Annotated in this window: 45 protein-coding genes (1 of these 45 running past the window's edge); 18 read left to right on the top strand and 27 right to left on the bottom strand. The window is 65.9% G+C overall.

The genetic code is table 11. The features are described from left to right. Nucleotides 1–273, bottom strand: the start of a protein-coding gene (gene alaS, locus NFW30_RS15245) for an alanine--tRNA ligase (protein WP_295351585.1). Its footprint begins 2,343 nt before the window's first position; the window shows 273 of its 2,616 coding nt (coding positions 1–273); it begins with the start codon at nucleotides 271–273; its stop codon lies off the left edge, out of view. Nucleotides 274–320: 47 nt separating this feature from the next. On the opposite strand from alaS, the gene NFW30_RS15240 reads away from it, so the two are divergent. The 6 genes from NFW30_RS15240 (at nucleotide 321) to NFW30_RS15215 (ending at nucleotide 6,872) form a co-directional block, all read left to right on the top strand. Then, a complete protein-coding gene (locus NFW30_RS15240) occupies nucleotides 321–593 on the top strand; it encodes a hypothetical protein (protein ID WP_295351582.1) in 273 nt (90 codons plus the stop codon). Continuing rightward, complete coding sequence (locus NFW30_RS15235) at nucleotides 590–1,147, top strand: FlgO family outer membrane protein (protein WP_295351579.1); 558 nt, start codon at nucleotides 590–592, stop codon at nucleotides 1,145–1,147. Before NFW30_RS15240 ends, NFW30_RS15235 begins: the two co-directional genes overlap by 4 nt. Nucleotides 1,148–1,308: 161 nt before the next feature. Continuing rightward, nucleotides 1,309–1,461: a hypothetical protein gene (locus NFW30_RS15230; protein WP_295351576.1), complete on the top strand. Its 153-nt coding sequence runs from the start codon at nucleotides 1,309–1,311 to the stop codon at nucleotides 1,459–1,461. Between the two features lie 271 nt (nucleotides 1,462–1,732). Continuing rightward, the gene (kaiC, locus tag NFW30_RS15225; protein ID WP_295351573.1) at nucleotides 1,733–3,439 is read left to right on the top strand and encodes a circadian clock protein KaiC; all 1,707 of its coding nucleotides are present in this window, start codon (nucleotides 1,733–1,735) and stop codon (nucleotides 3,437–3,439) included. Between the two features lie 16 nt (nucleotides 3,440–3,455). Continuing rightward, complete coding sequence (locus NFW30_RS15220; protein ID WP_295351570.1) at nucleotides 3,456–3,773, top strand: circadian clock KaiB family protein; 318 nt, start codon at nucleotides 3,456–3,458, stop codon at nucleotides 3,771–3,773. Nucleotides 3,774–3,794: 21 nt separating this feature from the next. Beyond that, nucleotides 3,795–6,872 carry a response regulator gene (locus NFW30_RS15215; protein ID WP_295351567.1) on the top strand — a complete coding sequence of 1,026 codons (3,078 nt, stop codon included), beginning with the start codon at nucleotides 3,795–3,797 and terminating at the stop codon, nucleotides 6,870–6,872. Between the two features lie 105 nt (nucleotides 6,873–6,977). Here the strand turns inward: NFW30_RS15215 and NFW30_RS15210 are convergent, their stop codons facing one another. Continuing rightward, on the bottom strand, nucleotides 6,978–7,142 hold the full coding sequence (locus NFW30_RS15210; RefSeq protein WP_295351565.1) for a hypothetical protein: 165 nt from the start codon (nucleotides 7,140–7,142) through the stop codon (nucleotides 6,978–6,980). Nucleotides 7,143–7,191: 49 nt separating this feature from the next. Between NFW30_RS15210 and NFW30_RS15205 the strand changes: the two genes are divergently transcribed. Continuing rightward, complete coding sequence (locus NFW30_RS15205) at nucleotides 7,192–8,787, top strand: methyl-accepting chemotaxis protein (RefSeq protein WP_295372327.1); 1,596 nt, start codon at nucleotides 7,192–7,194, stop codon at nucleotides 8,785–8,787. Nucleotides 8,788–8,940: 153 nt separating this feature from the next. On the opposite strand, the gene NFW30_RS15200 is transcribed toward NFW30_RS15205, so the two are convergent. Together NFW30_RS15200 and NFW30_RS15195 are read right to left on the bottom strand one after the other, a co-directional pair. Further along, a complete protein-coding gene (locus NFW30_RS15200) occupies nucleotides 8,941–14,664 on the bottom strand; it encodes a PAS domain S-box protein (protein WP_295351560.1) in 5,724 nt (1,907 codons plus the stop codon). A gap of 436 nt (nucleotides 14,665–15,100) precedes the next feature. Continuing rightward, nucleotides 15,101–17,449 carry a fatty acid cis/trans isomerase gene (locus NFW30_RS15195; protein WP_295351556.1) on the bottom strand — a complete coding sequence of 783 codons (2,349 nt, stop codon included), beginning with the start codon at nucleotides 17,447–17,449 and terminating at the stop codon, nucleotides 15,101–15,103. Nucleotides 17,450–17,692: 243 nt separating this feature from the next. On the opposite strand from NFW30_RS15195, the gene NFW30_RS15190 reads away from it, so the two are divergent. After that, nucleotides 17,693–19,621 carry an AsmA-like C-terminal region-containing protein gene (locus NFW30_RS15190; protein WP_295351554.1) on the top strand — a complete coding sequence of 643 codons (1,929 nt, stop codon included), beginning with the start codon at nucleotides 17,693–17,695 and terminating at the stop codon, nucleotides 19,619–19,621. A gap of 99 nt (nucleotides 19,622–19,720) precedes the next feature. Here NFW30_RS15190 and NFW30_RS15185 read toward each other — a convergent pair whose 3' ends face one another. Further along, a complete protein-coding gene (locus NFW30_RS15185) occupies nucleotides 19,721–20,917 on the bottom strand; it encodes an amino acid aminotransferase (protein ID WP_295351551.1) in 1,197 nt (398 codons plus the stop codon). Nucleotides 20,918–21,016: 99 nt separating this feature from the next. Here NFW30_RS15185 and uvrB point away from each other — a divergent pair, with 99 nt between their 5' ends. Further along, on the top strand, nucleotides 21,017–23,092 hold the full coding sequence (gene uvrB / locus NFW30_RS15180; protein ID WP_295351549.1) for an excinuclease ABC subunit UvrB: 2,076 nt from the start codon (nucleotides 21,017–21,019) through the stop codon (nucleotides 23,090–23,092). A 54-nt stretch (nucleotides 23,093–23,146) separates the two neighbouring features. On the opposite strand, the gene NFW30_RS15175 is transcribed toward uvrB, so the two are convergent. The 3 genes from NFW30_RS15175 to NFW30_RS15165 all read right to left on the bottom strand — a co-directional run bounded on the left by NFW30_RS15175 (nucleotide 23,147) and on the right by NFW30_RS15165 (nucleotide 27,737). Continuing rightward, nucleotides 23,147–23,689: a hydrolase gene (locus NFW30_RS15175; protein WP_295351546.1), complete on the bottom strand. Its 543-nt coding sequence runs from the start codon at nucleotides 23,687–23,689 to the stop codon at nucleotides 23,147–23,149. Between the two features lie 194 nt (nucleotides 23,690–23,883). Then, complete coding sequence (acnA, locus tag NFW30_RS15170; protein WP_295351543.1) at nucleotides 23,884–26,589, bottom strand: aconitate hydratase AcnA; 2,706 nt, start codon at nucleotides 26,587–26,589, stop codon at nucleotides 23,884–23,886. A 224-nt stretch (nucleotides 26,590–26,813) separates the two neighbouring features. Next, nucleotides 26,814–27,737: a PEP-CTERM sorting domain-containing protein gene (locus NFW30_RS15165; RefSeq protein ID WP_295351540.1), complete on the bottom strand. Its 924-nt coding sequence runs from the start codon at nucleotides 27,735–27,737 to the stop codon at nucleotides 26,814–26,816. A gap of 564 nt (nucleotides 27,738–28,301) precedes the next feature. Between NFW30_RS15165 and NFW30_RS15160 the strand changes: the two genes are divergently transcribed. Continuing rightward, nucleotides 28,302–29,735 (top strand): HDOD domain-containing protein, encoded by a 1,434-nt coding sequence (locus NFW30_RS15160; RefSeq protein ID WP_295351537.1) that lies wholly within the window; start codon nucleotides 28,302–28,304, stop codon nucleotides 29,733–29,735. 173 nt (nucleotides 29,736–29,908) lie between these two features. Here NFW30_RS15160 and NFW30_RS15155 read toward each other — a convergent pair whose 3' ends face one another. From NFW30_RS15155 to NFW30_RS15140, 4 genes are read right to left on the bottom strand one after another with little or no spacing between them, the layout of a single operon-like run. Next, nucleotides 29,909–30,796: an endonuclease/exonuclease/phosphatase family protein gene (locus NFW30_RS15155; protein WP_295351533.1), complete on the bottom strand. Its 888-nt coding sequence runs from the start codon at nucleotides 30,794–30,796 to the stop codon at nucleotides 29,909–29,911. 19 nt (nucleotides 30,797–30,815) lie between these two features. Then, entirely contained in the window at nucleotides 30,816–32,273 is a 1,458-nt protein-coding gene (locus tag NFW30_RS15150; RefSeq protein WP_295351530.1) for a hypothetical protein, read from the bottom strand. After that, complete coding sequence (locus NFW30_RS15145; RefSeq protein ID WP_295351527.1) at nucleotides 32,270–32,887, bottom strand: SRPBCC family protein; 618 nt, start codon at nucleotides 32,885–32,887, stop codon at nucleotides 32,270–32,272. Before NFW30_RS15145 ends, NFW30_RS15150 begins: the two co-directional genes overlap by 4 nt. A gap of 41 nt (nucleotides 32,888–32,928) precedes the next feature. After that, nucleotides 32,929–33,525 carry a MarR family winged helix-turn-helix transcriptional regulator gene (locus NFW30_RS15140; protein WP_295372324.1) on the bottom strand — a complete coding sequence of 199 codons (597 nt, stop codon included), beginning with the start codon at nucleotides 33,523–33,525 and terminating at the stop codon, nucleotides 32,929–32,931. Nucleotides 33,526–33,637: 112 nt separating this feature from the next. On the opposite strand from NFW30_RS15140, the gene NFW30_RS15135 reads away from it, so the two are divergent. Then, nucleotides 33,638–33,871, top strand: coding sequence for a thioredoxin family protein (locus NFW30_RS15135; protein WP_295351521.1), 234 nt, complete (start codon nucleotides 33,638–33,640; stop codon nucleotides 33,869–33,871). 125 nt (nucleotides 33,872–33,996) lie between these two features. Then, nucleotides 33,997–34,629 (top strand): MBL fold metallo-hydrolase, encoded by a 633-nt coding sequence (locus NFW30_RS15130; RefSeq protein ID WP_295351519.1) that lies wholly within the window; start codon nucleotides 33,997–33,999, stop codon nucleotides 34,627–34,629. Between the two features lie 120 nt (nucleotides 34,630–34,749). Here NFW30_RS15130 and lpdA read toward each other — a convergent pair whose 3' ends face one another. The 10 genes from lpdA to NFW30_RS15080 all read right to left on the bottom strand — a co-directional run bounded on the left by lpdA (nucleotide 34,750) and on the right by NFW30_RS15080 (nucleotide 46,247). Next, nucleotides 34,750–36,186 (bottom strand): dihydrolipoyl dehydrogenase, encoded by a 1,437-nt coding sequence (gene lpdA / locus NFW30_RS15125; protein WP_295351516.1) that lies wholly within the window; start codon nucleotides 36,184–36,186, stop codon nucleotides 34,750–34,752. 90 nt (nucleotides 36,187–36,276) lie between these two features. After that, complete coding sequence (gene odhB / locus NFW30_RS15120) at nucleotides 36,277–37,551, bottom strand: 2-oxoglutarate dehydrogenase complex dihydrolipoyllysine-residue succinyltransferase (protein ID WP_295351513.1); 1,275 nt, start codon at nucleotides 37,549–37,551, stop codon at nucleotides 36,277–36,279. A 12-nt stretch (nucleotides 37,552–37,563) separates the two neighbouring features. Further along, nucleotides 37,564–40,404, bottom strand: a complete 2,841-nt coding sequence (locus tag NFW30_RS15115) for a 2-oxoglutarate dehydrogenase E1 component (RefSeq protein WP_295351511.1) — start codon at nucleotides 40,402–40,404, stop codon at nucleotides 37,564–37,566. Between the two features lie 111 nt (nucleotides 40,405–40,515). Beyond that, nucleotides 40,516–41,811 carry a citrate synthase gene (gene gltA, locus NFW30_RS15110; RefSeq protein ID WP_295351509.1) on the bottom strand — a complete coding sequence of 432 codons (1,296 nt, stop codon included), beginning with the start codon at nucleotides 41,809–41,811 and terminating at the stop codon, nucleotides 40,516–40,518. Between the two features lie 70 nt (nucleotides 41,812–41,881). Beyond that, complete coding sequence (locus NFW30_RS15105) at nucleotides 41,882–42,136, bottom strand: succinate dehydrogenase assembly factor 2 (RefSeq protein WP_295351506.1); 255 nt, start codon at nucleotides 42,134–42,136, stop codon at nucleotides 41,882–41,884. Continuing rightward, complete coding sequence (locus NFW30_RS15100) at nucleotides 42,136–42,849, bottom strand: succinate dehydrogenase iron-sulfur subunit (protein WP_034934554.1); 714 nt, start codon at nucleotides 42,847–42,849, stop codon at nucleotides 42,136–42,138. Before NFW30_RS15100 ends, NFW30_RS15105 begins: the two co-directional genes overlap by 1 nt. A gap of 24 nt (nucleotides 42,850–42,873) precedes the next feature. Next, on the bottom strand, nucleotides 42,874–44,658 hold the full coding sequence (gene sdhA / locus NFW30_RS15095; protein ID WP_295351501.1) for a succinate dehydrogenase flavoprotein subunit: 1,785 nt from the start codon (nucleotides 44,656–44,658) through the stop codon (nucleotides 42,874–42,876). Next, nucleotides 44,659–45,006, bottom strand: coding sequence for a succinate dehydrogenase, hydrophobic membrane anchor protein (gene sdhD / locus NFW30_RS15090; protein WP_295351498.1), 348 nt, complete (start codon nucleotides 45,004–45,006; stop codon nucleotides 44,659–44,661). Further along, the gene (sdhC, locus tag NFW30_RS15085; RefSeq protein WP_295351495.1) at nucleotides 45,000–45,392 is read right to left on the bottom strand and encodes a succinate dehydrogenase, cytochrome b556 subunit; all 393 of its coding nucleotides are present in this window, start codon (nucleotides 45,390–45,392) and stop codon (nucleotides 45,000–45,002) included. Before sdhC ends, sdhD begins: the two co-directional genes overlap by 7 nt. 117 nt (nucleotides 45,393–45,509) lie before the next feature. Next, entirely contained in the window at nucleotides 45,510–46,247 is a 738-nt protein-coding gene (locus NFW30_RS15080) for a GntR family transcriptional regulator (RefSeq protein ID WP_295351492.1), read from the bottom strand. Nucleotides 46,248–46,463: 216 nt separating this feature from the next. Here NFW30_RS15080 and NFW30_RS15075 point away from each other — a divergent pair, with 216 nt between their 5' ends. From NFW30_RS15075 to NFW30_RS15065, 3 genes are all read left to right on the top strand, one after another. Beyond that, nucleotides 46,464–47,450, top strand: coding sequence for a malate dehydrogenase (locus NFW30_RS15075; protein ID WP_295351490.1), 987 nt, complete (start codon nucleotides 46,464–46,466; stop codon nucleotides 47,448–47,450). A 114-nt stretch (nucleotides 47,451–47,564) separates the two neighbouring features. Then, complete coding sequence (locus tag NFW30_RS15070) at nucleotides 47,565–48,548, top strand: aldolase/citrate lyase family protein (RefSeq protein WP_295351488.1); 984 nt, start codon at nucleotides 47,565–47,567, stop codon at nucleotides 48,546–48,548. 4 nt (nucleotides 48,549–48,552) lie between these two features. Next, nucleotides 48,553–48,963, top strand: coding sequence for a nucleotide pyrophosphohydrolase (locus tag NFW30_RS15065; RefSeq protein ID WP_295351485.1), 411 nt, complete (start codon nucleotides 48,553–48,555; stop codon nucleotides 48,961–48,963). Here NFW30_RS15065 and rlmJ read toward each other — a convergent pair. After that, on the bottom strand, nucleotides 48,938–49,783 hold the full coding sequence (gene rlmJ / locus NFW30_RS15060; RefSeq protein WP_295351482.1) for a 23S rRNA (adenine(2030)-N(6))-methyltransferase RlmJ: 846 nt from the start codon (nucleotides 49,781–49,783) through the stop codon (nucleotides 48,938–48,940). The two genes, NFW30_RS15065 and rlmJ, sit on opposite strands and share 26 nt — an antisense overlap. A 56-nt stretch (nucleotides 49,784–49,839) precedes the next feature. Further along, complete coding sequence (locus NFW30_RS15055; protein WP_295351479.1) at nucleotides 49,840–51,084, bottom strand: nitronate monooxygenase; 1,245 nt, start codon at nucleotides 51,082–51,084, stop codon at nucleotides 49,840–49,842. 235 nt (nucleotides 51,085–51,319) lie between these two features. On the opposite strand from NFW30_RS15055, the gene folE reads away from it, so the two are divergent. Then, a complete protein-coding gene (folE, locus tag NFW30_RS15050) occupies nucleotides 51,320–51,964 on the top strand; it encodes a GTP cyclohydrolase I FolE (protein ID WP_295351476.1) in 645 nt (214 codons plus the stop codon). Nucleotides 51,965–52,050: 86 nt separating this feature from the next. On the opposite strand, the gene NFW30_RS15045 is transcribed toward folE, so the two are convergent. Next, nucleotides 52,051–52,878, bottom strand: a complete 828-nt coding sequence (locus tag NFW30_RS15045) for a crotonase/enoyl-CoA hydratase family protein (RefSeq protein ID WP_295351473.1) — start codon at nucleotides 52,876–52,878, stop codon at nucleotides 52,051–52,053. Between the two features lie 185 nt (nucleotides 52,879–53,063). Between NFW30_RS15045 and NFW30_RS15040 the strand changes: the two genes are divergently transcribed. Beyond that, complete coding sequence (locus NFW30_RS15040; protein WP_295351470.1) at nucleotides 53,064–53,750, top strand: RluA family pseudouridine synthase; 687 nt, start codon at nucleotides 53,064–53,066, stop codon at nucleotides 53,748–53,750. A 33-nt stretch (nucleotides 53,751–53,783) separates the two neighbouring features. Here NFW30_RS15040 and NFW30_RS15035 read toward each other — a convergent pair whose 3' ends face one another. After that, nucleotides 53,784–54,524 carry a DUF4124 domain-containing protein gene (locus NFW30_RS15035; protein ID WP_295351467.1) on the bottom strand — a complete coding sequence of 247 codons (741 nt, stop codon included), beginning with the start codon at nucleotides 54,522–54,524 and terminating at the stop codon, nucleotides 53,784–53,786. 280 nt (nucleotides 54,525–54,804) lie between these two features. Between NFW30_RS15035 and NFW30_RS15030 the strand changes: the two genes are divergently transcribed. Then, nucleotides 54,805–55,965: an NnrS family protein gene (locus tag NFW30_RS15030; RefSeq protein WP_295351464.1), complete on the top strand. Its 1,161-nt coding sequence runs from the start codon at nucleotides 54,805–54,807 to the stop codon at nucleotides 55,963–55,965. 380 nt (nucleotides 55,966–56,345) lie between these two features. Here NFW30_RS15030 and NFW30_RS15025 read toward each other — a convergent pair whose 3' ends face one another. Next, complete coding sequence (locus NFW30_RS15025) at nucleotides 56,346–57,524, bottom strand: MFS transporter (protein WP_295351461.1); 1,179 nt, start codon at nucleotides 57,522–57,524, stop codon at nucleotides 56,346–56,348. Nucleotides 57,525–57,671: the final 147 nt, after the last annotated feature.

The raw sequence follows: 57,671 nt of genomic DNA, 5'->3' as shown, positions 1-57,671 counted from the left end.
CATCTCGAAGAAGGTGTGGTGGCGCGCCGTGTAGCCGACGTTCTCGAGATCGTTGTGCTTGCCGCCGGCGCGAACGCACTTCTGCGACGTCGTCGCCCGCAGGTAGGGCCGCTTGTCGAAGCCGAGGAAGACGTCCTTGAACTGGTTCATGCCGGCATTGGTGAACAGCAGCGTCGGATCGTCATGCGGCACGAGCGAACTCGAGGCAACGATCTGGTGGCCCTTGGATTCGAAGAACCTGAGGAACTTCTCGCGGATTTCAGCACTTTTCATCGTCGTCGGTGGCCGTCGGGGCGTTTTCGGGGAGTCGCGATTCTAACTTGAAAGTCGCGCCGGCGACCGCAATCGGCACCCCCAGCGCCGCCTTCCGCGGCATGGCCACCTCCGGCGGCATCGACATCTATCGCTGGAACGTTTCCGACTGGGCCAGCGGCCCGACGCCGCAGACCGAGATCATCGTCACCGTGTCCGCCAGCGACGGCCAGCGCTATCTGGGTCGTGTCAGCAATGTCTATTACGTTGCCGACCGCGATGCGTCGCTCCATCTCGGACCGCCACAACTCTACGACATCGCCCTCGGAGGCGATCGATGAAGGCGCCCGCTCTCGCCGCGACCCTCATCGCCTGCGCCGCCGCCGGCTGTGCCACCGCGGCGGCCCGCCAGCGCGTACCCGAACCCACCTACGCCGAGGCGGCGAACAGCGAACTGGTCGCCAGCAACTATCGCGCCGCCGACGCCCTGATGGCGCAGTTCGGCGGCACCCCCGCCGGCGGCCCGCTGATCGTCGCCACCGCGGTCAATATCGATGCCCTCGAGTTGTCGTCGACGCTCGGCCGGATGATTTCCGAACAGGTCTCGGCGCGCTTCTCGCAACGCAGCTGGCTGATGGTCGAAATGAAGCTGCGCGGATCGATCTACATGCGGCGCGGCGAGGGCGAACTCATCCTCACACGCGAGATCGGCGAGATCGCGCGCACCCACCAGGCGCAGGCGGTGATCGGCAGCTATGCCCTTGGCGCCAGCACGGTCTATGTCAATCGCAAGATCGTCCGGCCAGGCAGCAACGTCGTCCTCTCGGCCCACGATTACGTCCTGCCGGCGAACCAGGAAGTCCGCACGATGCTTGGCCGCAGCATCAGTCGCTGAGGGCGACGAGACGGGCCCAGCGGCGCCGCTTTCCCGGCGCAGACGGCGCCCGGCGCATCGCAGCGGGCATTGCGGGCTTTCGCGATGTCCTCCTGTAATGTCCAGACGCGATTGAGCGACCGCGGCACCTGTGCGAAGCGCATCCGATTGATGAGCACTCGGTGCTGCGCAGCGTCGTGCGCGAATTCCTCCACGACCGGGAGGTGATCCAGCGTCCCGTCGCCGAGCCCTACCTGCCGCTTTCCAGCAACGCCGCGGACGGCCCTTCGGCACTGGGTGATTTCGCGCACCATCAGCCACGGCACACGCTCTGAAGAGGGATCGCGCGCCTTCCTTGCCTCGCCAGCCTCATCGAAACCTGTCGCCGTCGCGGAGCATCCGCCTGGCAGTGCCTCGGTACCGTCATCGCCGCCGCTCGCAAAGGCTTGCAGCTTCCAACGACTCCCAACGATCCCCGCCATCCCGGAACATGTGCCGGGGAGTGAATGATTGCGGACCCGGACCCCAAGAAACGCCGTCGATTCATTGACAAGAAGATCATCTTGGAGTGGAATCGGTCCCATTACCCTCAGATGCAATAGTGCCATGAACGCACCCAGTCCCGTCCTTGACAAGTGCCCGACCGGCATTGCCGGTTTTGACGATCTTTGCCTGGGCGGGGTGCCGCGCGGGCGCGCGACCCTGCTCGCCGGCCAGGCCGGCGCCGGGAAAACTCTGTTTGCCATGAGTTTCGTGCTCAATGGCATCGAGCGCTGTGGGGAGCCGGGGGTCTTCGTCAGTTTCGAGGAAAACCCGGGCGAACTGGCCGTCAACATGGCATCGCTCGGCTTCGACCTCGAACGGCTTCAGAAGGAAAAGCGCCTGCACCTCCTGCACCTCCACCTTGACCCACATGAACTGATCGAGGCCGGCGAGTTTGACCTTGACGGCGTCTTTCTGCGCCTGGGCGCCGCCATCGACGCCATCGGTGCGCGTCGCATCGCCCTCGATGCCGTCGAGAACCTGTTCTCCTCCTTCTCCGACCTGCGCATCCTGCGCGGCGAATTTCACCGGCTGCTGAACTGGATCAAGGACAAGGGCATCACCGCGATCGTCACCACCGAGCGCGGCAGGGATTCCATCACCCGTCACGGGCTGGAGAAATACCTCGCCGACTGCGTGGTGACCCTCGACAACCGCGTGGATGCCCAGATCGCCACGCGCCGCCTGCGCATCGTCAAGTATCGCGGCTCGGCCCACGCCAGCGACGAGTGTCCCTTCATCCTCGATCGCAATGGCTTCTCGGTGATGCCCATCACCTCGGCGGGGCTGGCTTATCCGGTGAGCACCGAGCGCGTCTCGACCGGCATTCCCAGCCTCGATGCCATGCTGGTCGGTGGCATCTTCTGCGGCAGCAGCGTCCTGGTGACGGGTACCGCCGGCACCGGCAAGAGCAGCATCGCCGCGCATCTGGTCGACGCCGCCTGTCGGCGCGGCGAACGCTGCCTGTATGTGGCGCTCGAGGAATCCCCGGATCAGGTCGAACGCAACATGAGCTCGATCGGCTTCGACCTGGCGCAATGGCGGCGTGCCGGTTTGCTGCGTTTCCATGCTTCGCGCCCCACGTCGAGCGGGCTCGAAACCCACCTTGCCACCGTTTTCGCGCTGGTCGATGAATTCCAGCCGAAGTTCGTCGTGGTCGATCCGATCAGCGCCTTCAGCACGGCGAGCAATGACGAGCCGGTCAAGCTGATGCTGATCCGCATGGTCGATCGGTTCAAGTCGCGTGGCATCACCTCGCTGTTCAATGCGCTGACCTCTGGCAATACCATGGCGGAGTCGACAGCGATCGGCGTTTCCTCGCTGATGGACGTCTGGTTCCTGCTGCGCAACCTCGAACTGGCGGGCGAACGGACGCGCGGCCTGTACGTCTGCAAGGCGCGCGGCATGGCGCATTCCAACCAGATTCGCGAATTCCTGCTCACCGACGAAGGCGTGCGGCTGGTCGATGTCGTGCTCGATGACAACGGCCAGCTGCTGACCGGGTCGGCCCGCCAGATGTACAAGAGCCAGAAGGAGGGCGATGCAGCGATGCGCAGGGCCGCCGCCGGGCGCCGTCGTGCCGCTCTGGATAACCGGCGCCAGGTGGTCGAGGCGAAGATCGCCGCGATGCGCGCCGAATTCGATGAGGAACTGCGCGTGCTCGAGGCCGAGCTGAGCCAGGAGGACGCGGACCAGGACGCCGCCGAACGGGCGGCTGCCGCGATGGCCAGCCGGCGCAGTGGCGGCAGCCGGCGCGACGAGGATCAATGAGGCAGCGGAGAACGCCATGAACGACAATGATTCAAACGAGATACAACATTCCCCGCCCCCCGGCGACTGGGTATTGCGCCTGTACATTGCCGGCCAGACGCCCAAGTCCCTCGCGGCGATGTCCAACCTGCATCGCATCTGCGATGAACATCTGGCCGGCAAGTTCCAGATCGAGGTCATCGACCTGCTGGAAAGGCCGCAACTGGCCGAAGGTGATCAGATCATCGCGATCCCGACGCTGGTGCGCAAGCTGCCCGAGCCGATCCGCAAGGTGATTGGCGACCTGTCCAATATCGAGAAGACCCTCGTCGGGCTTGAGTTGAAGTCACTCTAGGCCACGTTCCGGATCACGCCCGTGCCTGGTCGCGACATGGACATCGAGGAACTTCGCCGCCGCCTCGAAGAGGCGGAGTCGGTCATCGAAGCCCTGCGGGATGGCAGTGTCGACGCCATGGTGTCGACGAGTTCCGGCATGCGCTGGTTTGCCGGTTCCGAGCGGCTCTATCGCGCCTTCTTCGACGCCATGAACGAAGGTGGACTGACGCTCGATGAATCGGGGCGCATCCTGCATTGCAATCCGCACTTTGCCGCAATGGTCGAGGACTCCGTCGAGCGGATTCGCGAGCATGGCTTCCAGGACTATCTGGTGCCGGCGGACCGCGACCGCGTGCACGAACTGCTTGGACGTGGCGTCGCCGGCACGATCGAAGCCGATCTGTGCGGGAGTTCGGGAAAAGCCCAGCCGGTCCTGCTTTCGATGACCCGACTGGAGGTCGAGGGCCAACGTCTGGTCTGCATCGTCGTCACGGACATTCGCGAACAGCGCGCGACGGCGCTGGCCGCGATCCAGGATTCCGAAACGAAATTCCGGCTGTTGGCGGAGAACTCCAGCGACGCGATCTTCTGGGTCGACACCGGCGGACGCTACAAGTACATCTCGCCGGCATGCCTGCAACTGACCGGCTATGGGCCGGAGCAGTTTCTGGACGATCCCCGCCTGATGTCGCGCATCGTCCACCCCGAGGACAGGGCGGTGTATTTGGCGCATCTCGGTGGCGGCGCGACCGATACCTCGGAGCTTCAGTTCCGGATCGTGCGGCTTGATGGCACGACGCGCTGGATCAACCACCGTTGTCGCCCGATGCATGACGATGCCGGCCGGCATGTCGGGCGTCACGGCAGCAATCGCGACATTTCCGAGAGCAAGCGCATCGAGGGATACGAGCGTATCCGGCTGCGCTCGCTGGAGCTGCTGGCCAGCGATGCGCCCTTGGCCAGTGTGCTTGCCGCCATCGTTCGCGGCGTCGAGGAGGTTCACCCCGAGATGCTGTGCAGCATCCTGTTGCTGGACGAGGAAGGGCACCGGCTCGGCGAAAGCGTCGCCCCCAGCTTGCCCGATTTCTACAACGCGGCGATCGATGGGATGGAGATCGGAATCGGCGCCGGATCCTGCGGAACGGCGGCGTTCACCGGACAGCGCGTGATTGTCGAGGACATTGCCAGCCATCCCCATTGGTCCTCATTCAGGGAGCTCGCCGCACGGGCGGGCCTGGGCGCATGCTGGTCCGAACCCATACTTTCCTCATCGGGGCGCGTGCTCGGGACCTTTGCGGTGTACCACCGCAAGCCGTTCTCGCCCGCCCCCGGCGATCTGGCGACGATCGAACAGGCGGCCTACCTGGCGCGCATCGCCATCGATCGACGCAACACCGAGGCCGAAATACGGCAGCTGAACGCCGACCTGGAGCGGCGTGTCCAGATGCGAACCGCTGACCTCGAGACCGCCAACCAGGCGCTCAGCCACGCAAGGGACACTGCCGAAGCCGCGAGTCGTGCCAAGAGCACCTTCCTCGCCAACATGAGCCACGAGATCCGGACGCCGCTGAACGCGATCATCGGCATGACCCATCTCCTGCGACGCAACTGCCATGATGCAGGCCAGGCGGACAGGCTCGCCACGATCGCCGCATCCGCCGACCATCTGCTCGGTGTCATCAGCGATATCCTCGATGTCTCCAAGATCGAAGCCGACAAGGTCGTTCTGGAGAAGTCCGATTTCGAAATCGATGCCATGTTGTCGCGCGTCGCGGCGATGGTCATCGACCGCGTCCAGCAAAAGCGCCTCGAACTCGTTTTCGACACGGCGCCCGGACTCGGCACCGTCAATGGTGATGCCACGCGCCTGGGCCAGGCGCTGCTCAACTATCTGGGTAACGCCATCAAGTTCACCGAGCGCGGCACGATCACCCTGCGCACGCGCCTGCTGGAGGCCACCCCCGGCTCCGTCCTGCTGCGCTTCGAGGTGGTGGATACCGGCGTCGGCATCGCTCCCGAACACCTGCCGCGCCTGTTCCAGGCCTTCGAGCAGGCCGACGGTTCGACGACCCGGAGGTACGGCGGTACCGGCCTCGGACTGGCTATCACCCGCCAACTTGCCCGCTTGATGGGCGGCGATGCCGGCGTGGAAAGCACCCCTGGCGCCGGTAGCACGTTCTGGCTGACGGTCCGCCTCGGCAGGGTTGCCGCCGACCAGGATCGCCATCTCATTCCGCAGTTGCAGGGCAAGCGGGCGCTGGTGGTCGACGATGCGCTCGTCGCCCGGCTGGTCCATTCCCGGTTGTTGGGCATGGCGGGGCTGGAATGTGAGGCAGCCGCCTCGGGATCGGCAGCAATCGACATCGTCACGGCCGGCGAACGGGACGGGCAGCCTTTCGACCTGGTACTGGTCGACCTGCTGATGCCCGACATGGACGGCTTTGAAACCCTGGCGATGTTGCGCGTCCTGCCCCTGCAGCACCCTCCGGCAATCTGGCTGGTGACGGCATCGGGCAGTCCGGCAGTCATCGACGATGCCCGCAGGGCCGGCTTTGACGACGTGCTGCCGAAGCCCTTGTCTACCAACCTCCTGCACGAAAGGTTGACGCGCCACCTGACTGCGCTGGCAGGCGACACGGCCGCGCCAGCGATCACGAACAAGCCGTTGGCGGCTGCTTCGGCCGTTTCGGCCGTGTCGGACGAAACGGCGCTGCGCTTGAATCATTGTCACGCCTCGCTGCTGCTGGTCGAGGACGAACCGGTCAGTCGGGAAGTGGCCCTGATGATGCTGGAGGGCTTTGGCTGGCAGGTGGATACGGCCCGCAATGGCCAGCAGGCCGTGGAGAGGGCAGGCGCCAGGGAGTACGATCTGATCCTGATGGACATGCAGATGCCGGTGATGGATGGAGTGGAGGCAACCCGACTCATCCGGCAACTGCCCGACCGGCAACATGTACCGATCATCGCCATGACGGCCAATGCGTTCAGCGAGGACCGCGATGCCTGTCTCACGGCAGGCATGAATGACTTCATCGCCAAGCCGACGACCCCGGACTGCCTGTACAGCATGTTGCTCAAGTGGTTGTCGAAAGCTGCGATTCTGGCGCTGCCCGGCTGACGATCAATCCGCTGCCACTGCGGCTGCCGGCGCCGTGCGAAAGCAGTGGGGACGGGAGACCCCTTCGTTCCCCTACTCGTGCCTGCGCTCGACGACGTCCTGACCTCACCAGCCACCGGGGCTGTCGAAACGCACCGTATCCCCTTCGCCCGCCCGGAGCAGTGCGCACGCCAGCGGCCCGCTGACCGGCACCACCGTCGTCAGGATCGCCAGCCTCGAGTTGTCCTCGACGCATGCAGCACGCTCGGCCGGTCGGAAGATCCGCGGCACGGCGAGGCGCTATATACTTTCGCCGCTTTCCATGCGACAGGGAGACAAGATGAGTGTGCGACATCGCCTCATGGCTCTGATTCTGGTGGCGATCATCGCTCTGGCAGCGGTGATCACGGTCGCCATGTTCGGCATCTCGCTGCTGAAGGCATCGCAATGGGAGAGTGGCGAGCGAAACCGCGCGCAGGCGATTTCCCTCGAGGCCTCGTGGCTTGGCGTCCGGTATTACCAGATCATCGCGGACGCCGTGATCAACCGCGACCTTGTCGCTGCCAGGAAGTCACTGGAAGCGCTCGACCAGGAGGCCCAGCGTGACCTGGAGGCACTCACCCGTGATGCCGACACGGCACAGGAGAAGGCCGACGTTCAAAGGGCGCAGGAGGGGATTCGAGCAATGCGCAGCCTCTTCCACGACGAACTCCTGCCCACCCTGTCCAGCCAGAATGAACTTTCTCACGCGATCCGCGAGATCGATGGCAAGGCTGACTCGATGGTGCGCGACGTGCGGGAAAGTCTGGCGCGGATTGCCGAATCGATGCACCAGGAGGCCACCCAAGCCAACGAGGAGTTTCTCGCGACGGCGCGGCGAATGATCATTGCGGCGATTGTGATCGCCGGTCTGGCCGCGGCGAGTCTGATCTTCGCCGGAACCTGGGTTGCCCGCTCGATCATGCGGCCATTGGATCAGGTCATCGACATCGCACGCCGCGTCGCCGCCGGCGATCTAAGTGCCCGTATCGAGCCCAGCGGCAGGGACGAATTCGCCGTGCTGCTGCGAAGCTGCAGGGAAATGCAGGACGGCCTGCGCGACATTGCCGCCCAGCTGCAGGGCAGCAACAGGCTGTCGTCGATGGGTTCCAGGATGGCCACAACCACAGCCCAGCTCTCGCTCTCGACCGAGCGTCAAAGCGAGGCATCGGTCGCCATCGCGGCAACCGTGGAGGAAATGGCGACCAGCGTTGCCGCCATCGAAGAACTGGCCGGTTCGGTTCGTGCGTCGGCCAGCAGCTCAGACACCTCCGGAAGCACGATCATCCGGCGAATGGTCGAAAGCGGTCGGCTGACCATCGCCGCGGTGAATCGGACTGCGGGTGAGATCAGCCAGCTCAACGAACTGTCGAATCAGATTTCGACGGTGGTCAACGTCATCCACGAAGTGGCCGATCAGACCAACCTGCTCGCGCTCAACGCCGCGATCGAAGCCGCCCGGGCGGGCGAACTGGGCCGCGGATTCGCCGTCGTCGCCGATGAAGTACGCAAACTTGCCGAGCGGACCGGGCAGTCCACCCGCGAAATCGGCCAGATGATCGAACGTATCCAGAGGGTCACCCACGACGTGGCCAACAGCATCGATGCCACGGTCCGCCAGATGAATCAGGTAGACGACCTGTCGCACGATGCCGAAGCAGCGGTCAACGCGCTCAGCGAACAATCGAAAACCATCGTCGATGCCGTCGCGGAGATCCGCACAGCACTGCTTCAACAGCGGGCGGCCAGCGAGGAGATCGCGCACAAGATCGAAGACACGGCACAAATGAGCGAGGAAAATGCGGCATCGGTCAGCGAAACCGCCAGCGCGGCGGCGCAACTGGAGCAACTCGCCACCACGTTGAAGACTGCGGCCTACCGCTTCAGGCTTTCCTGAGGGGATCGGAAGAGATCGTCGCGATGCCGACGACACCGGGGTCCGGGCGCGTGCGGTCGCCCTGGCCATGATGGCCGCTTGCGGATCCACCAGTCGACGCGCGACCGCGGCGCTCCGCAACGTGCGGCCGTCGCTCAGCGGGCAGTTCCCACCTCAGGCCAGGTGTTCACGGATGCAGGCCAGCAGGAGTGCCGGGACCACCGGCTTGGTGATGTAACCGACCGCTCCCGGATCGCGATGGTACGCCGCGTCGCCTTTGGGATCCGTCTCGGTGACCAGGATGACCCGGATGGCGGCGGTTTCGGGCGCGGCTTTCAGGCGACGCAGGACCTCGTAGCCGTCGATCTCCGGCATCATGACGTCGAGCAGGACCAGGTCGGGATAGGGTGGCCGACGCACCGCGCCGAGAGCGGCAGCGCCACCGTTGGCTACGCGAACCCGATAGTGGGGTTGCAACAGCGAACCGATGGCATGGAGGCTCTCCGCGGCATCGTCGACAAGCAGGATGATTTTGCGCTCATCGGTCCGGGCGGAATCGACGGACACGGGCGACAGCTTGGCTTCCCGTCCCGCCGACGACACACCGTCACCGGCACCCGACGTCGGGCGCAGCGCCTGCTCCGGCTCCGGCTCCTCCGGCCTGTGGTGGTGTGCCGTGAGCGCGGCCTGCGGCACCTCGGGAGGACCCGCAAACGGCTCCAGGAACGTCCTGTCGATCAGGGCCAGCGACTCCCCCGAACCGGCGACGACCCCTGGTAGGCGGGCCGGACCGTCAGATGCCATCGCCGCCGCATCGGCTGGCATCGGCACTGCAGTCAGCAGCTGGTGCCACGCAGATGCAAGTTCGGCAGACAGCCTGCGGACCAGCTCGCCGTCGCGTTCGAGGCTCTGATCCTCCTTCAGGCATGTATCGAGCCGCGTGGCGAGATCGGCGATGGCGAGCAGGCCGAGCGTGGCGGCGGCCCCTTTCAGCGAATGTGTGATGCGGCCGGCGGCCTCACGCTCGCCGGCCGCCAGTCGTGCGTCGAGGGCGGCCAGATCCGGTTCGTGCACCCTGACGAACTGTCCGACCAACCGCCGATAGGAATCAGCCCGTCCGTTCAGGAAGCGCAGGCCACGTTCGACATCGATGCCCGGGAAGCTCCGGAGTACATCCAGATCTGCCGCCAATGGCGTCGTGGCTGTCGTCGCCTGCGGTACCGCCGGGTCCTCGGGCTGACCGGCGGCGCCAGGCAACCAGCGCAGCAGCGCCTCATAGAGCAGCGCCGGATCGACCGGCTTGGTCAGCACCTCGCTCATGCCGGATTCGAGACAGGCACGACGGTCCTCGGCAAAGGCGTTCGCCGTCAGGGCAAGAATCGGCGTCGTGGCGTATGTGGCGATGCCGCGTATCGCTCTTGTCGCCTCGAGCCCGTCCATCTCCGGCATCTGCATGTCCATCAGGATCAGGTCGAAGCGCTGCTCGCCGACCATCTCGAGCGCGACGCGACCGCTCTCGGCGACGGCAACGTCCAGGCCGGCGGCGTGGATGATCTGGGTGACGACCTCGGCATTGATCGGGTTGTCCTCGGCCAGCAGCAGGCGAGCGCCGCGGTAGCCCTTGCGCAGCCGGATTTCGGCAGCCTGGATCGCGTCGGCCTTGTCGGGCATCGGCATCGGGCCGTGTCCGCGCTGCAGCCGGACGCTGAACCAGAAGGTGCTCCCATTCCCCACCACGCTGTCGACGCCGACTTCGCCGCCCATCATTTCGACCAGGCGCTTGGTCAGGGCAAGGCCGAGGCCGGTACCGCCGTACTTGCGGGCAGTGGAACTGTCCGCCTGCCTGAAGCTCTCGAACAGAAGCGCATGCTGCTCCGGCGTGAGGCCGATGCCGCTATCCGCCACCTCGAAGCGCACCTGCAGGGCCTCGCCGCGCGATTCCAGCAGCACGGCGCGGATGACGATGCTGCCCCGATCAGTGAACTTGACCGCGTTGCTGGCAAGGTTGAGGAGCGACTGTCGCAGGCGGGTGACGTCGCCGCGCAGCCAGAGCGGCACGCCATCAGGATCGACTTCAAGGTCGAGGCCCTTGCCGCGCACGGACTCGCGGATGATCGAGGCCACGTTGTCGATCACGGCGGAAAGGTGGAAATTGTCGGCTTCGATTTCCAGCCGCCCGGCTTCGATCTTGGAGAGGTCGAGGATGTCGTTGATGATCGACAGCAGGTGGCGACTGGCGACCTCCATCTTCTTCAGCCGCTCGACCTGTTCCGGCGTCATGGTGTCGGCCTGCATCAGGTAGTTGAGGCCGAGGATGGCGTTGAGCGGCGTGCGGATTTCGTGTGACATGTTGGCGAGAAAAGCGCTCTTCGCCGTGCTGGCTTCCTCGGCCGTCACCTTTGCCGCGCGCAGTTCCCGCTCGGCCTGCTTGCGTTCGGTGATGTCGAGCATGAAGGAAATCATGCGGCTCGGCGCGTCGCCCTCCTCGGGGTGATAGTAGACCGTCATCTCGACGGGAACGAGACTGCCATCCTTGCGGGTCTGTTCGGTCTCGAACTTCAGGAACCCCTGCTGGCGGATGCGCTCGTTGATTTCCCGGAAGGCCGGCGCCGGAAAGTTGCGATCGATGTCGGACACCGTGCGCTGCAACATCTCTTCCCGCGTGTAGCCGAGCAACTCGGCAGCGAACTGATTGACATGGATGAACCGTCCGCTGGCGAAGTCGACCCAGTGGATGCCGATGCCGACCTTGTCCATGGCAAACTCGGTGTCGCGCAGCTTGGCGTAGCTGGCGTGCAGGTCGGCGGTGTTCTGCCGCACCCGTTCGCCAAGCTCGTCGTTGAGGCGATGCAGTGCCTTCTCGGCTGCCTTGCGCTCCGTGATGTCCCTGACCACGCCATGGAGGGCACGCCTGCCGGAAAATTCCATGGCCGAAAGGGTCACTTCCGCATCGAAGTCCACTCCGTCAGCCCGTTTGTGCACCCACTCGAAACGATGGACTCCGTCGCGAGCGGCCTGTCCCATCAGGCGCTCGGCCTTCAGCCGGGAGGATTCGCCATCGGGTTGATATTCCGGTGACAGTTCCCCCGGATGGATGTCGAAAAAATCGGCCTCTTCGGTTTTCCCGAAGAGACGGATCGCGGCAGCGTTGGCCTGGATGAACCGATGTCCTTCCAGGATCCAGGCTGCATCGGGTGAAGACTCGAACAGGTGGCGAAAACGGGCTTCGCTTTCCTGCAGCCGCTCTTCAGCCAGCCTGCGCTCGGCAATGTCGATCCCGGCCCCGACCAACATCGGCTGGCCGCCCATCTCGATCCGCCGGCCAGTGAAGTAGTACTGGATGCGGCGACCGTCCTTGGCCACCAGCTCGGCCTCGGCATTGCTTTCGCCTTCGGCGAAAACCCGCCGGATGCGTTCCGCAATATGGGTTCGGCCCTCCCCTTCAAACAGGTCGAGGGCGTTGATTCGTGCCAGTTCATCGGCGCTGCGACCGGTCGCGTCCTCGAAACTCCGATTCCAGAAGGTGAGGGCGCCGTTTGCATCCATGGCATAGGAAATGCCAGGTATCGATTCGAGCAGGGTGTCGCGAATTCGCCTCTCCTCCTGCAATGCGGCCTCGGCGTTCTTGCCCGGCGTGATGTCGTCGTAGACTCCAAGCACCCCGACCACGGCACCCCGTTCGTCCCGCAGTGGCACTTTCGACGTCCTGAGAACGATCGTCCGGCCGTCCGGCGTGGCTTGCGGTTCCTCGAAATTCAGCCTGGGAACGCCGGACTCCATGATCTGGCGGTCGTCGGCACGACACAGCTCGGCCTGATCGGCCCATGCCATGTCGGAATCCAGCCGGCCGACCACCGCGTCGGGGGTGGCCTTGCCGGCGTCGGCAGCAAACAGGGGATTGCAGCCGAGGTAGCGGGAATTCCTGTCCTTCCAGAAGATGCGGACCGGGGCCGAATCGAGCACGGAGCGGAGGAGGGCCTGCGATGCAGCGAGTTCCTCTGCCGCACGCTGTTGCAGCGTGATGTCCTGCACAGTGCCGAGCCCGCGCAACGCTCTGCCGGCAGCATCGTGCTCGATGACAGCCCGTTCGCGTACCCAGCGCACTTCGTGGCCGACCACGATGCGGTGCTCGATGTCGTATGGTGCGCCGGAGAGTGCGGCGCACCATGCCACGCGCACGCGCTCCAGGTCATCGGGATGGACGCAGGCGAGGAAGCGCTCGAGGGTGAGAGGGCCACCGGAGGCGATGCCGAAGATGCGATAGGTCTCTTCCGACCATTCGAGCCGGTCGACGTCGATGTCCAACACCCAGCTCCCGACACGAGCGACGGCCTGGGCACGTTGGAGCGTCTCCCTGCTCTCCCGCAGCTCATCCTGCTGGCGACGCAACTCGCTGATGTCCTGGGCGATGCCCAGCACGCCGATGACGCCGCCGTCGGGCCGGTACATCGGCGTCTTGGTGGTCATCAGCAAGGCACGGTGCCCGTCGCTGGCATAGGTGATCCACTCTTCATTGACCGTCGGCTTGCCGGCCTGCATCGCGGCACGGTCATGGCTACGGAAAAACTCGGCCAGCTCCCGGTCCATGAAATCGTAATCCGACCTGCCGACGATCGCCTCTTCGGGATGCCCAAAGAAGCGCTCGAACTCGGCATTGCATGCGAGGTATGCGCCGTCCGGATCCTTCAGCCAGACCAGGTTCGGGATCGTCCGGACCAGTGCCTTCAGGAAGCCGCGTTCGCCTTCCAGGGCCTCGAGTGCGTCCTGGAGCCGTCCTGCGAGCCGCCTGTGGTCGGTAATGTCGATCAGCGTGCTCTGCATGCCGACCACGCTACCGGTGGCGTCGGTCAGTGGGCGCGAATTGTTGAGCACGGTGATGATGGCGCCGTCCTTGCGTCGCAACTTGTGCTCGTAGTTGACCAGTCGACCGCCGCCGAGCAATTGCTCATGCGCCGGCAGGACCGCAGCCGGCTCGGCGTCCACTTCCGGGATGCTCAGGGACAGCAACTCCTCCCGACTGTAACCCAGCAGTTCGAGGCCGGCCTGGTTGCTGTCGCGGAAGCGCTTGGCGTTGTCGAAAACGTAGATCGCCGTCACCGCCTCGTCGAAAATGCCCCGATACTTCTCCTCGCTGCTCCGCAGCCGGCCGTCGGCCAGCTTGCGGCCGCTGATGTCGCGAGCAATGGTGACAGCGAGGTTGCGGCCGCCGATCCGGGCATGCCGACTCGTCACTTCAGCGTCGCAGACTGAACCGTCCTTGCGAAGATAACGGGTTTCGACCGTGTGGACGGTCTCCGGCGACGGCGGCGAGCGGACGCCAGGATCAGCTTCGGACAGGCTCACATCCCAGTCCCACGGGTGCTTGCCCGGCAGCTCGGACAGCTCGTAGCCAAGCATCGATGCAAAGGGTTCGTTGGCTTCCAGCACGGTGTGGGTGTCGTCCAAGACGCAGATGCCATCGACCGTGTTCTGCAGCAGCGCGTGGTACCAGTCCGCCGCGCGGCGAAGGGAGTCACCAGCCGCCTTCTCGACGGCCACATCGCGGAACTCCCAAAGTACCAGTGGCCCTCCCCCACCTTCGAGGAAACGGCCGGAAATCAGGTGCGGAACATCGCCGCGCGGGGTGAACAAGCACGCCTCGAACTCGCTCACCCGTCCACAGCGATCGAGTTCGGCGAGGCAGCCGTCGCGCTCGTCGCTGCGCGCCCAGATGCCCAGTTCGATCACGGCCCTGCCAATGGCGTCCTGACGACCGATACCAGTGGTGCGCGTCCAGGCATCGTTGATGTCGACGATCCGACCCGTTGCGGCGCCCGTCAGCATCATGCCGTTGCTCGCGGCATCGAAAATCGCCCGGTAGTCGATGACGAAGGACGAATCGGGTTTCGGTGTGCTCATCTACCTCGGTGATCGCTGTGCATCATGGAGTTCGGATCACCCTCGCCCACTGCTGAACCTTGGCCTCGCGCCCGTGCGGCGATCGAGTGCCCGGCCTTGGGGAATGCGCGTACCGACCGCTGCGGCGGCGCCGCTGCGCCATCGGGCACGATCGAGGTATGGCCGCCGACGCAAACGGAGCGGCCGAGCGGATGCGAGCGGGTCACGGCATCATCCAACGCTTCTTCTGTCCGGCACATGCAGGCTGCCCACCGACCGGACGTCCCGCAAGGCCCTTGCAACAGCTCAGTTATCGCAGTCTACACGCAAATTGCCTGTTCGGGGCGCAGATCCCGGCAAGTCGCTGGCGGTATGGCGAACAGGCCAATGGCTCATCGTTCGGCGAGCCACTGTGCTCCCATGCCTGTCCCCGACCGTCACGCGCTCATCCGCCGCCTCAGCGGTTCTCCAGCCGATTGTAGTCCAGCAGCCCGGCAGTCAGCGGCGCCAGCTTGAGGTGCGTCGCCTGCAGCTCGTCGCTGTATTGCCAGAAGGCCGGATCGCTGCGGCGAACGGCAAAGCGGTCGGCGAGCACGCGGTAGTCGTCCTCGCTGCCGAGGTGCCCGATGGCGTGCGCCAGCTCGCTGATCTGCGGCCGCTGCACGCGATAGATGGCGTTCGGGTAGGCGCCGACGAAGCCGCGGGCGACGGTCAGCGTGTTCTCCTCGGGCAACAGCTCGCGGCCTTCGCGCAGCAGGCTCGAGACGTTGCTGTGGCCGGTGTTGCGCAGCAGCGTCACGTAACGCGCTGCGCGCGCTCCGTCTTCGATGCGCAGGATCACCAGTTCCGGCATCCACGACAGGGCCGGGCCGCGGACACCGGCAAGCAGTGCGAGATCGGCCTGCAAGGCGGCATCACCGACCCCGGCGAGTTCGTGCCGACGGTCGGCGACCGGCGCAACACGCTGCCGCAGGAGGTCGAAGAACTCGCGCCGCGCATCGCCGCTGTGGAAAGGGATGCCGCTCTCGACATCGAAGCGTGCCAGGCTGCCATAGACATGCTCCCTGACCTCGTCGCTGGCACCGCGATACCAGTAGTCGCGGACGGCCAGACGCTGCTCCGACGGCAGGAAGGAGAGGAAGTTGAACTCTCCCTCCATGCGCAGGAAATCCATGTACAGGCGCGACAGCAGCTGGTGACCAACGTTGCCATAGACGTCGAAGCCGGCGACCAGCAGGTAATGGATGCGTTCGAGCAGGGGGTAGCCGATCACCCAGCCGGTCTTCGGCACCTCGCCAAGCAGCCCCTTGACGACCGTGGCACTGTCGAAATGGCGGAAAACGGTCAGCGCCGCGTTCGGGTTGCTGCCCTCACCGTCCCAGATCCACTTCAGATCCGGCCGGCCGCGCTCGCTGGAGCGACTCGCGAGGTAAGCCGACTTGTCGTGCAGATATTTCTCTTCCTTCTTCGCGTACTCGCGCCACGGTCCGATGATCCCGGCGTCCCTGCCCTTCGCCGTCGGCAGTTCGAGGAACCTCGACTCGCGCTCGAGGAACTCGTCAGCGGCCTGACCGGAGCCATCGTTGGCGAGGAAAAAGACCCAGAAGCGATCCTGGATGACGTTCAATGCCACCTGGCCGCGGCACACCGGCCCCTTGATGAAACCCATGATGGTGAACTCGGCCTCGTCGAGCATGAACTGGTAGCGCGCACGGACCGGCAGGTCGCGAAAGGTGACGAAGGGATTGGCACCGGCAGCGAGTGAGTACGGAGGCAGTTCGTCGACCCGGTAGTCAGGCTGCAGGAAGAGCTCCCGCCAGCGCGCCATGCGCTTCTCGCCGAGGGCGTAGGGCATGTGCGTCTTGTCGACGATGCTCTCCCTTTCGCGCTCGAGGCGGTAGTGGAAATCCTCGCCACCGGGGTCGTCGTACGGTCGCCGGCTGGCGATCGGCTCGATCGCCTGCCCCGGTGGCGTGCGCGAGCGCACGAGCCGGAAGAAGTGGTGCTGCGGGTCGCTGTCGAAGTACAGGTGGGCGAGGAATAGGTGCTCGTAGATGTAGCGGCTGACCAGGCGTTCCTTGCGCGAACCGCCGTTGAAGAAGCGTTCCCACTCGGCGACCTGCTGCTCGACGGCAGCCGGCAATGGCGGCTGCCCTTCGAACGGGGCCCCCTGCTGCAGCCAGTTCCGCAGCGTGGCGAATTCGGCGTCGCTCAGCCCCGGCAGACCGAAGGGCATCCCCCACAGCGGGTTGGCAGTGGCGAAGGAGTCGTATTCCTCGATCCGTGGGCATTGCTGCGCGCGGTCGAGCGAGAAGTCGAAGGTCGCCGGCAGAACCGCCGTTTCCGGCAATGGGTGGCTGTGCTTGAGCTGCAGCGCGCGGTAGATGACGCTCGCGGCGAGATTTGCCGCCGGCGCCTGGCCGCGCTCGTTGAGCACCGGAAAGAAGCCCTGCTGCCTCCACTCGGATGCCTTGCCGGCGTCGATGAACAGTCGCGAAGGTGCCGCCTCGCTCAGACGCCCGCCGTCGTATACCAGCTCGCCGCTGCCGCCGCGGGCGATTCCCTCCCAGGCGCCGAGCTTCAACTGGCAAGGTGCGTCGTAGCAGGCGTGACAGACGACGCAACGACGCTCGATAATCGGCTGTACGTCGGCGCGATAGGAAAGGCTACCGGTCGGCGCCCGCGGCACATCGAAGCGTTGCGGGTCGGCGGGACCGTACCTCTGGTCGAGCGTGTGCCGGCTGATGACGGTACAACCGCCGAGCAAGGCAAGCAGCAGTGGCAGAAGGTTCCTGACGATGGTCATGGCGACATTTTCCGGACAACAGGCCGCGCCCGCTGACGGACGACTTGTGGCAAGGAACGAAGGATAGCGAATCCAGCCACGACTCCGCCAGCCCCAGGGACGGTGATCGGCAGGCGAAACGAGCGAAGGCTCCGGTTTACCGCACGCCCGCATGCAGTTTCCACGATAATAGCGACAGGAGGAAAGTGAACATGCGGGATTCCGAACGAGCCCGGCAACTGCCCCGACGATCCGGCTGACAGAATGGCCTCTGAACAGCTCGACCCCACTCTGGTCTTTGCCAGGACCGCTGCCGGCGAGGAAGCCATGGCGCAGCGGACGCGGGTCGTCCAGCGCAACGTCCGCATGGTGCTCATCCTCGTCGACGGCAATGCGACGGTTGCGGACCTGTGCGAGAAGACGGGCAACGTCCAGCTCACCGAGAATGCGCTGGTCGAGCTGGAGTCCGATGGCTTCATCGAGCGGCGCGCCGAGACGCGGTCGGTCTGGCGACTGACCGGCAACGCGGCCAGCCGCAAGCAATCGACGCAGCCGCGGCCGCACTCAGAGTTCTCGACCTTCGGTTCGAGCGGCCTGTCGACACCGGCGAGTTCGCCCCTTTCCGGCGCACAGGAAACGCAGATCATTCCTTTCCCGAATGTGCGGCCCGGCCGGGCGACACCGCTGCCGGACGCGCCGGCGCCGGGCAGCCTGACACCGAGCACCCTGGCGCCGAGCACGCCGACGCCGAGCACGCTCGGTCCCGCCACGCCGACGCCGGGCGCGGCCAGTTCCCCCCCCGCCGCGGACGATCTGGCAGCGGAATCGCTGGCGTCGCCAGGAACAGCGCGCGACGACCGCCCATCGCTCCTCGCGCGCCTGCGCGCACGCCTGGCACCGGGCTGGAGGGACTCGGGCACCGAGCTCCGACCAATCCGCAGGGGCCGCCAGCGCCGGACGCTGACCTGGCCACTGGCCACCGTGATCGGACTGGCGCTTCTCGCGGCCGCACTGTCCCTCGGCGTTCTGCTCTTCCCCTATGGCATCTATCTGCCCGAGGTCGAAGCGGCCCTCGCCCAGAGCAGCGCTCGGCCGGCGCGAATCGGTGCCATGCGCGTCACCGTCTATCCCCGACCGGGATTGCTGCTCGAGCAGGTGCGGCTGGGTGAGGACGGTGCCGCCGCCCAGCTCAGCATGGCTTCGCTGCGCCTGCGGCCGGAGCTGCGCAGCTTGCTTTCGCCCCAGATCGTCTTTGGCGAGGCGGAGCTGATCGGCATCACGCTGTCGGCGGAAGCCTTGGACACCCTGGCACAGGCGCTGCAAGCGTCGGCCGCCGCGTCGGCACGGGCCCGCGTCGTCGAGGTCTCGCTGAGCGAAACCGGGGTCGCGTTCGGCGACCTTGTCTTGACCGACCTTTCCGGTCGGTTGCAACTGTCCGCCGATCAGCGGCTGCAGTCAGCCTTGCTGCAGTCGCCCGGCAAGAACCTGCAGGTCGAGCTGAAACCCGCGAGCGGCGGAGGGGTGAGCGTCAAGCTCGAAGGAACCGCCTGGCGACCAGCACCGAAATCTCCCTATCTGTTCGATTCGCTCGACCTGCAGGGACGGATCTCCGGGCCCGAATTCCTGATCGACCGCATCGAAGCACGCATCTTCGACGGCGTGCTGCGCGGCACCAGCATCCTGCGCAGCGGCAGCAAGGCCGCGGTGACCGGGGATCTTGCCTTCGAGCGCATCAATACCGGCGCGCTGGCGGCAGCCCTCGGCTTCAACGGGCGCATCGGCGGCGAAGCCAGGGGCAAGCTGAGTTTCTCGACCAGCGCCGACAGTCTGCCGAACGCCGTCGCCCGGCTGCAGGCCAGCGGCAACTTCACCATCCACCGCGGACACCTGGGCGGCCTCGATCTGGCCGAGGCGGTGCGCCGCTTTTCGGTGGTACCACTGACCCTTGGCGGAGCAACCCGTTTCGAGGAGTTGTCCGGTGTCCTCACGCTGACCCCGAACGCGCTGCGGCTGTCGCGTCTCAGCCTGACTGCCGGGCTGATGCAGGCGAACGGGCAGATCGAGGTCGGCCGCGACCTGCAACTGCGGGGGCGGATGGATGTCATGATGGCGCGCCGACGCGCCGATCACACGGCGATGCCGGTGCTGATCAGCGGCGCCCTGGAGTCACCGCTGACCCAGACGGCGCGCTGACCGCCTGCGGCGACCGGCGCGGCAGGCGGCGGCCGCCAGCCTGCCAGCGGAAATCGGCCGCCAGACTCGCGGTGGAGCTGCCGGCCGCTTGCGGGCGAATCAGAGCACCGTCGCGATGGCCTCGGCGACGTAGCCGACGTTGCGCGTGTTCAGCGCCGCCAGACAGATACGGCCGCTGCTGACAGCGTAGATGCCGAAGTCCTCGCGCAGGCGGTCGACTTGCGCCGGGTTCAGGCCGGTATAGGAGAACATGCCACGCTGCCGGTTGATGAACGAGAAGTCGGCTCCGCCACCCTGCAGACGCTCTACGAGGCTGCGTCGCATGTCGAGAATGCGCTGGCGCATCTGCGCCAGCTCGTCCGCCCACAGCCCGCGCAGTTCGGCGCTGGCGAGAACCGCCGCGACGATGGCGCCACCGTGGGTCGGCGGATTCGAATAGCTGGTGCGCACCAGGCGCTTGATCTGCGACAGCACGCGTGCCGTCTCGTCACGACTGGCGGTGACCACCGAGAGCGCACCGACCCGCTCGCCATAGAGCGAGAACGACTTCGAGAAGGAACTGGCGATCAGGAACTGCAGTCCCGATGCGGCGAACAGATCGAGGGCAACGGCATCCGCACGGATGCCATCGGCAAAGCCCTGGTAGGCGATGTCGATGAACGGGACCAGGCTGCGTGCCGCGACGATGTCGATGACTTCGCGCCATTGCCCAGCATCGAGGTCGGCGCCGGTCGGGTTGTGGCAACAGGCGTGCAGGACGACGATCGATCCCGCCGGCAGCGTGCTCAACCCCGCCTTCATCGCCGCGAAGTCGACGCCACGTGTCGCCGCGTCATAGTAGGGGTACGAGTCGACGCGGAAGCCGGCAAACTCGAAGAGTGCGCGATGGTTCTCCCAGCTCGGATCGCTGATGTAAACCGTCGCCCCTGGCAGCAGGCGACGCAGGTAATCGGCACCCACCTTGAGGCCGCCGGTGCCACCCAGCGCCTCGATGGTCAGGACACGCCCTTCGGCGAGCAGCGCCGACTGCTCGCCGAAGAGCAGTTTCTGCACTGCCTGGTTGTAGGCTGGCAGACCGTCGATCGGCTGATATCCGCGTGGCGGCATCGCCTCCAGGCGCGCCTTCTCGGCGAGCTTCACCGCCGCCAGCAGCGGCACCTTGCCGCTGTCGTCGAGATACACGCCGACGCCAAGATTGACCTTGGTCGTCCGGCTGTCGGCATTGAAGGCCTCGGTCAGGCCGAGGATCGGGTCGCGTGGAGCCATTTCCACGGCAGCAAAGATCGAAGCGGTCATGGTCTGTTCTTCCTGTGGTTGATCGGCCAGGCGGCCAGTGTCCATTGCGCACGGCTCGCCGTCGCGACCGGTGCGCACAAAAAAACGTAAAATTCTAGCATGGCAAGGCAAACGCAAACCCTCGAGAGGCCTCCTTCGCTGACCTTCCCGGACAGTCCGTTCCGCCTCTACCAGCCGTTTCAGCCGGCCGGCGACCAGCCGCAGGCGATCGAGCAATTGCTCGCTGGCCTGCGCGACGGCCTGTCGTTCCAGACGCTGCTTGGTGTCACCGGCTCGGGCAAGACCTACACCATGGCCAACGTCATCGCCCGCAGCGGCCGCCCGGCGCTCGTCCTGGCGCCGAACAAGACGCTGGCGGCGCAGCTCTACGCCGAGTTCCGCGAGTTCTTCCCCGACAACGCCGTCGAGTACTTCGTCTCCTACTACGACTATTACCAGCCCGAGGCCTACGTGCCGTCGCGCGACCTGTACATCGAGAAGGACTCGTCGATCAACGAGCACATCGAACAGATGCGTCTCTCGGCCACCAAGAGCCTGCTCGAACGACGCGACTGCGTGCTGGTGGCGACGGTATCGTGCATCTACGGCATCGGCGACCGCGACGAGTACCACCGCATGATCCTGACCATGCGCGTCGGCGACCGGCTGGGGCAGCGCGAGATCATCAAGCGCCTGACGGCGATGCAGTACGAGCGCAACGAAACCGATTTCCGCCGCGGCAGCTTCCGCGTCCGCGGCGACGTCATCGACGTCTTTCCCGCCGAGCACGCCGAGCAGGCGATCCGCATCTCGCTCTTCGACGACGAGATCGACGGCCTGCAGCTCTTCGACCCGCTGACCGGCCACCTGCAGAACCGCCTGCTGCGCTTCACGATCTTTCCTTCGTCGCACTACGTGACGCCGCGCGAGACGGTTCTGCGGGCAGTCGAGGCGATCAAGGTCGAACTGGCCGAACGGGTCGCCAGCTTCCAGGCCGCGGGCCGCTTGGTCGAGGCGCAGCGGATCGAACAGCGCACCCGCTTCGACCTCGAGATGCTCGATCAGGTCGGCTTCTGCAAGGGAATCGAGAACTACTCGCGGCATCTCTCCGGACGCCAGCCCGGGCTGCCGCCGCCGACGCTGCTCGACTATCTCGCCGCCGACGCGCTGTTGTTCATCGACGAGTCGCATGTCGCTGTGTCGCAGGTCGGCGGCATGTACAAGGGCGACCGCTCGCGCAAGGAAAGCCTCGTCGAGTACGGATTCCGCCTGCCCTCGGCGCTCGACAACCGGCCGCTGCAGTTCGCCGAGTTCGAGGCCCTGTTGCGACAGACGATCTTCGTCTCGGCCACCCCGGGTGACTACGAGGAGGCGCATCAGGGGCAGGTCGTCGAGCAGCTCGTGCGTCCGACCGGGCTGGTCGACCCGGTGCTGATCGTGCGCCCGGCCTCGACGCAGGTCGACGACCTGCTCTCCGAGATCCGGCGCCGCGCCGCAGCCGGCGAGCGCGTCCTGGTGACCACACTGACGAAGCGGATGGCCGAGGATCTGACGGACTTCCTCAGCGACCACGAAGTGCGCGTCCGCTACCTGCATTCCGACATCGACACCGTCGAGCGCGTCGAGATCATCCGTGACCTGCGCCTCGGCAAGTTCGATGTCCTCGTCGGCATCAACCTGCTGCGCGAAGGCCTCGACATTCCGGAAGTGTCACTGGTCGCCATCCTCGATGCCGACAAGGAAGGTTTCCTGCGCTCCGAGCGATCGCTGATCCAGACCATCGGCCGTGCCGCCCGCCATCTGCACGGCACCGCAATCCTCTATGCCGACCGGGTCACCGGATCGATGCAGCGGGCGATCGCCGAAACCGAACGGCGCCGGCAACGGCAGATCAGCTTCAACGACAGCCACGGCATCGTCCCCACCGGCATCAGCAAGCGGATCATCGACATCATCGACGGCGTCTACGACAGCGAAAGCGCGCAGAGGGAAGTCAAGGCGGCGCAACGACAGGCCGGCTATGCGGCCATGAGCGAGAAGGAACTGGCGCGCGAACTGCGGCGTCTGGAAAAGGAGATGCTCGACTGCGCCAGGAACCTCGAGTTCGAGAAGGCCGCCGCCGCACGGGACGAACTCTTCCGCATCCGCCGCCAGGTCTTCGGCATCAGTGGCGAGGAGGCTCCGCCGCCGGCGTAGGCAGCGCCCAGCGCATCCCGCGGCGCCACCCCTCCGCCTCCCGGCTGCTTCCGGTCAGCGGATGAACTCGCGGCTGATCGCGCGAAAGACGTCGCTCCCCGCCTGCCGCAGCCACTCGAAGACGACCATCTCGCGCGACACGATGTCGGCGCCGTGGCGGCGCATGCGCTCGACCGCCAGCGCCTTGTCGCTGGCGCGCCGCGAGCCGATCGCCTCATCGACGACGAAGACGTTGCGGCCGGCAGCCAGCAGGTCGAGCACCGTCTGCTGCACGCAGACATGCGCTTCGGTGCCGGCGACGATGAACTGCGCCCGGTCGCCACCGGCAAGCTGCAGAAGTCTGCCGTCGGCCAGCGCCGAGAAGTGCGTCTTCTCGATCACGCATTCCGCCGGCAGCAACTGGCGCAGGTCCGACATCGTCGGCCCGAGGCCCTTGACGTACTGCTCGGTACAGATCACCGGCACCTGCAGCCGCTGCGCGACGCGCGTCAGCCAGATGCCGGCCGCAAGCACCGAAGCGGCGTCATGGATCGCCGGCTGCAGCCGCTCCTGCAGATCGACGAGCAGGAGAACCGAATGATCAACGCGCATCAACATCGACAAGCCCTCCGGGGAAGCAGGACGCAGCACTGCGCCGTGTCGCCAGCGATCTTAATACCGTACTCGCCTGCGGCCAAGGCCTGCGGTCCGGCAAAGACTCCCGGCAGCGCTTACCGCCAGGCAACGCCATCAGCGACCGGAGCGGCAAGCTGCGGGCCACGCGGACGCTGCAGCGTACCGGCCGCAGCCCATCACCGCTCGCCAAGCAAGTGTCCGAGGACGAACGGCAGGATGCCGCCGGCACGGTAATAGCTGACCTCGATCGGCGTATCGATGCGGCAGAGCAGCGGACACTCGTGTCGCTCGCCGTCGCCGCGCGTGATCACCAGCGCGACCGTCTGCATCGGCGACAGCCCGCCGGCCAGCCCGCTGATGTCGAAGCGCTCGTCGCCACGCAGGCCGAGCGAGGCGGCCGAGTCGTCGCCCAGGAACTGCAACGGCAGGACGCCCATGCCGACGAGGTTGGCGCGGTGAATCCGCTCGTAGCTGCGGGCGATCACCGCCCGCACGCCGAGCAGGCGTGTTCCCTTGGCGGCCCAGTCACGCGACGAGCCGGTGCCATACTCCTCGCCGGCGACGACGATGCTCGGTATCCCCCGCTCGAGGTAACTCATCGCCGCCGCAAAGACGGTCGTCGGCTGCCCGTCGAGCAGCGTGTGACCACCCTCGCGCCGACGGCCATCGGCATCGGGCGGCAGCATCAGGTTGCGAATCCGGACATTGGCGAAGGTGCCGCGCATCATCACCTCATGATGGCCGCGGCGGGACCCGTAGGAGTTGAAATCGGCGCGCTCCACCCCCTGTGCGCGCAGCCACTCCCCCGCCGGCGTCGCCTCGCCGAACGAGCCGGCCGGAGAGATGTGGTCGGTGGTCACCGAATCGCCGAGCAGCAGCAGCACACGGGCGCCGCGAATGTCGCCGGCAGCCTGCGGCGGCAGTTCGAAGAACGGCGGCCGGGCAATGTAGCTCGACGGTGGCCAGTCGTAAACCTCGCCGCTCGGCGCCGGGATCGACTGCCACAGATCCTGGTCGGCGCCGACATCGGCGTAGCGCCGGCGGAAGGCCTGCGGATCGAGCGCCAGCGGCAGTACGGCGCCGATCTCGTCGGAACTCGGCCAGATGTCCCGCAGATACACCGGCTGCCCATGGGCATCGTTGCCCAGAGGCTCGTTCTCGAGGTCGATGTTGACCCGGCCGGCAATCGCGAACGCCACCACCAGCGGCGGTGACGCCAGGTAGTTGGCCCGCAGACCAGGGTGGATGCGCGCCTCGAAGTTGCGGTTGCCCGAGAGCACCGCCGCAGCGATCAGCTGCTGCTCGGCGATCGTCCGGTTGAACGCCGGATCGAGATCGCCGGCGTTGCCGATGCAGGTCGTGCAGCCATAGCCAACCAGCGCGAAGCCCAGTTCGGCCAGCGGCGCCAGCAACCCGGCGCGGTCGAGATAATCGGTCACCACCCGCGAACCGGGCGCGAGCGAAGTCTTGATGTGTGGCCTGACCCGCAGCCCCTTGGCCACCGCCTTCCTCGCCAGCAGCCCGGCAGCGATCATCACCGCCGGATTGCTGGTGTTGGTGCACGAGGTGATCGCCGCGATCAGGACGTCGCCATGGCCTAGGTCGACGCCGGGGAACCCGGTCGGATGGCGCTGCAGCAGGCTGGCCGCCGGCCGTCCGAAGCCGTCTGCCGACTCGGCGGCGGTCAACAGGGCGTTGAAGCGGCTGGCCATGTCGGGCAAGGCGATCCGGTCCTGCGGCCGCTTCGGGCCGGCGAGCGAGGGAACGATCGTCGACAGGTCGAGGTACACGCGGCGCGAATAGTCGACCTGGCCCGCGCGCGGGATGCCGAACAGGCCCTGGGCGCGGAAATAGGCTTCGAACAGCACGCAGTCCTCTTCGCTGCGACCACTGCTGCGCATGTACTCGACGGTCTTCTCGTCGACCGGGAAGAAACCCATCGTCGCCCCGTACTCCGGCGCCATGTTGGCCAGCGTTGCGCGATCGGTCACCGACAGCGTGCTCGCGCCGTCGCCGAAATATTCGACGAAGGTGCCCACCACCTTCTCGCGCCGCAGCAGTTCGGTCACCGTCAGCACCAGATCGGTCGCGGTGACGCCTTCGCGCAGGCGGCCGTCGAGTTCGACACCGACCACGTCGGGGGTCAGGAAATAGACCGGCTGGCCGAGCATCGCCGCCTCGGCCTCGATACCGCCGACGCCCCAGCCGACGACGCCGACGGCATTGATCATCGTCGTGTGCGAATCGGTACCGACCAGCGTGTCGGGAAAGCACAGCCTGCCGTCAGCCGTCTCCTGCTGCCGCACGCCGCGGAACAGGTACTCGAGGTTGACCTGATGGACGATGCCGACTCCGGGCGGCACGACGCGGAAGGTATCGAAGGCCTGCATGCCCCACTTCATGAACTGATAGCGTTCGCCATTGCGCTCGAACTCGCGGCGCATGTTCTGCTGCAGCGCCTCTGGCGTCCCGTAGTGATCGACCTGGAGCGAATGGTCGACGACCAGATCGACCGGCACCAGCGGCTCGATGCACCGCGGATCGAGTCCGCGCCCGGCAGCGACGTGGCGCATGGCCGCCAGATCGCAGAGCAGCGGCACACCGGTGAAGTCCTGCAGGACGACGCGTGCAACGACGAAGGGAATCTCCTCGCTGCGCTCGGCCCGCGGTCGCCATTGTGCCAGATCGACGATGTGCTTCTCGCTCACCCGCAGCCCATCGCAGTGACGCAGCAGCGCCTCGAGGACGACTCGCAGCGACACCGGCAGGCGGTCGACGTTGCCGATGCCGGCGGCGGCGAGCACCGGCAGCGAGTAGTACAGCGCATCCGGCTGCCCGGGCGGGCTGAAGCGGGACAGGGTGTTGAACGGCGAGTGGCGCATGCGGGTTCTCCGGAGACTGCTGCGCTGCGAGCCATGCCCGCATTCCCACAGACCGCTCCCGGCGGCAAACGTTCCAGCCTTCTCACGCCGCGACAGTGAATCCTCCAAAAGGGGACCGTCTCCCGGCCACCTTGCCTTGGCGCCACCAGCCTCTCTTCGCCTTACGGACAAGCGAAGAGCAAACCGCACGCCGCCGCCATCGGCAGGCAGCGACCGTCCCGCCCTCAGGCCGGGCGGTAGCGTGTAAACCCGAGACCGAGCACGGCAACTGCCAGAAGCAGGAGGGAACCGGGCTCGGGAACGGCAGCAGCAAGCGGCAGCAGCGAAGCCAAGTTATTGCCGCCCGGCGGCGACGGAGGATCGTAACGTTCACTCAGAGAGCCGAGCGTATACGCGCCCCCGGACGAGGCGCCGACCGCGATCAGGTTGTAAACACGAACGGAATCCTGATCCGGAAAAGCAAATTCGGATGACAGCTGGGACGAACCAAGCAGCCCCAGCCAGTCAAAACGCGCGAACAGTTCGCCCGTGGCGTTGCCATCGATAAGCTGACCGCTCGCGTCGAAGACGAACTGCAACGCGCCGCCGACGGCGAAGTCGGGCAGGCCCGCCGACGGGGAACTGTCCGGGCCGACCGCGACGACTGCGGCCGTGGCCTGCAGGAGGCCTGCACTGCGGATTGGCCCCGAGGTCGAACCGCGCGTCACGTCGTAGAAGAAGGCGCTGACCTGTAGCGACGCAATGTTGCCGGCACTTACCGACCATGTCGTCGGACCCGCGAACAGCAGCCCCGGATCGACTACCTGCGGCGTCGCCAAGTCGTCAGACAGCGTCGACACGCTGATGCTGCTCGCGACAGCGGGGCTTGCGTTACCGAAGGCATGCGAAAGGACGCCGCTGCCAGTCGGATCAATCAGTGGCATGCTGCCGAGAAGGCTCGGATTATAGACGATGGCATCGAGCAGAACGCTGCCGGAAGGAACACCTGACGCCAGCAGCGGCTTGAAGTTCGAAAACGTCAGGCCGTCGACCTGCAACGTTCCACCGGCGAGGAGATCGGCGAGGGTTGCAGGAGCGGCTTTCGCCGGCACTGCATGCAGGGAGATGAGCGCGGCCGCCGCGCAGGCTATGGATCTCAGACTGTACATGGCGTGTTACTCCTGAACTCCGGTTCGACGACTACTGCGGCACGGACACAGAGGGACAACCCGCATGCCCGAGACGAGTATAGAATTGACAATTAGTCAGAGTCAATCCCCGAGTACCGGGCGCTGTCCTGCGACGGGGCGTCCTTGGAGGGAAACAAAGCCGCGGTCGCGGCTGACGACAGTGGTGACGAGTGCTTGTACGTAGACCACGAACGCTCCAGACTATGCGCCTTGGAGTGCCCCCCTGCCTTGGCGTCGGCCTCCAGGGTCCCGGGGGACGGCGATGCAGTATCAGCGAAGCAACCCATCGCGTATGGTACGGCACAGCGCCGGTACTGGTCTCGCCGTGGCTGGCTGCCGGCAGAGTGCCGACCTTTCGATGGAGAAGGACGATGACAACAGCCCCCTCGGGAGCACGACGGACGGTCTTCGAGAGGCCATGGTCCGCCGATGCCGCTGTCGCGGAAACCGTCGATGGCCCGAACGGCGGTTCGCGAAGCTTGCACGCGGCAGCCGTCGGCCGGCAGCCCTGAGTAGCCCCACTGACAGCAGGAACCAAGGCAGATGGCGATCGAAAAGCCCGGTCTCGGCGATGCCGCGCTGATCGACACGACCTTCCTCTTCACCGACATCGAGGGTTCGACGAGCCTCTGGGAAAGCGAGTCGCAAGCCATGCGCGTCGCGTTGCAGCGGCACAACACCCTGCTCGCGGCGGCAATCGAGCGCCACCGTGGACTGGTCTTCAAGACCGTCGGCGATGCCTTCTGCGTCACCTTCGATGACGCCGCGGCTGCCTTGTGCGCCGCCAGCCAGATCCAGACCAGCCTTGCCGGCGAGCACTGGCCGACGCGCAGCCCGCTGCGCGTGCGCATCGCCTTGCACAGCGGGCCGGCCTACCTGAGCGACGGCGACTACTTCGGTCGCACGCTCAATCGCGTCGCCCGGCTCCTGGCGGTGACCCACGGCGGCCAGACCCTGCTCAGCTCGGCAACCGCAGCACTGGTGCGCAGCACCCTGCCCCTGGGCAGCAGCCTGCACGATGTCGGCATGCTCCGCCTGCGCGACCTGCCGCAGCCGATCCACGCCTTCCAGCTTGTCCATCCCGGGCTGCCAGGCGCGCTCCTCGAAACGGACCACGCCCTCGACGGCAACAAGCTGACAGCCGAACCGCTGGCGCGCTTCCGGCCAATCGATGTCTACGAGGTTCCGACGCTGCCGGCAGTGGTCATGCAGGCACTGCGCGTCATGCAGGATCCCGCCAGCGACGCGCGCGCGGTCGAACGGGTGATCATCCATGACCCGGCGATCTCGGCCAAGGTCCTGCGCGTTGCCAACTCGGCTTTCTTCGGCCTTTCGCGCCGCATCGGCACCATCGCCGACGCCGTCCGGGTGCTCGGCTTCACCAATGTCCAGGGCATGCTGATCTCGGTCGGCGCCTTCGATTCCTTCCGGACCGAGCGGCTGAACCTGGTCGAGTTCTGGAAGCACTCGATCGCCACCGCTACCGCCGCCCGCTTCCTCGCAGCTGCGCTCCGCCACCCCGGTGATGAGGCATTCATGGCGGGTCTGCTGCACGACATCGGCAAGCTCATCTTCGCCGTCCAGGCCGAGTCGGACTACCGCCACGTACTCGATCTGGAACGTGATTCGGCGTTCGGCAGTCTCGAGGCCGAGCGAACGCTGTTCGAGTTTACCCACCCGGAAGTGGGCCAGATGGTCGCCGAACGCTGGGACCTGCCGGCACGCCACATCGCCGCTATTGCCCACCACCATGAGCCCGACGCCAGCGGCGACGAATACCGCTTCTGCGCCCTCGTCGGCCTCGCCAACCGGGTCGCACATGCGGCCCTCGACGGCTTCGTCGAAACGCTGGCCAGCGACCAGGATGCGGCGCAACTGCGACGGCTCGGACTGCGACCCGCCCTCTGGGACGACTGCCTGGCGCATCTGCACGCCGCTCGACCGACGATCGACGGCTTCGTCGGCGCCATCCGCTGAACGGTCTGCCTGTCGGGTACGCGACGCGCGGCAGCAACTCGCCCGAACCCTCACTGCAGTGGTGAAGAAGGTCTGCGCGATCCGCTCGCGTGGGTCGGCAAACTGGTGCAGGCAGCGATGGCGATCGCCAGGAGCAGCGCATCGGCCCCGGAGCCTCAGACACCGCCCCAGGCTCAAATACACGCCCCGGGGTGCAGCGTGCTCGCCCTCGACGTTGCCACGCCGACACGCGCTGGGCGCAGGACGAGTTCGGCGATCAGCGGCGCGTGGTCGGAACAGCGCGCCCAGGCGATCCCCCTGGGAACGTGCATTTCGAGCACCTGGAAACCGCGCACGTAGATGCGATCCAGCGTCAGCCAGGGAGCAAAGCTGGGAAAGGTGCGGGTAACCTCTGCCGCCGTGGTGCGCCGGCGCCATGGCAGCAGCCAGTCGAGCAGGCGACGGTCGTGCCGCTCAACAGGCGAAGCCACCGTCACTTCGTCGACGCCAAGCCGCTCGCGCAGCAGGCGGTCGACCCTCTGCTGCCAGTCGTTGAAGTCGCCGGCAATGATCAGCGGTGCCCCTGCGGGTACCTCGCGTTGAACGAAATCGGCGAGGAAGCTCGCCTGCCGCAGGCGGCTGCGCTTGATCAGACCGAAATGCACGCAGATCAGGTGCACTTCCTTGCCGCGCCCGCGCCCGAGACGGATCACCGCATGCAGCAGTCCTCGTTTCTCGAGCAGGTGGTCGGAGATGTCGTGGTTGGTGTGGGCGACGATGCGATGGCGCGAGAGGATCGCGTTCCCGTGATGCCCATGCGGATAGGCCGCATTCATCCCATAGGCGCGGTGCTCATAGGCGCCCGTGGCGAGAAAATCGAGTTGTGTTCCGGACGACGGGTAGCCTGGCTGGCGTGCGAGCCGCTCGTTGCGATCCTGCACCTCTTGCAGGAAGACGATGTCGGCATCGATCGCATCTAGCGCCAGGCGGACATCGTGTATTCGCGGCCGACCACGGACTCCCGTGACGCCCTTGTGGATGTTGTAGGTCGCCACCCTGATCTTCACGACCGTCTCCGGCATGCTCCCTCCTCACGCGGCATCATGGCAAGCGCTCGAAATAGCGGTCCAGAAGCAGCGGATCGTCGAAGTGGCGCCGGCCGACGAAGGCGGTGGCATGCCGTCCCCACTGCCGCATTTGGCCGGCACTGCGCACGCCCATCGGCCAGAACACGAAACGCTCCAGTCTTTCGCTACCGGGGAGCAGTCCGTCGGCGGCAAAAACGCTGCGCCGGCCGCCACCCGGAACCGCCAGCGAGCGCAGTTCATCTTCGTCGTGCAGAGCCAGCCGTATTCCCGCTGCCGCGGCAGCCGCCTCGACAAGCACCTGCTGCAGATGATGCGTGCCGGCGGCGAGCCTGAGGACGATCCGCTGCTCCGTCCTCGGTGCCAGCAGCGCCTGGGGCACGAACAGGCCCTCGTCGACGCCGGCTGGCCGCGCCCTGGCGCGCACCCGCTCTCCCGGAATGAACAGGTGGTAGCAGCCACATGGGTGTATCGTGTCGTAAATCAGCGGACTGCCATCCTCGGCCAGGGTGACGCGCCAGAGCAGGCCGTCGAAACGCCCCGCCAGCAGGTCCGGCGCCCGGTCTGGCGGGCGCCCGGGAAACCATGCAGTGTAACTCAGCTGCAACAGCCAGCGGTCGGCCATTTGCGCGTAGCCGCTGCGGACGTAGAGCACCGGCTCGGCAATGGCCACCACCAGGCGGTGGCCGTCGGTACGATCCGGCTGCCAGGCGAGCGCTCCGGGTCGGTCGTCCTCTCCGGCTGTCTCGATTTCGAGTCGGGGAGCATGACGCACGACGAGTTCGGCAAGTTTGGCGCCGGCGACGCGGGGCAGACCGACTGCCGACAGATCCCTGAGCAGCGGCAGGCTCTCCGGCTGCGCGTCGGGAACGTAGCGCACCCGCCGCGGCCCGCCTGTCGTTTCGGCTGCCTGCGCGGCGAAAATAGCCAGCGTCTCCTGCTGCCAACGCTCGATGCCGGCGGCGAAGAGGTAGCGCGTCAACGGATAGAGGCCCAGCGCGCGCAGCGTCGTCGAATAGTCGTCGGGGACCACGGCCGCCGCCCGAACCTTTGCCAGTTCCGCCTGATCGGCCAAGGCAAGCGTCTCCCGACATGCAGCCAGCTCGTCGCTGCTGACCGTCGTCGGGGCGCTGTTCGCCAGCTCGATCGCGCGCCCGTCGGCATCAAGCCGTGCCAGCGCCCGATACCATTGCGCCGCGAGCGGATCCCCCAATGGCACCTTCGCAGCAGGAGCCAGCCGGGCCAGGACGCGATCCACGCGCAGATGGGGAAAGCCGGGAACCCGTGGCGACTGCGCATCGCGCGTGCCGTCGGCGTCGATGCGGCGGTCGATCGCCGCGAACAGGCGCGCGCAGTCGCCGACGGCATCCTGTCGCAGTTGGCGCTGTGCTGCCGGATCGTCAGCATGCGGATCGAGTCCGGCACAACCGATCAGCGTGCAGCAGGCGGCGACAAGCAACGGCCTGTGGCTCATCCGGGCTGCTCAGGTCCCGCGAGTGCCTGCTGCCGGCGCTCGATCTCACGCAGCATGGCCTCGAACTGGGCGCGCATCGTCTGCCGCACGGCAGCCCCCCCGAAAAGCGGACCGAGCAGTGGCGCGAGTGGCGTGGACAGCTCGAACCGCGCGTCGTAGTCGAGCCGCACGACGCCGGGCGGCAGCCGCTCGTCTCCCTGGATGATCCGGTAGCGGCCAGTGAAACTGCGCAATGTCGATGGGTCGCCTGCCCCCGTCTCTGCCGTCGCCAGCTGCGCGATGACGGTCACGTAGGGGAGGTGGACGACGTCGAGCCGCACGTGCACCGGCAACTCGAAGAAGAGGACCCTGAAGATGCCCGCCTGCTCGAGGAGCAGGCGGTTACCGTCGCGTTCGAGCACGCGCGCGCGCCGGACGCCGGGGACGAACTCGCCCAAGTGCTCATAATCGGTCAGCGTGTCCCAGACCAGTCGCTGACCGGCGGCCAGCTGCGCGCTGGCATGGACGCTGTACACCTCGCCATGACGCCGTACCTCGACCTGCGCCACCGCCCCACCGGCGGCGACGGCGGCAAGGCTGCAGGCCAGCGAAACGATGCCGGCAAGAGCGCTCATCGGCGATCGCCACCAGGAACGCCGTCGCGCTGCCGGCACGCTCATGGCGAGCGGGTTGGCGCCTGCAGGGCCGGACGATCCGCCCGCGGGTCGCTCCACTCACGGCAGATCCGGATCGTCTGTTCGACTGCCAACATTTCGCCGGTGAGGCCGCAGCGCTGGCTTCCGTTCTCGGCGAGAAAGTGCGCGCATTCGCGGCATTGACCGAAAGCCTGCCGGTCGTTGAGTCGCTGCAGACTGCCGAGGACAGCGCGCAGTTGACTCGCGAGTTCGTCGAGATCGGCACCGCTGGCAGCAAGAAGCCGGTCGAGACGCTGCGGCCAGCTGCCGGCCAGCACCTCCTCGCCGGCTGCCGTCAGCTGCAGGTGAACGCGGCGACCATGGCGATCGTCGCTGCTCCGGCTGATCAGCCCCTTGCGCTCGAGCACCGCCAAAGTTTGCGACACCGTGCCGCGGGTAACGCCGAGGTAGCTCGCGACGGCGATCGGGATATCGCTGTAACGGTTCGCCTGCGCGAGGTAGCCGAGCACCTGCAGATGCACCGGCAGCAGGCCGTGGCGCGCGGCATCGTCGCGTAGCAGCTGCTGGAGCAGCGCCGCCACGCGCTCGAGGATGAAGACGCTCGGCTTCATGGCCATAATGTATCGTCTCGAATCATTGCTTGACAAGTGCTTTGTGCCGGCGGTAAGGTGTCACCATGCATCGAGTCGATGCATGTATCGGTCCAACATTCCGCCAGAGGAGAACGTCATGCGCCAAGCCATCTTCTACCATGCCGGCTGTCCGGTCTGTGTCGCCGCCGAGCAGCAGTTCGCGGAAGCCCTTGATCCTGCGCGTTATGCAGTCGAGGTCGTACACCTCGGCCAGGATGCCCGCCGCGTTGCCGAAGCTGAAGGCTTCGGTGTGCAATCGGTGCCAGCGCTGGTGATCGACGGGCAAGCCTTTCACATCAACTTCGGCGCCCCGCTGTCGGCCCTGAAATAGGCGCCTGGTGCCGCCCACGGCAATTGCCCCGGCAGGCGCCGCCTGGCGCCTGCCGGGGCAGCCGGTGCCTCTGTTATACTCCGCCACCGCTGTCACCCACAGCCGCCCGCGCGGAGCCGTCCAGCATGAAATATCAGATCATCCCGGTCACTCCTTTCGAGCAGAACTGCAGCCTCCTGTGGTGCGAGCAGACGCACCGCGGTGCGGTCGTAGACCCGGGCGGCGACATCGCACGCATCCTGCGCGCCGTCGAGGCCAACGGCGTCGAACTGGAAAAGATCCTCGTCACTCACGGCCACATCGACCATGCAGGTGCCGTCGCCGATCTGGCGGCACGGCGTTCGCTACCGATCGAAGGACCGCAGCGTGAAGACCAGTTCTGGATCGACGGCATGCCCTCGCAGAGCAGAATGTTCGGTCTGGCCAACGCGCGCAGCTTCACTCCCGACCGCTGGCTCGAACAGGGTGATACGGTTTCCGTCGGCAACGTCGAACTCGAGGTGCTGCACTGCCCCGGACACACACCGGGGCACATCGTCTTCTTCGACCGCTGCGGGCGGTTGGCACTGGTTGGTGACGTGCTCTTCCAGGGCTCGATCGGCCGTACCGATTTTCCCAAGGGCGACTACGACACCCTGATCTCCTCGATACGCAACCGGCTTTGGCCACTCGGCGACGATGTCGCCTTCATTCCGGGGCACGGTCCGATGTCGACCTTCGGCAAGGAACGCCGCAGCAATCCTTTCTGCGGCGACTGAACGGCAAGCACCTGCTGACGCTCAGCGGGCATCCGATCGACCCGCGTTCGCTGCGGAGCAGCGGTGAGCTACCCGCAGCACCTCGCCAGAGCGTCGCTGCGCCCTGTGGTCTGGCGTCGACTAGAAGTGCAGCGGCCTCTTGTCGCAAGCCAGCGCCGCCTCGTGCACCACCTCCGACAGCGTCGGGTGTGCGTGGCAGATCCGCCCCAGGTCTTCGGCAGCAGCACCGAATTCCATCGCCACCACGCCCTCCGAGATCAGCTCGGAAGCGTTGGCGCCGACGATGTGGACGCCGAGGATGCGATCGCTCGCGGCGCAGGCGAGGATCTTGACGAAGCCGGACGGATCACCCATCCCGAGCGCGCGGCCGTTGGCGGCAAAGGGAATCTTTCCGGCCTTGTAGGCGATGCCTGCAGACTTGAGCTGCTGCTCGGTCTTGCCCACCCAGGCGATCTCCGGGCTGGTGTAGATCACCCAGGGAATGGTGTCGAAATTGCAGTGCCCGGCCTGACCGGCCATCAGCTCGGCAACCATGACCCCCTCTTCCATGGCCTTGTGCGCCAGCATCGGACCGGCAACGACGTCGCCGACCGCCCACACTCCCGGCAGGTTGGTGCGGCAATGCGCATCCACTTCGACCTGGCCGCGCTCGTTCAACTGCAAACCGACCTGTTCGGCAGCCAGGCCATCCGTATTCGGGATGCGACCGATCGAGACGATCAGGCGGTCCGCGTCGAGCCTGTGCTCGCCGCCGTCCTTGTCGGTGTAGTCGATCGAGACGCCCTTCTGTGAAACCTTGACGTCGCCGATCTCGATGCCGAGGATGATCCTGAGACCCTGTTTGGCGAATACCTTCGCCGCCTCCTTGGCAACGTCGACGTCGGCCAGAGCCAGGAACTCGGGAAGCGCTTCGAGAATCGTGACCTCGGCACCGAGGCGGCGCCAGACGCTGCCCATTTCCAGGCCGATCACCCCGGCACCGATGACCGCAAGCCTCTTCGGCACGGCGGCGATGTCGAGCGCACCGACGTTGTCACAGACGATCTCGTTGTCCACCAGTACACCAGGAAGATGCCGCGCCTTCGATCCGGTCGCGACGATAACCTGCTTCGCCTCGACCAGGTCGTCGCCGACCTGCATCTGCCAGACGTCGCCTCCGTCCACCTGCTTGCGGCCGACGAAACTGCCATGCCCGTTGAGCAGCGTCACCTTGTTCTTTTTGAACAGCCCCTTGATGCCACTGGTGAGCTGCTTGACGATGGCGTTCTTGCGCGCCAGCATCTTGCCGACCTCGATCACCGGCGTGCCGACGGCGATTCCCTGCTCGGCGAAGCTGTGCCCTGCTTCCTCGAAGAGGTGCGAGGTGTGCAGCAGCGCTTTCGACGGAATGCAGCCAACGTTCAGGCAGGTGCCGCCGAGCCTTGGCTCGCCCTTCGGATCGGCATAGGCATTCGATTCACAGCAGGCGACGCTGAAACCGAGCTGGGCGGCACGAATGGCTGCGACGTAACCACCCGGGCCGCCACCGACAACGAGAAGGTCATATTGCTTGGACATGATGGTTTCCCTTTCCAACCGCGGAGACACGAAGGCACGGAGCCGGCACAGGGAACTCCCCCCGCGTCTCCGTGCCGGCGCGATGACTGACTAGACGCCGAGCAGCAGGCGAGCCGGATCTTCCAGTGCCTCCTTCATCGTCACCAGCCCGAGCACGGCTTCGCGGCCGTCGATGATGCGATGATCGTAGGACATCGCCAGGTAGTTGATCGGCCGGACGACGACCTGGCCGTTCTCGACCACCGGCCGATCCTTGGTGGCATGAATGCCGAGGATCGCCGACTGTGGTGGATTGATGATCGGCGTCGACAGCATCGAACCAAAGACGCCACCGTTCGAGATCGAGAAGGTGCCACCGGTGAGTTCTTCCATCGACAGCTTGCCATCCTTGGCCTTGACGCCATACTCGCCGATCTTCTTCTCGATGTCGGCGAAGGACATCTGGTCGGCATCGCGCAGGATCGGCACGACCAGGCCGCGCGGGCTGCCGACGGCGATACCGATGTCGATGTAACCGTGATAGACGATGTCGTTGCCATCGACCGAAGCGTTCAGCACCGGAAACCTCTGCAGCGCAGCGACCGCCGCCTTGACGAAGAAGGCCATGAAACCGAGGCGAACCCCGTGCGTCTTCTCGAAGCGCTCGGCGTACTGCTTGCGCAGCGCCATGATCGGTCCCATGTTCACTTCGTTGAAGGTGGTGAGGATGGCGTTGCTGGACTGCGACTGCAGCAGACGCTCGGCGACGCGCGCCCGCAGGCGTGACATCGGCACCCGCTGCTCCGGCCGATCGCCGAGCGCAATGCTGACGCTCGGTGCCGGCGGCAGTGCCGGCGGCGCGGTGACGAAAGGACTGGCCGGCTTTGCGGCTGGCGGCTTCGCCGCCGGTGCCGCAACGGGTGCAGGCGGCGCCTGCGCTGCCAGCGCATCGGCCTTGGTGATGCGTCCACCACGTCCGCTTCCGGCCACCTCGCTGGCGGCCACGCCCTTTTCCTCGAGGATCTTGCGCGCGGCCGGCAGCGCGACACCGACCGCGCCAGCCGGCGGCGCGACGGCGGCGGCTTCGACTGCCGGCGCTGGCGTCTTGGCTGCCGGTGCGGCCACGGCGGCGACCGTACCGGCCTGGGCAGCGGTATCGATGCGCGCGATCACTTCACCCGCGACGACCGTGTCACCGTCACTCTTGACGATTTCGACCAGCACCCCGCTGTCCGGTGCAGGCAGCTCAAGGACGACCTTGTCGGTCTCGATGTCGATCAGGTTCTCGTCACGGGCGACCGCGTCGCCGGCCTTCTTGTGCCACGACACCAGTGTCGCCTCGGCGACCGATTCGGAAAGCTGTGGAACTTTGACGTCGATGATCATGTTCTCTCCGTTCTAGGGCAGTTTGTAATACTCGATCTCACCCAGTGCGGAGTCGATCAGAGCCTTCTGTTGGGCGTTGTGCTTGCTGGCGTAACCGACCGCCGGCGAGGCCGACGCCGGGCGCGAGACGAGCAGCAGGTGCTGCTTGTCGCTCAGCGAGCGCGACAGGTGCTGGCGCGACGCGATCCAGTACCAGGCGCCCTGGTTACGCGGTTCTTCCTGGCACCAGACGACCTCGGTCGCTTTCGGGTACTTCGCCAGCTCTTCCTGGAATGCCTCCTGCGGGAACGGGTAGAACTGCTCCAGGCGGGCAATCGCGACGTGCGCGATCTTCCTCTCGTGGCGCGCGGCGACCAGCTCGTAGTACACCTTGCCGGAGCAGAAGATGACGCGGGTCACTTTCTTGGCATTGATCGGTTCGACCTCGCCGATCACCGGCTGAAACTCGCCGTCGCTCAGATCCTCTAGCGAAGACGTCGCATCCTTGTGGCGCAACAGCGATTTCGGCGAGAAGACGACCAGCGGCTTGCGCTGGTTGCGTACCGCCTGCCGGCGCAACATGTGGAACACCTGCGCCGGCGTCGACGGTTGGCAAACCTCCATGTTCATCTCCGCACAGAGCTGCATGTAACGCTCGATGCGCGCCGACGAATGCTCCGGTCCCTGGCCTTCGTAACCGTGCGGCAGCAGCAGCACCAAACCGCTGGCGCGCCCCCACTTGGCTTCGCCGGAAGCGATGAACTGGTCGATCACCACCTGCGCGCCGTTCGCGAAGTCGCCGAACTGTGCTTCCCAGACGACCAGCTCGAAGGGATTGGCGGTCGCGTAGCCGTACTCGAAGGCGAGCACGGCCTCCTCCGAGAGCACCGAGTCGAAGCACTGGAAACCACCCTGCCTATCCTGCAGATTGGCCAGTGGATAGTAGGTGCCGCGATCCCAGTGTTCGCGATTCTGGTCGTGCAGGGCAGCGTGGCGGTGGAAGAAGGTGCTGCGGCCGACATCCTCGCCCGAAATCCGGACGCCATAACCCGACACGAGCAGCGAAGCGTAGGCCAGGTTCTCGGCCATTCCCCAGTCGACCGGCAGCTTGCCCTCGCCCATCAGCCGCCGGTCGTCGATGATCTTCCTGACCCGGCTGTGCAGGGTGAAGTTGGCCGGAATCGTCGTCAACCGCTCGGCCAGCCGGCGCAGTTCGGCGACCGGCACCTTCGTGTCGCAGTTGTCGATGTAGCTCGGGGAAAGAAAGGGCGTCCAGTCGATCGTCATCGGGTGCTTGTAACCGGCGATTACCGGGTTGTACAGCAGCTCGCCACGGTCGAGGTGGGCCCGATAGTCGGCAATCATCTCGTCCGGCCCCTCCGGGGCGAGAATACCCTCGGCGACGAGCTTGTCGGCGTAGAGCTTGCGCGTTCCGGGATGTTGCTGGATCTTCTTGTACATCAGCGGCTGCGTGACCATCGGCTCGTCCTGCTCGTTGTGTCCGAGCTTGCGATAGCAGACGATGTCGATCACGACGTCCTTCTTGAAGGCCTTGCGGTACTGCACGGCGATGCCGGTGACCAGCGCCACGGCCTCGGGATCGTCACCATTGACGTGGAAGATCGGCGCTTCGGCCATCTTGAAGATGTCCGTGCAGTACAGCGACGAACGGTAGTCGCGCGGGTCGGAAGTCGTGAAGCCGATCTGGTTGTTGATCACGATGTGGACCGTTCCACCAACCCCGTAGCCTCGCGTCTGCGCAAAGTTGAGCATCTCCTGGTTGACGCCCTGCCCGGCGACTGCGGCATCACCGTGCAGCAACACCGCCAGTACCTTGTCCTGGCCGTCCTCGCCGCGCCGGCGCTGGCGCGAATGAACCGACCCGACGACCACCGGGTTGACGATCTCGAGGTGCGATGGATTGAAGGCCAGCGTCAGGTGGCAGGGTCCTCCCGGTGTCGACACGTCGGACGAGTAACCCATGTGGTACTTCACATCGCCGGCGGTCAGCTCCTGCGCCTTCTTGCCCTCGAACTCCTCGAAGAGCATCGCCGGCTCCTTGCCGAGCGTATTGACCAGCACGTTCAAGCGGCCACGATGCGCCATGCCGACGACGATCTCGTCGACGCCACCGGCACCGGCAACCCGGATCAGCTCGTCCATCGCAACGATCGTCGACTCGCCGCCCTCGAGCGAGAATCGTTTCTGGCCGACATAGCGGGTATGCAGATAACGTTCGAGCGTTTCAGCCGCGGTCAGTCGCTCGAGCATCCGCTTGCGCTCGTCGGCCGTGTAGTTCGGCTTCGAGTGGATCCGTTCGAGACGATCCTGAATCCAGCGCTTTTCCGCCACCGTGCTGATGTACATGTACTCGACGCCGATCGAGCCGCAGTAGGTCGCCTTGAGCGCATCGTAGATTTGGCCGAAGGTGGCGTGATCGGGAGTACCCTTGAAGGAACCAGCGTTGAAGACGGTGTGCAGGTCGGCATCGGAGAAGCCGTAGTAGGCCGGGTCGAGCTGTGGCACCTCCGGACGTTCCATGCGCTTGAGTGGATCGAGGTTCGCCCAGCGGTCACCGATGAAACGGTACGAGGTGATCATCTGCAGCACGCCAACCTGTTTCCGATCGTCAACAGGCGCTGCTGCCGCCGCCCGATAGCCTCCCTTCCTCGCCTGCTCGGCGAAAGCATTGATTACCGGCAGATGCGGAACATCGCGCGCGACGTAACCCGGCAGTTGCGCCAGCCTGTCGAAGTAGTCGCGCCATTGCTCGGAAACGGATCCAGGGTTGTCGAGATAGTTCTCGTACAACTCCTCGACAAAGGGCGCGTTACCGCCAAAAAGGAGAGAGTTACCAAAAAGCTGATTCATCATGGCAGTTACCTGTCTTCGCCGGTCTGGTTCGGATTGAGAAAAGCCGTGGCGAAAGGGCCACGGCATGAAAAAAGGGCGGCTACTGCCTGCCGCCCTTTCAACCCTGTCGTCCTAGCGCTGATCGACGGGCACGACGTCGCGCCTGGCAGCGCCGACGTACAGCTGCCGTGGGCGACCGATCTTGTACTCCGGATCGTTGATCATCTCTTCCCACTGCGTCATCCAGCCGACAGTGCGCGCCAGCGCGAAGATGCAGGTGAACATCGAAGTCGGGATACCCAGAGCCTTCTGCACGATGCCGGAGTAGAAATCGACGTTCGGATAGAGCTTCTTCTCGATGAAGTACTCGTCTTCGAGGGCGATCTTCTCGAGTTCCATCGCCAGCTTGAACAGGCGGTCGTTCTGCAGACCGAGTTCGCTGAGGACGTCGCTGCACACCGTGCGCATCAGTTTGGCGCGTGGGTCGAAGTTCTTGTAAACGCGGTGGCCGAAGCCCATCAACTTGAAGTCGTCGTTCTTGTCCTTCGCCCGCGTGATGTACTTGCCGACGCGCGAAACGTCGTGGATCTCCTCGAGCATCTGCAGGCAGGCTTCGTTCGCACCACCATGCGCCGGGCCCCAGAGGCAGGCGATGCCGGCCGAGATGCAGGCATAGGGATTGGCACCCGAGGAGCCGGAGAGGCGTACCGTCGAGGTCGATGCATTCTGCTCGTGATCGGCGTGCAGCGTGAAGATGGTGTCGAGCGCATGCACGAGAACCGGATTCGGGACGTACTTCTCGCACGGTGTCGCGAACATCATGTGCATGAAGTTCGCCGTGTAGTCGAGATCGTTGCGTGGATACATGAACGGTTCGCCGCGATGATACTTGTAGGCCATGGCGACGATCGTCGGCAATTTCGCGACGATGCGGTTGAAGCTGATGCTCTGGTGCTCGAGATCGGAAAAGTCCTCGGCTTCGTGATAGAACGCCGACAACGCGCCGACGACTCCGACCAGCACGGCCATCGGGTGCGCGTCACGGCGGAAGCCCTGATAGAACTTCACCAGCTGCTCGTGCACCATGGTGTGTTCCTTGATGTTCAGTTCGAACCTTGCCTTCTGCTTGGCGTCCGGCAGTTCGCCGTGCCAGAGCAGATAGGCGACCTCAAGGAAGTTGCACTGCTCGGCCAGTTGCTCGATCGGATAGCCACGGTAGAGCAACTCACCCTTGTCGCCATCGATGAAGGTGACCGTCGACCGGCAACTCGCCGTCGACAGGTAGCCGGAATCGTAGGTGAACAGGCCGGTCTTGGCGCCCAGAGTGCGAATGTCGATGCAATCATTGCCGTGTGTCGGCGTCATGATTGGAAACTCGACGGGCGGCCGTCCTTCGATGATCAGAGTTGCTTTGCGCTCGGTCGTCATTGTATAAATCCCCGTTCAGGTGTTGAGGTCACAGCTACGAACAGGAAGCCTTGAGACTAGGACAGCTTCCTTACTTAACTCTTACGTTGCGCAACAAGGCGAGTACTTCGGCCTGCACCGGATCGTCGGGCTCGCGCTGGCCATTGACCAGCGGCCACAACTCCAAGTCCTCCATGTCGGCCATGGTGACGAAAGCATCCGCCTGCGCTGCATCGAGGGTCGGGTAGAGCCGCTCGAGGAACTCGCCGAGCAGCAGATCCATCTCCAGCATCGCGCGCCGGGTGCAACGCCAGCGCAGGCGGTTGAGCTTCTCCCTGTCGTCCATCAGATGGCGCGACGAACCATCATCTCCTTGATCTTGCCGATCGCCCGCGTCGGGTTCAATCCTTTCGGGCAGACATCGACGCAGTTCATGATCGTATGGCAACGGAACAGACGGTAGGGATCCTCGAGATCATCGAGGCGCTCGTTGGTTGCCTGATCACGGGTGTCGGCAATGAAGCGGTAAGCGTTGAGCAACCCTGCCGGCCCGACGAACTTGTCGGGATTCCACCAGAACGAGGGGCAAGAGGTGGAACAGCAGGCGCAGAGAATGCACTCGTAGAGGCCGTTGAGTTCCTCGCGCTCTTCCGGCGACTGCAGCCGCTCGCGTTCCGGACGTGGCCCCTCGTTGATCAGGTACGGCTTGATCGAGTGGTACTGCTTGAAAAACTGGGTCATGTCGACGATCAGGTCGCGAATCACCGGCAGGCCGGGCAGCGGCCGCAGGACCACCGGCTGCTTGAGATCCTTGATCTCGGTCAGGCAGGCAAGGCCGTTCTTGCCGTTGATGTTCATCGCGTCGGAACCGCAAATGCCCTCGCGGCACGAGCGGCGATAGGACAGGCTGTCGTCCTTCGCCTTCAGCCGCGTCAGGACGTCGAGCAACTTGCGGTCGAGCGAGAAATCGACCTCGACCGAAGCATCCTGCATGTACGGTGCGTTGTCCTTGTCGGGATCGTAGCGGTAGATCTTGAACTGCATGGTACTGGTAGCCATTATCTTGCACTCCTTGGCGCACGATCAGTAGGAACGCGTCTTCAGCGCGATGGTTTCGACGGACAGCGGCTTCATGATCACCGGCTTGTAGCTCAGGCGATTGCCCTCGCGGTGCCAGAGGGTATGCTTGTGCCAGTTGGCGTCGTCGCGCCCGTTCGGGTTGGCCGGAGTGTCCGGCGCGTCATCGCGCACATGCGCCCCGCGCGACTCCTTGCGGGCTTCGGCCGAAACCATCGTCGCTTTCGCCACCTCGACCAGGTTGTCCAGCTCAAGCGCCTCGACGCGGGCGGTATTCCAGACCTGCGACTTGTCCTTGATTTCCGTGTGCGCGACGGCCTTCTCGACCTCGATGATCTTCGCGACACCCTCGACGAGCATGTCCTTGAAGCGGAAGACACCGCAGTGCTTCTGCATCGTTCGCTGCAGTTCGAGACGGCACTCGTTGACACTGGCGCCGCCGGTCTGCGTGTTGAGGCGATTCAGCCGCGCCAGCGTACGATCGGCAAAGTCGGCGGGCAGATCCCTGAGACCGATCTCGCCCGAGCGCACGTCGTCGATCACCGTGTCACCCGAAGCCTTGCCGAAGACCAGCAGGTCGAGCAGCGAATTCGTTCCCAGGCGATTGGCGCCATGCACCGAGGCGCAGGCCACTTCGCCGGCGGCATAGAAACCGCGCACCGGCGCGCCATCGTCGCCGACGACCTGTCCCTTGTAGTTGGTCGGCACGCCGCCCATCTGGTAGTGGCAGGTCGGCACCACCGGAATCGGTGCCTTGATCGGGTCGATGCCGGCGAACTGGATGGAGATCTCGCGAATCCCGGGCAGCCGCTTCATGATCGTTGCCGGATCGAGATGGGTGATGTCGAGCAGGACGAAATCCTTGTTCGGACCGCAGCCACGACCCTCGTTGATCTCGGTCACCATCGCCCGCGAGACCACGTCACGTGACGCGAGGTCCTTGGCGTTCGGCGCGTAGCGCTCCATGAAGCGCTCGTTGGTCGAATTGCGCAGGATGCCGCCTTCGCCGCGCACCCCTTCGGTGATCAGCACGCCGGCGCCGGCAACCCCGGTCGGATGGAACTGCCAGAACTCCATGTCTTCGAGCGCGATGCCGGCGCGCGCCGCCATTCCGAGGCCGTCGCCGGTATTGATGAAGGCATTGGTGGAAGAGTAGTAGATTCTGCCGGCGCCGCCGGTGGCAAAAACCGTCGCCTTGCTGTGGAAGGCAACGACCTCGCCAGTCTCCATCTCAAGCGCGATGACCCCGAGCACCTCCCCCGACTGGTCTCGGATCAGGTCGAGCGCCATCCACTCGACGAAGAACTGCGTGTTGGCGCGCACGTTGCGCTGATACAGCGCGTGCAACATCGCGTGGCCCGTGCGGTCCGCCGCGGCGCAGGCACGGCGGACCGGCTTCTCGCCGAAATTCGACATGTGGCCGCCGAACGGGCGCTGATAGATCTTGCCTTCATCGGTACGGTCGAAAGGCATGCCGAAATGCTCGAGCTCGACGACGACCTCGGGCGCCTTGCGACACATGTACTCGATGGCGTCCTGATCACCGAGCCAGTCGGAGCCCTTGACGGTGTCGTACATGTGCCAGTGCCAGTGGTCCTCCTCGGAATTCCCGAGAGAGGCGGAAACACCGCCCTGGGCGGCCACGGTGTGCGAACGGGTGGGAAAGACCTTCGACAGGACGGCCGTCTTGAGTCCCGCTTCGGACAGCTGGATTGCTGCCCGCAGGCCCGAACCACCAGCCCCAACGATCACGGCGTCGAACTTGCGTACCGCTACGGATTGCTTGCTCACTTAAATTCTCCACAGAATCTGAAACGCCCAGCCGGCGTAGCCGACCAGCACCGTCGCGGTCGCGATCATCAGCAGCAGGCGCAAGCCATCCGGCTTGACGTAGTCCATCCAGATGTCCCTGATACCGATCCAGGCATGGTAGAAGACGCTGACGAGGAAGAGGAAGGTGGCAAACTTCATGAAGCCGTGGGCAAAGACGGCGCGCCAGGCATCAAAGGAATCCGGCCCGACAGCGCCGACGACGACCAGGAAGAGCAACGTGTACAGCGCCATGACGACGGCCGTCGCGCGCTGGATGATCCAGTCCTTGAGGCCGTAATGGGCCCCGACGAGTATGCGATTTACCATAGCACTTTTGCTCCGATGATCAGCGTCAGGGCGATGCTGACGGCGAAAACGATCTTGCTCGAGAGACGCGCCGCCTCGAGTTCAACCCCCTTGTGCAGGTCGAGCAGCAGGTAGCGGATGCCGGCGCAGAAGTGGTGCATGTAGAACCAGATCAGGCCGAGAAGGACAATCTTTGCCAGGGGATGACCGACCACGGCGCGCGCGGCGGCGAAACTCTCTGGCGAGGTGAGGCTGCTCTGCAGCAGCCATAGCAGAAAAGGCAGGAGGAGAAACAGGGCTGCCCCGCTGATCCGGTGGATGATTGACAGGATACCCGGAAGCGGTAGCCTGATGGTCGGCAGGTCCAAGTTCTTTGGACGCCTTTTCTTGACTGCCATCTCTGCCATGAACGTTACCCCTCATGTGTAATGTGGCCGGCTGCAACGCCCGACCCCTGCGATACCACGCGCGATTATAGAACATCGTCACGTGCCTGAATCTCCCTGCCTGCCGGCTGCAGGCTCTCAGCCGAGCTCGTTGTGATAGTGATAATTGCGTGTCGAGTAGAAACCCCGCCGCCACTCGACGGGCCGCGAACCATAGGTGAACGTCACTCGCTCGACGAGCAGCAGCGGCGTTCCCTCCGCCACCTGCAGCAGCTCGGCGCTGACGCGGTCGGCGGCGATCGCGCGCAGGCGCTCGTCGGCGCGGATCATGCGCACGCCATAACGCGTCTCGAACAGACTGTACAGCGACTCACCGGAACGTAGGGCATCGAGCGAGAGATCCGGAAACAGCTCGCTCGGCAGGTAGATCTCGTCGAAGACCACGGGCTCTTCACCGAGCTTCAGCAGGCGGCGAACGATGGTGATCGGCGCCCCCGCCTCGAGCGCCAGGATGCGCGCCACATCGGGACCGGCCTTGGCGCGCCAGCATTCCAGCGGCACGCTCTGCGAAATCTGCCGTTCGCCCTGATTGGGCACGAGACGCAGGAAGCGGAAAAACGACCCCGGATCGCGATGCGTGGCGACGAAGGTCCCCTTGCCCTGCTGGCGAACGAGCAGATGTTCGGCCGCCATCTCGTCGATGGCCTTGCGCACGGTGCCCTGGCTGACGCCGAAGCGCGCAGCAAGTTCCGACTCGCTCGGGATCGGGCTCCCCGGGCCCCACTCACCTGACTCCAGCTGCTGCAGGATCAGCTCCTTGATCTGCCGATAGAGCGGACTGAAGGTGGGGGAATGCAGTGACGACGAGCGGCTCATGGCTCGCCATTTCAGCACAAATCGACGGCTGCGTCCATCCCGTCCAAATCAAGACCTATCTTATATAAGACATAAGATATATTTGACATCGAAGAACCCGGGATCTTATGATTCGCACGATTTGCTGCCCCCGCGGACACGAGCCGTCCGTCACCGGGGCCAGGCCGATCGCCTTTCGTCCACCCACTGCAAGTTTCTCACGACAGGAGCCGCATCATGTCCAAAGCCCCCATGCGCGTCGCGGTCACCGGCGCCGCCGGCCAGATTGGTTACAGCCTGCTCTTCCGGATTGCTTCCGGCGAGATGCTCGGCAAGGATCAACCGGTCATTCTCCAACTGCTCGACCTGCCGCAGGCCCAGAAGGCTTGCCAGGGCGTGATGATGGAACTCGAGGACTGCGCCTTCCCACTGCTCGCCGGCATGCTTGCCACCGATGATCCGAACGTCGCCTTCAAGGACGCCGACGTCTGCCTGCTGGTCGGCGCGCGGCCGCGCGGCCCGGGCATGGAGCGTGCCGATCTGCTCACCGCCAACGGCGCCATCTTCACCGTCCAGGGCAAGGCGATCGCCGAGAATTCCAAGGAGGCCGTCCGCGTCCTCGTCGTTGGCAACCCGTGCAACACCAACGCACTGATCGCCGGCAGTGCGGCGCGCAAGGTCGGCCGCACCAACCCGGCCAACTATCATGGCATGCTCCGTCTCGACCACAACCGCGCCCTGTCGCAGCTGGCCAACAAGACCGGCCGACCGGTTTCCAGCTTCAAGCAGCTGGTCGTCTGGGGCAATCACTCGCCGACCATGTACGCCGACTATCGCAACTGCACGTCCAACGGCGACAACGTCAAGGCCTTGATCGATGATGCGGTGTGGAACAACGACACCTTCCTGCCGACGGTCGGCAAGCGCGGCGCGGCGATCATCGACGCCCGTGGCCTCTCGTCCGCCGCTTCGGCTGCCAATGCGGCGATCGACCACATGCGTGACTGGGTCCTCGGCTCCGACGAATGGGTGACCATGGGTGTTCCCTCCGACGGTTCGTACGACATCCCGGCCGGCATCGTCTTCGGCTTCCCGTGCGAATGCAAGGGCGGCTCGTTCAAGATCATCCAGGGCATCGCCATCGACGAGTACTCGCGCGACAAGCTGAACAAGACGCTCAAGGAACTGACCGACGAGCGCGACGCAGTCAAGGACATGCTGTAACCGCGGCGTGCCCGGCAGACAACCGCGGCTCCGGCCGCGGTTTTTTTTCGCCGCCGCGACGCTGCCGCCGCGGGTTAGAATGCTGGCTCGCCAACACTGCCATGCCGTCTATCGATGCGCCACCCGAGCCAGGTTCTCTTCGCGGGCGAAAAGCCCTTCCCGATGTTGCCCGCCGTCGACCACTACGCGGGCTCCGAGAGGCTGATCACCAAGGCGCTGCAGCTGCAGGGCGAGATCGGCCCGATCTTCGACCTCACCTGCGACTGCGAGGACGGTGCCGTCGCCGGCGCCGACCGCGAACACGCCGCGATGGTGGCCCGCATCATCATGAGCGAGGGCAACCGGCACGGCCGCATCGGCGCGCGCATCCACGACATCCGTCATCCCGCGTGGCAACAGGACATCGAGATCATCGTCGGCAACGCCGGGCGGCGGCTGGCGTTCCTGACGCTGCCGAAGGTCGGCGGGGTGGACGATGTGCAGCAGCAGCTGCGTGTCGTGCAACGCGTCACAGCGAGCGCCGACCTCGCACGGACGATCCCGCTGCACGTCCTGATCGAGACGCATACGGCGCTGCGCGAGGTGTGGCAGATCGCCGCCCTGCCCGGGGTCGAGTCGCTCGACTTCGGCCTGATGGATTTCGTCAGCGCGCATCATGGCGCGATCCCCGGTTCGGCGATGAAGAGCCCCGGCCAGTTCGACCACCCGCTGGTGGCGCGCGCCAAGTGCGAGATCGCCACTGCCGCGCTGGCCAACGGCGTCGTCCCCTCGCACAACGTCACCACCGAGCTGCGCGATCTCGATCTCATCCATCAGGACGCGCTGCGCGCACGCAGCGAATTCGGCTACCTGCGCATGTGGAGCATCCACCCGAACCAGATCGTGCCGATCTTCGAGGCGATGTGCCCCGACTTCTCCGAGGTCGAGGAGGCCACCGCCATCCTTGGCGCCGCCCAGGAATGTGACTGGGGACCGATCCAGCACCAGGGCCGCCTGCACGACCGAGCGTCCTACCGCTACTACTGGGAGCTTCTCGCCCGCGCCCGCGCCACTGGCATGCGGCTGCCGGAAGCCGCCTGGCAGCGCTTCTTCGCCTGAAACCATGAGTCTGTCGGCGCTGACCGCGCAGTTGATCGACTTTCGCGAGCAGCGAGACTGGGCCCAGTTCCACAGCCTGCGCAACCTCATCGTCTCGCTCAACCTGGAGGCAGCCGAACTCCTCGAACTGACCCAGTGGAAGAGCGACGCCGAGGTCGACGCGCTGCCGGCCAGCGCCGCGAGCCGCGAGGCGCTGCGCGACGAATGCGCCGACGTGTTGCTCTACCTGCTGCTCGTCGCCGAGCGCGCCGGCATCGACCTCGAGGAAGCGGCGCAGGTCAAACTGCGCAAGAACGCCGTGCGCTACCCGGTGGCAAGCAGCTACGGCAGCAGCCGCAAGCATCACCAGCCAGCGCCCGACGAACGCGGCGAGGCGGCGGCAGCCGGCTTCAGGGGGCCTCGCCCTCGAGGGTGAAAGCGGCGCCGGCGTCCACCGCCAGCACCTGCCGCAGCCACGGCAACGACTCCTGCAGCATCGCCTGCAGCGTCCACGGCGGATTGATCACGAACAACCCACTGCCATGCATGCCGAAGCCATCGGCGGCTGGCGTCCGCACACGCAGGCTGACGTGCAGCCAGCGCGCCGCCGGCAGGCGCTTCAGGCGTGACGGCAGTTCGTGCGCTTCCAGCTTGCTCAGCAGCGGATACCAGAGCAGGTAGCTGCCACCCGGGAAGCGTTGCAGGGCATCCTTGAGAGCCAGGACGACGCGCTCGTAATCGCGCCGTTCCTCGTAAGGCGGATCGATGAGCACCAGTGCACGCCGCGGCGGCGGTGGCAACAACCCCTTCAGGGCGGCGAAACCGTCGACCTCATCGACCATGACCTGCCGCGAACTGGCGGAGAAGTTCTCGCGCAGGCGCAGCACCTCTCGGCTGTGGAGTTCGCACAGCCGCAGCCGATCCTGCGCTCGCAGCGTGCACCGCGCGAAGCCGGGCGAACCCGGATAGATCTTCAGGCGACCGTCCGGGTTGGCCAGGCGGACCAGGTCGACGTAGTCGCCAACGGCCGGCGGCAGATCCTTGCGCAGCCAGAGGCGGCCAATGCCCTCGCGATGCTCGGCGAGCTTCGCGGCCACTGCCGAATCGAGCGCATAGCTGCCGGCACCGGCGTGTGTATCGATGTACCAGAAGGCCTTGTCCTTCTGCGCGAGGTGGCGGGCCATGTGCACCAGCACCAGATGCTTGAGGACATCGGCGTGGTTGCCGGCATGAAAGGCGTGCCGGTAGCTGAGCACGGGCTACCGCACCGCTGCGCTGCGAACGACCGTGGCGGGCGCGGGCAACGGACGCACTAGTCGGGAACCTGGACCTGGCCGTCGGTGCTGAACTGGTAGTCGCGAAAGATGTGCTCGGCGTCCAGCAACTGATAGCTGCCGTCCGGCAGACGCCGCGACGTATCCTTCAAACGGTAGGCGTAGTGCCCGCAGGTCCAGCAGTCGAAGTTGCGCATCTGCGTGCACAGGCAGGTCTTGTCCTTCACCGAGATGCGTTTGACGCCTGGGTTGGCTGCCACCTCGCGGTTGTAGGCGCTGATGTACGAGCAGTTGCCGGTACTGTCGAGCAGGTAGCCATACGCCTCGCAGTTCGGCCGGATGCCGTCACCGATTGCCGGGCTGTTGCTCAGCATGCGCATCGGGTAGCCCGTCGGCGAGATCTGGTTGACCTCGATCTGGTCCTCGCTGGCGGCGAAATAACGCTGCTTGACATCCTCCGGCAGGCCGCACTCGCGGGAAACGGTGAAGCGCGTCGCCACCTGCACCGCCGCCGCTCCCTGCTCGAGGAACGAGACGGCATCGCTGCCGGTGAAGATGCCGCCCGCCGGGATCAGCGGAATGTCGAGTTGCTCCGCCTGCAGATGACGATGGATCTCGGCGAAGATCGTCGCCAGATCGTACCGCGCCCAATCCATGCCGAAACCGAGATGGCCGCCTGCCAGCGGCCCCTCGACCACGACGTAGTCCGGCAGGCGGTTGCTGCGCGCCGTCTTGCGCAGGAAGAGCTGCAGCGCGCGCAGCGAGGAGACGATGATCCCCAGCTTGGCATCACGGAAACGCGGGTGATCCTCGATCAGCGCGAACGAGCCGAGATGCAGACCGGCGGCAAGCGTGATGCCGTCGATGCCGGCGTCGAGCGCCGCCGCCATGCGCACGCGCAGCGTCTCGCGCGGCGAATTCATAGTCAGCTTCTCCATGCAGTTGACGAAGATCAGGCCGTCACCGCGCTTCGCCTCCATCGTTCGCCCGATGTGCATGTGCGTCGCTTCGGCAAGCTGATCAAGATCGAAGCGGACCACCGACTTGTCGGAATTGGCGACGTTGAATTTGTACTGCTGCAGCTTGTCCTTGACGAACTTGGCGTTGAACCTGCGATCGGCGACCGTGTTCACCATGGCATCGGAAATGTGGCCGATGCCGCCGAGGCGAGCGGCCTCGAGCGCCAGCTCGGCCGTCGAGATGTCGACGCCCATGCCGCCGATGACGATCGGCACCAGTTCCTTCCCGCCAAACCGCAAGCGAAAATCATCAACGCGCTTCATGCACTTCCTTCCCAAGCCGGGTCTGTGCCCACCGCTCGCACTGCAGCTACTCGTCGAAATGGCTCAAGGCCCGGATTATCGCTCATCGCGCGCGCGCGTGGCGCCCCGCCGCGAGCGAAATCGGCGTCTTCGCACCCCTCGTCGCGAATTCGCCACGCAGCGGCAGTCGCCTGCCGGACCGGCAACGGGCGGCGTGTATCATGTCGCCATCAGCGATGCCGGATGAAGACCGACGATGACCGACTGCAACCACCCCGAACCCGCCGGCCCAAGCACCGCCGCGATCGGCATCACGCGCCAGCAACCGTTCGATGCGACGGCCTTCGAACGCGCCGTCGTCGACCTGCTGCGCGCCTGCGGCGTCAGCGCCGATACCACGCACATGGGCCGCACGCCGCAACGCGTGCGCGAACTGTGGCAGCACCGTCTGCTCGGCGGCTACGATCTCGATCCGGCGACCGCCCTTGGGGACGGCTTCGCCGACCAGCGCAGCGATCTCGTCATCGTCCGCGGCATCGCCGTACATGGTGTCTGCCCGCACCATCTGGTGCCCTTTCGCGGCCTGGCGCACGTCGCCTACCTGCCGGGCGGACGCCTGCACGGCTTCGGCCGCATCGCACGCCTCGTCGACGCCATCGGCCATCGCTTCACCTACCAGGAGTGGATGACACGCGACATCGCCGAAGCGCTGATGCGCCACGGCAGGGCACGCGGCGCCGCCTGCGCCATCGAGGCCGAGCAGTTGTGCCTGTTGCTCGGCGAGGACCGCCGCGGCGACGAGCGCGTCATCACGCAGTCCTTCTGTGGCGACTTCGAGCACTCGCCGCAGCTGCGCAGCGAGTTCCAGCGGGCCATCGCCGCCGCTCGCCGCCACGACTGAGGTGCCGAGTGCCGGCACGGGCCCGCGCACACGCCGCAGTGCAAACCGCTGCCGCCAGGGCGATCGACGCCGGGCCGATGCGCTTTTCAATCGCGAAAGCGCGCCGGTCGGCGTTCTCGCAGCGCTGCCATCGTCTCGTCGAGATCGGCCGACATCAGCATCGCCGCGTTCCAGGTGGCGACATGGTTCAGGCCGTCGGCCACCGAATGGTCACGGCCGTAGTTGAGCATCTCCTTGGTACCGCGAATCGCCAGCGGCGACTTGCCGGCAATGGCGCGGGCGATCCCGCGCACGCCGGCGAGCAGTTCCTCCACATCGGGGAAGACGCGATTGACCAGGCCGATTCGCGCCGCCTCGTCGGCAGCCACACTGCGGCCGGTGTAGGCCAGTTCGCGCGCCACGCCGTCGGCAATCAGCTTCGGCAGCCGCTGCAGCGTGCCGACATCGGCGGTCATCCCGACATCGATCTCGCGCACCGAGAAGTGCGCGCCAGCGGCCGCGTAGCGCATGTCGCAACAGGTCACGAGATCGATCGCACCGCCGATGCAGGCGCCGTGGATCGCCGCCAGTACCGGCTTGCGGCAGCGCTCGACGCTGCTCAGGCAATCCTGCAGGTCGAGGATCAACCGCCGCAGTGCCTCACGGCTGCGCGCCGGATCGGCGTCGGCAACCACCTCGCCGACGCTCGCCAGCATCGCCAGATCGATGCCGGCGCAGAAATTGCGGCCAGCACCGGCCAGCACCACGACACGCACCGCCGGCGTCGCATCCGCCCAGTTGCAGGCGATGCGCAACTCCTGCCACATCGCCTCGTTGATCGCGTTCGAGCGTTCGGGACGGTTCAGACGAAGCTCGGCGAGTCCGGCGTCGAGTTCGATTGCTATCGTCTCCAGTTGCGGAAGGTGCGTGTTCATCGGTTCTCCTGAAGATGGCCGGGCCGGATGGCAGCATCTTTGCCGGCACCAGCGCCGGGCGGCGCGGCTCACCGGGCCAGTGTACCCGATCTGCGCGGCACGCCCGGTCCGCTGGCCCGCGGCGACCGCTCCCGCGCGCGGAAAATGCGCGACAATCGCCCCACCGTCACCGCCACCGCCGCACCATGCCCTCGCCGCAGCCATCGGCGCTCGCCGCCCTGCCATACGCACCTCCGCCCGACCGCGGACCGGAAATTGCCTACCTCGACGCATCGCTGCTGCTGGTCAACAAGCCGGCCGGCCTGCTCGCGGTGCCTGGCCGCGGCGCCGGCATGGACGACTGCCTGCTGCGGCGCGTGCAGGCGCTCGTTGACGACGCGCTGCTCGTCCATCGCCTCGACCTGCACACCTCGGGGCTGCTCGTCCTGGCCCGCGGCCGCGAGATGCAGCGGCGGCTTGCCGGCGACTTCGCCGCGCGCCGCGTGCACAAGCGCTATCAGGCAGTGGTCGCCGGACCACCACCGGCGATCAGCGGCACGATCGACCTGCCGCTCGCCGCCGACTGGCGGCAACGGCCGCGGCAGAAGGTCGACCGGCTGACCGGCAAGCCGTCGCTCACCCGTTATCAGCTCCTCAGCCACGACCCCGCCAGCAACCGCTCGCGGCTGGCGCTGTTTCCCGAGACCGGCCGCACCCACCAGTTGCGCGTCCACCTGCAGGCACTCGGCCACGCCATCATCGGCGATCGGCTGTACGGCGACGCCAACGGCGGCAGCGCTGCCGAACGCCTGCTGCTGCACGCCGACCAGTTGCGCTTCGTCCATCCCGCCAGCGGCAGGCAGCTGTGCATCGACTCGCCAGCACCGTTCTGACGCCCGACGCCCCACCCGCTACGTGGCCGCGGGTCACGGGCAGAGGTGGCCTTGCTCCATCATGCGCACGATGGCGTTTTCGCCGTAGGCTTTCCAGAGTGCCGAGTCCACTCGTGACCCGATCTTCTGGCGGTGCGTCCCCAGCAACTCGCGTGATGTCCTGCCACGATACAGGCGCACGACGACCTCGTAGTTCCGGCAGCGGACGGTGTCGAAGGGCGGCGAAACCAGCGTAACGCTCTCTTCCTTGACTTCAGGAAAGCCCACAGCCCGCAGTTCGCCGCCGGCGCGCAGCGGCTTGCGGGCATCGTGCTCGTTCTCGAACTCGGCCTCGAAGTAGGCGCCGGCCGGGACGTGCGGGTCAACGTGCAACTGGAGAACGAAGGTGTGCTGCAGCCGCGACGGTTGCCGCTCGTCGCAAGTGACAGCCGTACCCACCGTCCGCATCAATTCCGAAGTCACATTCTCGGGCGTCGGCCCGAACGGGGCGGCGTTCGCCGTGCCGCTCAGCCGCGAAGCATCGCGCTGCGCCCGCGCCGCTGCCGCCGCCTCGACCGCTTGCCGTTCGCGCTCGGCCCGCTGCCGCGCCTCGTCGACCTGCCGTGGTGTCGGCGGCGGCGCACAGGGCACCTCGCTCGACTTCGCGTCCTCGGCCGGCGCATCGGAGAAGTGGACCTGGCCCTGCTTGTCCACCCAGCGGTACACCTTCTGCGCCGCAGCATCGCCGGCCAACAGAAGCATCACCGTGGCCAGCACCGGCCCGTATCGTCGCATGCCTTCGCCTATCGAATTCTCCAGTCGCCAGCTATCCGCCGGCGTCGTCCCCCAGCAGCCGCGGCCGCTGACGCCGGCGATCGTTGCCCGCATCCCGGGACGGATAGTCAGCGCCCGTTGCCGACCGTTCCAGCGGCATGTATTTTCCGCGGAAACCCGCCGCCGGGCCAGAGGAGGATCGCCGCCAGCACCCGCCAGCGCCCGGCGCGACGCGACAGGCGGCCGCCGTCCGGCTATACTGCGCCATCCCGTGCCGTGCCGCTGCCCCAGCATCCGTTCGATGTCCTTCTCGACCCACCCCCTCTGGCTGGTCGGATTCCGCCCCTTCTTCGCCCTCGCCTGTCTCGCCGGCCTCGGCCTGCCGCCCGTCTGGGCGCTGATCTTCGCCGGCACGATCGCGCCGCCGCCGGCACCGTTCTCGCCCACCCAGTGGCACGCACACGAGATGTTCTTCGGCTTTGGCTGGGCCGTTCTCGGCGGCTTCCTGCTCACGGCAAGCAAGAACTGGGTGAAGGTGCGCGGCTACCACGGCCTGCCGCTGATCCTCCTCGCCGTCGCCTGGCTGCTCGAGCGTGCCGGCATGTGGTTTGCCGGCGAGTTGTCGCCACTCGTCTTCCGCCTCGCCAGCAATCTCTTTCTTGCCAGCATCGTCGGCATGCTGCTGTGGACGCTAGCCCGTCACCGCGATACCGATTCGTTCCGCGACAACTACTTCTTCCTCATCATCCTGCCGCTGTTCCTCGTCGCCAAGACCCTGCTGCTGGGCAGCGACTCGTTCCCGGCCGGCGCGGCGATGACGCTCGCGCTGTTCCGCGTCGCCTTTCTCGTCATGCTCGAGCGCACCGTCACCCAGTTCATGAAGAACACCCTCGGTGTCGGGATTCTGCGCAACCCGCCGCTCGATGCGGCGATCAAGCTGCTGGCGCTGCTGCTCGTCGCCGGTAGCCTGCTGCCGGCGGCCTTCGCCGCGGCGATCTCGCTCCTGCTCGCGCTGCTGCTCGCCATCCGCTTCGCCTTCTGGCAGCCGCACCTCGCCCTGCGCCGGCTGGAGATCGGCATCATGTATCTCGGCTACCTGGCGATCGTCGTCCAGCTGCTGCTGCAAGGCAGTGAACTGCTGGCAGCGGCGCACTGGCCCGGCTCGCTGTCGATGCACGTATTCACCTTCGGTACCATGGGGCTGATCATCCCGGCGATGCTGATTCGCATCTGCAAGGGCCACACCGGCCGGCCGCTGGTCTTCGACAGCCTCGACCGCAGCGTGCTGTGGATCATGATCGCCGGCTGCGTCATCCGCATCGTCCTGCCGCAGATCGCCCCCGGCCACTACCTGCTGTGGATCCAGTTCGCCGCCGCCTGCTGGTTCGCCTGCTTCACGCTCCTCGCCTGGCGTTATATCCCCATTCTCGTGAAGCCGCGGGCGGACGGCAGGGAGCACTGAACCGGTGGCGACGCCCCAGGTCGCCTGCGCAGCGGCTCCCCGCCGATGCGGCACACACCCGAACAATCAAAGAAAACCGAGTACAGCGCCCGCTGAGCACGGTCGGAAACACCGCAACACACTGTTATAAGTGAATGTTCCCATTGACACCCGAACCGGGAAAGCCAGCCAATCATCAATACCCGGGATCAATGACGGCCAATCCGGGGAACGACGCCGATCCTCAACCCAGTGGCTGACTGCGTGCCACCCGGCCCCGGATGGCCGACACTTGCGGTCTGGGTGCCGGGATGTGGCGGAAGCGATTCCGCATTCGGTGCACGCCGATGCCCGCCGTGGTTGGCCGGGAACCGCCGGTCGAAAGCCCGCCTTCGCCGGCCCTACACCCGCGGCAAGCGCAGCAGCAGGACAAGCGCCGCCACCCACACTGCCACCGGCAGCCATTCGAGCAGCGCTCCCGTGCCGCCACCGGCAGCCGCCAGGCTCAGCCGCGACATCACCGCCACCGCCAGCGTCGCCATCAGCGCACCGGTGTGACGGCCGCTCTGCAGCGGATCGCCACGCTCGGCAGCTATGCCGATCGACGTGCAGAGGATGCCGCCCCAGAGCGCCCCGACGATGAACTGGATCGGCAGCAGGACGACCAACGAACCGGCGAGCGCTGCGCTGCCAAGTGCCAGCGCGCCGCCGGCCGCCGACCCCCGCAGCACCGCCAGCGCGCCGCGGGCGCGGACGAGGCGGTCGACAGCCAGCAGCCCGATGCTGAAGCCGGCCCAGAAAACCGGCAGCAGCCACGGCAGCAGGGCCGGGTCGGCCAGGCGCCTGAACTGCGCCGCCGAGTTGATCGCCGTATGCACCTGCTGGCCGAAGGCGAACAGCAGCGCGATCAGCAGCAGGACACTCCAGCCGACCGCCTGCGCCGTTCGGCCGCCGTCCACGTCGGCCGCCACCGGCTGCGGCGGCGGCAGGGAACGCTCGACGGCGACCAGCGCCAGCGCCGTCACCCCCACCGCCAGCGCGCTGAGGGCAAAGGGCAGCGCCGGATCGATCCCCTTGAGGACGATCGCCAGGTACGGCGCCAGCGCCGAAGCGAGCGCCAGTCCGAGCAGCTGGATGCCGGCGAGGCGCGGCATCGCCGAGCGCGCGGCGTACCGCGAAAGCAGGACGTATGGCGGCGCGCGCAAGGCCGCCGAAGCCAGCACCCAGACGGCAGTGGCGAGCAGGAAGAGCGGTGGATCCGCCGCCAGCCAGGGCAGCAACAGCATCGCCACCGCGGCGACAGCCGCCAGCACGACGAGCATCGCGCCAATGCGGCGCAGCGCGGCGCGCGCGCGGTCGACGGCGACGCCGATCACCCAGTCGGCGAGTGCGAAAAGCAACTGGTCGGCCGCCAGCAGCCACGGCAGATGGCGCCTGTCGACCCCGCCGCGCGCCAGCAGCTCGGGCAGGAAGATGACATAGACCACCCAGCCGAGCGAGAAAAAGAACTCGACGCCGGCAAGCAGCCAGGCGGCACGACTGGCGGTGGAGGGACGGGCAATGATGGTGGTCATCGTCATCGCCGTCATCCTCGCAGGAAAAGGCCCGCCACGCCAGGTTCAGTGCACGGTGCGCACCATGCACGGATCGAAGCAGCGGACGACGTGCTAGCGCTGCCCTTTACCCGCAAAATTAGGTCTGGACTTTTTTGGTCGAACCAGCTATGG

The sequence above is a fragment of the Accumulibacter sp. genome (genome assembly GCF_023806635.1).
Lineage (GTDB): Bacteria > Pseudomonadota > Gammaproteobacteria > Burkholderiales > Rhodocyclaceae > Accumulibacter.
This window is presented reverse-complemented; position numbering and strand designations above follow the sequence as displayed.

Bases quoted from the DNA above. Each gene is read 5' to 3' on its own strand.
- NFW30_RS15145 (WP_295351527.1), bottom strand. From the start codon at position 32,887: ATGAGCGCTCTTGCCGGCATCGTTTCGCTGGCCTGCAGCCTTGCCGCC.
- NFW30_RS15065 (WP_295351485.1), top strand. From the start codon at position 48,553: ATGAGTCTGTCGGCGCTGACCGCGCAGTTGATCGACTTTCGCGAGCAG.
- NFW30_RS15080 (WP_295351492.1), bottom strand. From the start codon at position 46,247: ATGAGCCGCTCGTCGTCACTGCATTCCCCCACCTTCAGTCCGCTCTAT.
- NFW30_RS15130 (WP_295351519.1), top strand. From the start codon at position 33,997: ATGAAATATCAGATCATCCCGGTCACTCCTTTCGAGCAGAACTGCAGC.
- NFW30_RS15045 (WP_295351473.1), bottom strand. From the start codon at position 52,878: ATGAACACGCACCTTCCGCAACTGGAGACGATAGCAATCGAACTCGAC.
- NFW30_RS15155 (WP_295351533.1), bottom strand. From the start codon at position 30,796: ATGCCGGAGACGGTCGTGAAGATCAGGGTGGCGACCTACAACATCCAC.
- NFW30_RS15100 (WP_034934554.1), bottom strand. From the start codon at position 42,849: ATGGCTACCAGTACCATGCAGTTCAAGATCTACCGCTACGATCCCGAC.
- folE (WP_295351476.1), top strand. From the start codon at position 51,320: ATGACCGACTGCAACCACCCCGAACCCGCCGGCCCAAGCACCGCCGCG.
- NFW30_RS15115 (WP_295351511.1), bottom strand. From the start codon at position 40,404: ATGATGAATCAGCTTTTTGGTAACTCTCTCCTTTTTGGCGGTAACGCG.
- sdhD (WP_295351498.1), bottom strand. From the start codon at position 45,006: ATGGTAAATCGCATACTCGTCGGGGCCCATTACGGCCTCAAGGACTGG.
- acnA (WP_295351543.1), bottom strand. From the start codon at position 26,589: ATGCGCCACTCGCCGTTCAACACCCTGTCCCGCTTCAGCCCGCCCGGG.
- lpdA (WP_295351516.1), bottom strand. From the start codon at position 36,186: ATGTCCAAGCAATATGACCTTCTCGTTGTCGGTGGCGGCCCGGGTGGT.
- NFW30_RS15200 (WP_295351560.1), bottom strand. From the start codon at position 14,664: ATGAGCACACCGAAACCCGATTCGTCCTTCGTCATCGACTACCGGGCG.
- NFW30_RS15185 (WP_295351551.1), bottom strand. From the start codon at position 20,917: ATGACCGCTTCGATCTTTGCTGCCGTGGAAATGGCTCCACGCGACCCG.
- NFW30_RS15140 (WP_295372324.1), bottom strand. From the start codon at position 33,525: ATGGCCATGAAGCCGAGCGTCTTCATCCTCGAGCGCGTGGCGGCGCTG.
- NFW30_RS15055 (WP_295351479.1), bottom strand. From the start codon at position 51,084: ATGAAGCGCGTTGATGATTTTCGCTTGCGGTTTGGCGGGAAGGAACTG.
- NFW30_RS15025 (WP_295351461.1), bottom strand. From the start codon at position 57,524: ATGACGATGACCACCATCATTGCCCGTCCCTCCACCGCCAGTCGTGCC.
- kaiC (WP_295351573.1), top strand. From the start codon at position 1,733: ATGAACGCACCCAGTCCCGTCCTTGACAAGTGCCCGACCGGCATTGCC.
- NFW30_RS15040 (WP_295351470.1), top strand. From the start codon at position 53,064: ATGCCCTCGCCGCAGCCATCGGCGCTCGCCGCCCTGCCATACGCACCT.
- NFW30_RS15190 (WP_295351554.1), top strand. From the start codon at position 17,693: ATGGCCTCTGAACAGCTCGACCCCACTCTGGTCTTTGCCAGGACCGCT.
- NFW30_RS15070 (WP_295351488.1), top strand. From the start codon at position 47,565: ATGCGCCACCCGAGCCAGGTTCTCTTCGCGGGCGAAAAGCCCTTCCCG.
- NFW30_RS15195 (WP_295351556.1), bottom strand. From the start codon at position 17,449: ATGACCATCGTCAGGAACCTTCTGCCACTGCTGCTTGCCTTGCTCGGC.
- uvrB (WP_295351549.1), top strand. From the start codon at position 21,017: ATGGCAAGGCAAACGCAAACCCTCGAGAGGCCTCCTTCGCTGACCTTC.
- sdhC (WP_295351495.1), bottom strand. From the start codon at position 45,392: ATGGCAGAGATGGCAGTCAAGAAAAGGCGTCCAAAGAACTTGGACCTG.
- NFW30_RS15165 (WP_295351540.1), bottom strand. From the start codon at position 27,737: ATGTACAGTCTGAGATCCATAGCCTGCGCGGCGGCCGCGCTCATCTCC.
- NFW30_RS15030 (WP_295351464.1), top strand. From the start codon at position 54,805: ATGTCCTTCTCGACCCACCCCCTCTGGCTGGTCGGATTCCGCCCCTTC.
- NFW30_RS15220 (WP_295351570.1), top strand. From the start codon at position 3,456: ATGAACGACAATGATTCAAACGAGATACAACATTCCCCGCCCCCCGGC.
- NFW30_RS15235 (WP_295351579.1), top strand. From the start codon at position 590: ATGAAGGCGCCCGCTCTCGCCGCGACCCTCATCGCCTGCGCCGCCGCC.
- NFW30_RS15105 (WP_295351506.1), bottom strand. From the start codon at position 42,136: ATGGACGACAGGGAGAAGCTCAACCGCCTGCGCTGGCGTTGCACCCGG.
- NFW30_RS15035 (WP_295351467.1), bottom strand. From the start codon at position 54,524: ATGCGACGATACGGGCCGGTGCTGGCCACGGTGATGCTTCTGTTGGCC.
- NFW30_RS15205 (WP_295372327.1), top strand. From the start codon at position 7,192: ATGAGTGTGCGACATCGCCTCATGGCTCTGATTCTGGTGGCGATCATC.
- NFW30_RS15150 (WP_295351530.1), bottom strand. From the start codon at position 32,273: ATGAGCCACAGGCCGTTGCTTGTCGCCGCCTGCTGCACGCTGATCGGT.
- odhB (WP_295351513.1), bottom strand. From the start codon at position 37,551: ATGATCATCGACGTCAAAGTTCCACAGCTTTCCGAATCGGTCGCCGAG.
- NFW30_RS15160 (WP_295351537.1), top strand. From the start codon at position 28,302: ATGGCGATCGAAAAGCCCGGTCTCGGCGATGCCGCGCTGATCGACACG.
- NFW30_RS15175 (WP_295351546.1), bottom strand. From the start codon at position 23,689: ATGTTGATGCGCGTTGATCATTCGGTTCTCCTGCTCGTCGATCTGCAG.
- NFW30_RS15135 (WP_295351521.1), top strand. From the start codon at position 33,638: ATGCGCCAAGCCATCTTCTACCATGCCGGCTGTCCGGTCTGTGTCGCC.
- gltA (WP_295351509.1), bottom strand. From the start codon at position 41,811: ATGACGACCGAGCGCAAAGCAACTCTGATCATCGAAGGACGGCCGCCC.
- NFW30_RS15075 (WP_295351490.1), top strand. From the start codon at position 46,464: ATGTCCAAAGCCCCCATGCGCGTCGCGGTCACCGGCGCCGCCGGCCAG.